General features: G+C 68.9%; 39 protein-coding genes (2 of these 39 only partly in view). 21 read left to right on the top strand and 18 right to left on the bottom strand.

The window, feature by feature from the left end:
• On the bottom strand, nt 1-932 hold the 5' portion of the coding sequence (locus RZE79_RS22240; protein WP_319356870.1) for an AraC family transcriptional regulator. The gene continues 145 nt to the left of window position 1, outside the view; only the first 932 of its 1,077 coding nucleotides appear in the window; the start codon lies at nt 930-932; the stop codon falls past the left edge of the window.
• 59 nt (nt 933-991) lie between these two features.
• Here RZE79_RS22240 and RZE79_RS22235 point away from each other — a divergent pair, with 59 nt between their 5' ends.
• The 4 genes from RZE79_RS22235 to RZE79_RS22220 are packed head-to-tail and all read left to right on the top strand — an operon-like array spanning nt 992 to nt 5,476.
• Nucleotides 992-1,978 carry a tripartite tricarboxylate transporter substrate binding protein gene (locus RZE79_RS22235; RefSeq protein WP_319356869.1) on the top strand — a complete coding sequence of 329 codons (987 nt, stop codon included), beginning with the start codon at nt 992-994 and terminating at the stop codon, nt 1,976-1,978.
• Between the two features lie 14 nt (nt 1,979-1,992).
• On the top strand, nt 1,993-2,694 hold the full coding sequence (locus tag RZE79_RS22230) for an amino acid racemase (RefSeq protein WP_319356868.1): 702 nt from the start codon (nt 1,993-1,995) through the stop codon (nt 2,692-2,694).
• A 38-nt stretch (nt 2,695-2,732) separates the two neighbouring features.
• Nucleotides 2,733-3,125, top strand: coding sequence for a Rid family hydrolase (locus RZE79_RS22225; RefSeq protein WP_319356867.1), 393 nt, complete (start codon nt 2,733-2,735; stop codon nt 3,123-3,125).
• Nucleotides 3,122-5,476 (top strand): penicillin acylase family protein, encoded by a 2,355-nt coding sequence (locus RZE79_RS22220; protein ID WP_319356866.1) that lies wholly within the window; start codon nt 3,122-3,124, stop codon nt 5,474-5,476. The genes RZE79_RS22225 and RZE79_RS22220 overlap by 4 nt, the downstream gene beginning before the upstream one ends.
• Before the next feature lie 36 nt (nt 5,477-5,512).
• Here the strand turns inward: RZE79_RS22220 and RZE79_RS22215 are convergent, their stop codons facing one another.
• The 6 genes from RZE79_RS22215 to RZE79_RS22190 form a co-directional block, all read right to left on the bottom strand.
• Nucleotides 5,513-5,872 (bottom strand): hypothetical protein, encoded by a 360-nt coding sequence (locus RZE79_RS22215; RefSeq protein WP_153282750.1) that lies wholly within the window; start codon nt 5,870-5,872, stop codon nt 5,513-5,515.
• A gap of 112 nt (nt 5,873-5,984) precedes the next feature.
• Nucleotides 5,985-6,368 carry a hypothetical protein gene (locus RZE79_RS22210; RefSeq protein WP_101489403.1) on the bottom strand — a complete coding sequence of 128 codons (384 nt, stop codon included), beginning with the start codon at nt 6,366-6,368 and terminating at the stop codon, nt 5,985-5,987.
• 48 nt (nt 6,369-6,416) lie between these two features.
• Entirely contained in the window at nt 6,417-6,941 is a 525-nt protein-coding gene (locus RZE79_RS22205) for an ATP/GTP-binding protein (RefSeq protein ID WP_319356865.1), read from the bottom strand.
• Complete coding sequence (locus RZE79_RS22200) at nt 6,938-7,660, bottom strand: hypothetical protein (RefSeq protein ID WP_319356864.1); 723 nt, start codon at nt 7,658-7,660, stop codon at nt 6,938-6,940. The genes RZE79_RS22205 and RZE79_RS22200 overlap by 4 nt, the downstream gene beginning before the upstream one ends.
• 348 nt (nt 7,661-8,008) lie before the next feature.
• Nucleotides 8,009-8,848, bottom strand: coding sequence for a plasmid replication/partition related protein (locus RZE79_RS22195; protein WP_319356863.1), 840 nt, complete (start codon nt 8,846-8,848; stop codon nt 8,009-8,011).
• 30 nt (nt 8,849-8,878) lie between these two features.
• On the bottom strand, nt 8,879-9,583 hold the full coding sequence (locus RZE79_RS22190; protein WP_319356862.1) for a 4'-phosphopantetheinyl transferase superfamily protein: 705 nt from the start codon (nt 9,581-9,583) through the stop codon (nt 8,879-8,881).
• A 447-nt stretch (nt 9,584-10,030) separates the two neighbouring features.
• On the opposite strand from RZE79_RS22190, the gene RZE79_RS22185 reads away from it, so the two are divergent.
• From RZE79_RS22185 to RZE79_RS22150, 8 genes are all read left to right on the top strand, one after another.
• A complete protein-coding gene (locus tag RZE79_RS22185; RefSeq protein ID WP_194274091.1) occupies nt 10,031-10,564 on the top strand; it encodes a sigma-70 family RNA polymerase sigma factor in 534 nt (177 codons plus the stop codon).
• Between the two features lie 116 nt (nt 10,565-10,680).
• Nucleotides 10,681-10,917: a DUF4880 domain-containing protein gene (locus RZE79_RS22180; RefSeq protein WP_319356861.1), complete on the top strand. Its 237-nt coding sequence runs from the start codon at nt 10,681-10,683 to the stop codon at nt 10,915-10,917.
• Between the two features lie 218 nt (nt 10,918-11,135).
• Nucleotides 11,136-11,396: an MbtH family NRPS accessory protein gene (locus tag RZE79_RS22175; protein ID WP_319356860.1), complete on the top strand. Its 261-nt coding sequence runs from the start codon at nt 11,136-11,138 to the stop codon at nt 11,394-11,396.
• Between the two features lie 5 nt (nt 11,397-11,401).
• Nucleotides 11,402-12,145: an alpha/beta fold hydrolase gene (locus tag RZE79_RS22170; protein WP_319356859.1), complete on the top strand. Its 744-nt coding sequence runs from the start codon at nt 11,402-11,404 to the stop codon at nt 12,143-12,145.
• Nucleotides 12,142-17,442 (top strand): non-ribosomal peptide synthetase, encoded by a 5,301-nt coding sequence (locus tag RZE79_RS22165; RefSeq protein WP_319356858.1) that lies wholly within the window; start codon nt 12,142-12,144, stop codon nt 17,440-17,442. The genes RZE79_RS22170 and RZE79_RS22165 overlap by 4 nt, the downstream gene beginning before the upstream one ends.
• Complete coding sequence (locus tag RZE79_RS22160; RefSeq protein WP_319356857.1) at nt 17,442-21,995, top strand: SDR family NAD(P)-dependent oxidoreductase; 4,554 nt, start codon at nt 17,442-17,444, stop codon at nt 21,993-21,995. The genes RZE79_RS22165 and RZE79_RS22160 overlap by 1 nt, the downstream gene beginning before the upstream one ends.
• A 2-nt stretch (nt 21,996-21,997) precedes the next feature.
• Nucleotides 21,998-25,363 (top strand): amino acid adenylation domain-containing protein, encoded by a 3,366-nt coding sequence (locus tag RZE79_RS22155; protein WP_319356856.1) that lies wholly within the window; start codon nt 21,998-22,000, stop codon nt 25,361-25,363.
• Complete coding sequence (locus RZE79_RS22150; protein ID WP_319356855.1) at nt 25,363-33,618, top strand: non-ribosomal peptide synthetase; 8,256 nt, start codon at nt 25,363-25,365, stop codon at nt 33,616-33,618. Before RZE79_RS22155 ends, RZE79_RS22150 begins: the two co-directional genes overlap by 1 nt.
• Nucleotides 33,619-33,731: 113 nt before the next feature.
• Here the strand turns inward: RZE79_RS22150 and RZE79_RS22145 are convergent, their stop codons facing one another.
• From RZE79_RS22145 to fhuF, 3 genes are all read right to left on the bottom strand, one after another.
• Nucleotides 33,732-35,960: a TonB-dependent siderophore receptor gene (locus RZE79_RS22145; protein ID WP_319356854.1), complete on the bottom strand. Its 2,229-nt coding sequence runs from the start codon at nt 35,958-35,960 to the stop codon at nt 33,732-33,734.
• Between the two features lie 93 nt (nt 35,961-36,053).
• Nucleotides 36,054-36,899: a formyltransferase family protein gene (locus tag RZE79_RS22140; RefSeq protein ID WP_319356853.1), complete on the bottom strand. Its 846-nt coding sequence runs from the start codon at nt 36,897-36,899 to the stop codon at nt 36,054-36,056.
• 112 nt (nt 36,900-37,011) lie between these two features.
• Nucleotides 37,012-37,755 carry a siderophore-iron reductase FhuF gene (gene fhuF / locus RZE79_RS22135; RefSeq protein WP_319356852.1) on the bottom strand — a complete coding sequence of 248 codons (744 nt, stop codon included), beginning with the start codon at nt 37,753-37,755 and terminating at the stop codon, nt 37,012-37,014.
• 217 nt (nt 37,756-37,972) lie between these two features.
• Between fhuF and RZE79_RS22130 the strand changes: the two genes are divergently transcribed.
• The 3 genes from RZE79_RS22130 to RZE79_RS22120 are packed head-to-tail and all read left to right on the top strand — an operon-like array spanning nt 37,973 to nt 41,298.
• A complete protein-coding gene (locus RZE79_RS22130; protein WP_319356851.1) occupies nt 37,973-39,685 on the top strand; it encodes a cyclic peptide export ABC transporter in 1,713 nt (570 codons plus the stop codon).
• Nucleotides 39,686-39,735: 50 nt separating this feature from the next.
• Nucleotides 39,736-41,037 carry a lysine N(6)-hydroxylase/L-ornithine N(5)-oxygenase family protein gene (locus tag RZE79_RS22125; RefSeq protein ID WP_319356850.1) on the top strand — a complete coding sequence of 434 codons (1,302 nt, stop codon included), beginning with the start codon at nt 39,736-39,738 and terminating at the stop codon, nt 41,035-41,037.
• Nucleotides 41,038-41,040: 3 nt separating this feature from the next.
• The gene (locus RZE79_RS22120; protein ID WP_319356849.1) at nt 41,041-41,298 is read left to right on the top strand and encodes a hypothetical protein; all 258 of its coding nucleotides are present in this window, start codon (nt 41,041-41,043) and stop codon (nt 41,296-41,298) included.
• 27 nt (nt 41,299-41,325) lie between these two features.
• Here RZE79_RS22120 and RZE79_RS22115 read toward each other — a convergent pair whose 3' ends face one another.
• Both RZE79_RS22115 and RZE79_RS22110 read right to left on the bottom strand, forming a co-directional pair.
• Nucleotides 41,326-42,030, bottom strand: a complete 705-nt coding sequence (locus RZE79_RS22115) for a glutathione S-transferase N-terminal domain-containing protein (protein ID WP_319356848.1) — start codon at nt 42,028-42,030, stop codon at nt 41,326-41,328.
• Nucleotides 42,027-42,731 (bottom strand): TetR/AcrR family transcriptional regulator, encoded by a 705-nt coding sequence (locus tag RZE79_RS22110; RefSeq protein WP_319356847.1) that lies wholly within the window; start codon nt 42,729-42,731, stop codon nt 42,027-42,029. The genes RZE79_RS22115 and RZE79_RS22110 overlap by 4 nt, the downstream gene beginning before the upstream one ends.
• A 202-nt stretch (nt 42,732-42,933) precedes the next feature.
• Between RZE79_RS22110 and RZE79_RS22105 the strand changes: the two genes are divergently transcribed.
• Genes RZE79_RS22105 through RZE79_RS22095 form a run of 3 tightly spaced genes read left to right on the top strand, consistent with a single transcriptional unit; the run spans nt 42,934 to nt 46,450 of the window.
• Nucleotides 42,934-43,737: an SDR family oxidoreductase gene (locus tag RZE79_RS22105; RefSeq protein ID WP_319356846.1), complete on the top strand. Its 804-nt coding sequence runs from the start codon at nt 42,934-42,936 to the stop codon at nt 43,735-43,737.
• A gap of 23 nt (nt 43,738-43,760) precedes the next feature.
• On the top strand, nt 43,761-44,897 hold the full coding sequence (locus RZE79_RS22100) for a DUF5938 domain-containing protein (protein WP_319356845.1): 1,137 nt from the start codon (nt 43,761-43,763) through the stop codon (nt 44,895-44,897).
• A 5-nt stretch (nt 44,898-44,902) separates the two neighbouring features.
• Complete coding sequence (locus RZE79_RS22095) at nt 44,903-46,450, top strand: long-chain fatty acid--CoA ligase (protein ID WP_319356844.1); 1,548 nt, start codon at nt 44,903-44,905, stop codon at nt 46,448-46,450.
• A 1-nt stretch (nt 46,451) separates the two neighbouring features.
• Here RZE79_RS22095 and RZE79_RS22090 read toward each other — a convergent pair whose 3' ends face one another.
• Both RZE79_RS22090 and RZE79_RS22085 read right to left on the bottom strand, forming a co-directional pair.
• Entirely contained in the window at nt 46,452-48,059 is a 1,608-nt protein-coding gene (locus RZE79_RS22090) for an AMP-binding protein (protein WP_319356843.1), read from the bottom strand.
• Nucleotides 48,060-48,174: 115 nt separating this feature from the next.
• Entirely contained in the window at nt 48,175-49,008 is an 834-nt protein-coding gene (locus RZE79_RS22085) for a hypothetical protein (protein ID WP_153282772.1), read from the bottom strand.
• Between the two features lie 187 nt (nt 49,009-49,195).
• On the opposite strand from RZE79_RS22085, the gene RZE79_RS22080 reads away from it, so the two are divergent.
• Nucleotides 49,196-49,849: a DUF1345 domain-containing protein gene (locus tag RZE79_RS22080; protein ID WP_153282773.1), complete on the top strand. Its 654-nt coding sequence runs from the start codon at nt 49,196-49,198 to the stop codon at nt 49,847-49,849.
• Between the two features lie 7 nt (nt 49,850-49,856).
• Here the strand turns inward: RZE79_RS22080 and RZE79_RS22075 are convergent, their stop codons facing one another.
• The 3 genes from RZE79_RS22075 to RZE79_RS22065 form a co-directional block, all read right to left on the bottom strand.
• Nucleotides 49,857-50,819 (bottom strand): DMT family transporter, encoded by a 963-nt coding sequence (locus tag RZE79_RS22075; RefSeq protein ID WP_319356842.1) that lies wholly within the window; start codon nt 50,817-50,819, stop codon nt 49,857-49,859.
• A 76-nt stretch (nt 50,820-50,895) separates the two neighbouring features.
• A complete protein-coding gene (locus RZE79_RS22070; protein ID WP_153282775.1) occupies nt 50,896-51,393 on the bottom strand; it encodes a methylated-DNA--[protein]-cysteine S-methyltransferase in 498 nt (165 codons plus the stop codon).
• Nucleotides 51,390-53,003, bottom strand: coding sequence for an Ada metal-binding domain-containing protein (locus RZE79_RS22065; protein WP_319356841.1), 1,614 nt, complete (start codon nt 53,001-53,003; stop codon nt 51,390-51,392). Before RZE79_RS22065 ends, RZE79_RS22070 begins: the two co-directional genes overlap by 4 nt.
• Before the next feature lie 110 nt (nt 53,004-53,113).
• On the opposite strand from RZE79_RS22065, the gene RZE79_RS22060 reads away from it, so the two are divergent.
• Both RZE79_RS22060 and RZE79_RS22055 read left to right on the top strand, forming a co-directional pair.
• Nucleotides 53,114-54,496: a phosphomannomutase/phosphoglucomutase gene (locus tag RZE79_RS22060; protein ID WP_319356840.1), complete on the top strand. Its 1,383-nt coding sequence runs from the start codon at nt 53,114-53,116 to the stop codon at nt 54,494-54,496.
• A gap of 7 nt (nt 54,497-54,503) precedes the next feature.
• Nucleotides 54,504-55,898 carry a 3-deoxy-D-manno-octulosonic acid transferase gene (locus tag RZE79_RS22055; protein WP_319356839.1) on the top strand — a complete coding sequence of 465 codons (1,395 nt, stop codon included), beginning with the start codon at nt 54,504-54,506 and terminating at the stop codon, nt 55,896-55,898.
• A 299-nt stretch (nt 55,899-56,197) separates the two neighbouring features.
• Here the strand turns inward: RZE79_RS22055 and RZE79_RS22050 are convergent, their stop codons facing one another.
• On the bottom strand, nt 56,198-57,671 hold the 3' portion of the coding sequence (locus tag RZE79_RS22050) for a TolC family outer membrane protein (RefSeq protein WP_319356838.1). The gene runs 56 nt beyond the window's last position; only the last 1,474 of its 1,530 coding nucleotides appear in the window; the start codon falls outside the window, past its right edge; the stop codon is at nt 56,198-56,200.

The following is a 57,671-nucleotide window of genomic DNA, read 5'->3' as shown; positions in this document are numbered from 1 at the left end:
TCGCGCAGCAGCCGCGCGGCCAGCGCCAACCGCTCGGCCACGAGCAGGCCGTAGACCGTCGTGCCCTCGGCTTCCTTCACATGGGCCTGCAGCCGCGTGGCGCGCAGGTCGAGCCGCTGCGCGAGCGCATCGACCGTCCAGACCTGCGCCGGCGCTTCACCGAGCAGCGCACGGAGCCTGCGCACTGTCTGCGCGGCCGCACCGCCGTGGGTGTCTTCTGAGCGCGCAGGACGCAGCAGTTGTTCCAGGTCGAGCAGCACGCAGGTCAGCAGCTCGGTCGCACGCGCATGGAACAGCGGCACGAAGGCCGGCCGATCGGAAGGCTCGTCGCCGATGCGCGCCAGGCAGTCGCGCACGCGCGGCGTGAGCGCCGCGTTGCACAGCACCCGGCCGTCGTCGCGCTCGACCAGCTCGCTCATCTGTCGTGCGGGCAGCCGCACGCCCAGCGCATGCAGCCAGCGCGGCAGCAGGTCGCGCCGCAGGCGGAACTGCACGAAGTTGTTGCGACAGGCGCCGGGAATGTGGATGAGGTAGCCGCCGTCGCGGTTCGGCGTGCGCAGCAACGCGCGGTCGACGCGGAAGTCGAGCGGCCGGCCTTGCGCGCTGCCGATCTCGCCCGTGACGTGGCCCGCGAGAAAGAAGGTCAGCAGCAGCTCGTTGCCGGGCGCCAGCTGCACGTGCAGGTCGTCGTTCAACCTGAAATCGAAGTACAGCGCGCTCGCGCCTTCCCACGGCATGGTGCGCAGCCGCAGGATGCGGCCGCCGTCGTCGGGCCAGCGCACCTCGCGGCTCGCGCCATCGTGCAGCGCCGGCAGTGCGAGCGGGCGATCGGCGGGCAGACGGATCAGCGCGGCGTTGAAATCGTCCTCGCGCAGCGCGGCGGCCGTGAGGGACGAGGGCTGGATCGGCACAGTCTGCGATGGGATCGGCATAGAAAACCCTGACAGGCGGCGTTAGCGTTGCAACACTTTGGTTTGAACGGAGTTTATGGATGAATGCTCGACGTGTCTGCCGGTTTCTGGGGCTCCTGGCGGCCCTCGCCGCGGGGTGGATGCCGGCGCTTGCCGGTGCGCAGAGTGCCTGGCCTTCGCGGCCGATTCGCCTCGTCGTGCCCTTCGTGGCGGGCGGCGGTGCCGACGTGGCCGCGCGGCTCATCGCGGCCAAGCTGCAGGTGCAGCTGGGTCAGCAGGTGGTGGTCGACAACAAGCCGGGCGGCAACACGCTGATCGGCGCGCAAGAGATCATGAAGGCCGCGCCCGACGGCTACACGCTGCTGTGGTCCATCGACCAGACCTTCGTGCTCAACCCCTCCCTCTATAACCGGCTGCCCTACGACCCGAGGAAAGACTTCACGCCGGTGGCGCTGGCCATCACCTCGCCCACGGCCGTCATTGCGCGCACCCAACCAGGCAGCGTGGGGGACGTGCATGAGCTGGTGAAGCGTGCCAAGGTCGACCCCGGAAAGATCAACATCGGCGCGGCCGCGATCCTGTCGCAGATGGCGCTCGAAGAGTTCAACCGCAGCGCCGGCATCGAGACCACGCGCGTGCCCTACAAGGGCAGCGCCGAAGTGGCGCAGGCCACCATCGCGGGCGACATCGACGCCGCCTTCGACGGCATGGCGCCCTATGTGCAGTTCGTGAAGGCGGGGCGCGCGAAGATCCTGGCCGTCACCTCGGCCAAGCGCTTCTCGGGCCTGCCCGACGTGCCCACGCTCGACGAGCTGGGCTACAAGGGCGTCGACTTCTCCGTGTGGTTCGGCGTGGTCGGCCCGGCCGGCCTGCCGCCCGAGATCGCCAAGCGCGTGAGCGACGGCGTCGACTGGGCGATCCGCCAACCCGACGTGGTCGAGAAGCTGCTGGTGTTCGGCTTCGAGCCGGCCGCGCAGACCAGCGCAGCAGCACTCAAGGGCCGCATCGATAGCGACCTGGCGCGCTACAGCCCGGTGATCCGCAGGCTCGGCTTCAAGCTCGACTGAGAAGGGTGCGCGTCATGAAAACCGCGGGCCTGATCGGAGGCGTCGCGTGGCCTTCCACGCTCAGCTACTACCGCTTGTTGAACGAGCACATCCAGCGCGAACTCGGCGGCCTGCACTCGGCCCGCTGCGTGATCGTGAGCCTGGACTTCGCCGGCGTCGTCGCCGCCATGACCGAAGGGCGCGGCGACGACGCACGCGCCCAGATGGAAACCGCGGCGCGCCAGGCCCGTGCGGCCGGCGCGGAACTCATCGCGATCCTCGCGAACACCGGTCACTTCGCAGCCGACGCCGTGCAGGCCGCGGCGGGCGTGCCGCTGGTGCACGTGGCGCGTGAAACCGGCGACGAGATCGCGTCGCGCTTCCCATCGATGCGCCGCCTCGGCCTGCTGGCCACGAGCTTCGCGCTCGACGCGCCGTTCTTCGGCCAGATGCTGGGGGAGGGCGCGGGCTTCGAGCTGGTGCTGCCCGACGCCGCGCAGCGGCGCACGCTCGACGCGGCCATCTTCGGACCGCTTGCGCGCGGCGAGGCCAGCCCCGCCGACGCCGCCGTCATCTCGACGCTGTGCAACGCGCTCGTGGCGCGCGGCGCGCAAGGCATCGTGCTCGGCTGCACCGAGTTGAGCGCCGTGAAGCCCTGGATCGCCTGCGCCGCACCGCTGTTCGATTCCACCGACATCCACGCCCGCGCCATCGCGCGCGAGATGACCCGGGCCTGAATCCATTTCCACACAGAGAACGAAAGAGAGACCTTTGCATGCAGACCGCCGACTTCCCCTTGCCCTTTGTCAATGCGCCCTACAGCCGCGCGATGTTCGACGACGAATGGATCTTCGTCTCCGGCACCATCGGCATGGACTACGACACGCAGACGCTCGCCGTCAGTGCCGAAGACCAGACCCGGCTGATGGTGCGCAACATCGAGAAGTACCTCGCGGCCTGCGGCGGGCGGCTCGAGCAGGTCATCAACTACACGCTGATCGTGGCTGGCGCCGAGCACCTGGGCGCGGTGGTGCAGACGCTGTCCGAAGTACTGCCCTGCAAGCCGACCGGCACCGCCATGCTGGCCGGCATCGCCGTGCCGAAGGCCTGGGTGGAGATGCAGGTGATTGCGCGCAAGAGCCAGCCGGTGAGCGAGGCCAAGCCATGACACCGCGTTCCAGCGGGTGGGTGCGCATCGGTTTTTGCGCGCTTGCCTGTGTCGTGGCCGGTTGTGGCGGCGACAGCGGCGGTGGTGGAGGATTCTTCGGTGGACCCGTCGTCACGACGCCACCCCCCGCACCGTCTGTGTCGAGCGAGAAGTACAGCGCCGAGGTGCGCTGGACGCAGTACGGCCTGCCGCACATCAAGGCCAAGGATTACGCGGGCCTGGGCTACGGCCATGGCTATGCCGTTGCGCGCGACCACTTGTGCCTGCTCGCCGATCGCGTGCTCACGCTGCGCGGCGAACGCTCGGAACGCTTCGGCCCCGACGGCCTGGCGACTGTGGCGTTTCTGCAGCTTCCCAACCTCGACAGCGACCTGTTCTACCGCGTGCAGCTGTCGGACGATGAGGTCGAGACCGCCTGGAAGGGCCTGTCCGCCGACGCGCGCCAGCTCGCCGAAGGCTACGCCGCCGGTTTCAATCGCTGGGTGCGCGACATGGCGCCCGAAGCGCGTCCCGCCGCGTGCAAGGACCTCGCGCTGCCGCAGATGACCGTCAGCGATGTGGTGCGCGCCACGATGCAGGTGGGCTCGCTGTGGAAGGCGATGAGCGTCGCAGCGTATGCCTCGGCATCGGCCTGGAATCAGCTGGACGCGCCACCTGTGGCAAAGGCCAAGGGCGACCGCCCACCGACGCAGCGCATGGCGAGCAACGCCTGGGCCTACGGCGCCGAGGCCACGGGCACGAACACCTCGATCATGGTCGCCAACCCGCACACGCTGTGGCAGGACCACTGGCTGCTGATGCACCAGATGCACCTCACCATTCCCGGCGAGATCGATGTGATGGGCGCCGACTTCCTGGGCCTGCCGCTGCCGCTGTCGGGCTTCACGAAGCATCTGGCCTGGAGCATCGAGGCGCCCTCGACCGTGACCTACCCGCTGCTGGTGGCGCTGGACGTGAAGCCCGGCGCGACGCCTTCGTACACGGTCGATGGCGCCCCGCGCGAGCTGACGATGAAGACCGTCGCATTGCGCGTGAGGCAGCCCGACGGCAGCGTGCGCACGCAAAGCCACGACCTGCCGTACTCGCACCTCGGGCCGCTGTACCGGTTGCCGGCGGCAGCGGGCCGCCCGGCCGGCTGGCATGCCGTGACCGATCCCAACGTGGCGAATGCGCGCGCGCTCGACCAGATCCTCGCGGTGGCAAAAGCGCGCGACATCGGCGGTTTCGAGCAGGCGGTGGCGCGCAACCGCGGCATCACGGCGCACCTGATCGCGGGCGACAGCCAGGGGCAGGCGATGTACATCGAGTCGGGGCCGCTGCTCGACATCGGCGATGCCGCGTTGCGCGACTGCGCCGTGGTGCCGCCGCCCGACGACGCCACCGTGCCGGCCGCGCTCGACGGCCGCCGCAGCGCCTGCGCCGTGCGCGATGACGAGGGGCGGCCGCGCCTCGCACCGGCCAGCCGCATTCCAGCGCTCGCCACGCGGGGCATCGTGCAGAACGCCAACGACAGCTACAGCCTCTCGCTGGTGGGGCGCCAGCTCGATGGGTACTCATTGCTGCTCGGCAGTCCGAAGGCTGCGCCTGGTGCGCGCACGCTGATGTCGCAACGGCAGATCGAAGACAGCCTGGCCGACAGCCGCATCGACGTGGCCGAAGCCACTGACCTGGTGTTCGGCAATCGCAACTACCTGGCCGAGACCACGCTCGATGCCGTGCTGGCCGCCTGCACCAGCGCCAAGGGCGATGCCACGGTGCAGCGTGCCTGCGGCATCCTGGCTGCGTGGGACCGGCGCCACCACGTCGACAGCCGCGGCACCTTGCTGTTCACCGAACTGGGCCCTCGGCTCGAGGGCGTGCCGGGCCTGTATGCGCAACCCTTCGACCCGGCGCATCCCTTCCGCGTGCGGCCGGTGTCGTCAGCGCCGGGCGTGACGGCTGGCATCGTCGCGGCCGTGCGCGACACGGCGAATGCGCTCGCGGCGCTGGGGCTGCGTGGCGACGAGCGATGGGGCGACATGCTGGCGCGGCCCACGCCGCGCGGCCGCGTGCCGCTGCATGGCGGCCCGGGCGGGCAGGGCGTGCTCAATGCGCTCGAGGGTGCGCCGCTCACGAAAGAGGGCTACGGCGACATCATCGCGGGCACGTCGTACGTGCATGTGGTCACGTGGGCGCAGGGCCAGCCGGTGGCGCGCGTGATGATGGCGGGCGGGCAGTCGAGCGATCCGGCGTCGCCGCACCACGACGACCAGCTCGAACTTTTCTCGCGCAAGCAGCTGGTGAAGCCGCCTTTCACCGAGGAAGAGATTGCGGCCGATCCGAAGCTGGAGCGGCGCACGTTGCGCGAGTGACGATGTCGCCAGGCCGGGGCCTGGCGATGCCGTCGCTCAGACCGTCATGCCTTGTTCAACGTCGAGCGTCTTGCGGCGCGCCATCGCCAGGTTCGACTTGGTCTTGTCCAGCACCAGGTAGACGAACAGGCCTTCCTTCTTCTGCATCGGGCGGATGATGTGGTACTGCTTGCCGAGCGTGATCAGCATGTCTTCGATGGTGTCGTTCAGGCCGAGGTCGCGCATGGTGCGCAGCTTGGCGCGGACCACTTCGGTGTTGCCCGCGGCGGCCACTTCAAGGTCGACGCCCGCGCCGATCTGGCCGAGGATCATGCCGCTGCTCGAGTCGACCAGCGCTGCGCACAGGGCGCCGTCGCAGGTCATCAGTTCGTCCATGGATTGCTTGATATTTGCCATCGAAATCTTTCCTAGTCCTCGCCCCTGAAAGTCGGCGGCCACCCGGGCGAAGGGGATGGGCGGCCACCGGTGTCGAATGGGTGTTGCGGTGCGCCGGCGTCCGGCGCCCGCGTCAGGCGTGCTGCAGCAGCTGCGTCGCCTGTTTCGCGAAGTAGAGGACCTGGCCGATGATGGCGTCGCGGCTGGTGACCACGCTCACGATCAGCGTCATCTCGGGGTGCCGCGCCTGCAGCATCAGGATGTGGCCGTGCGTGGCCTCGATGGCCACGTTGTCGCAATGGCCCAGCTGGCTTTCCTCGCCGGCCACGGCGCCCAGGGCGGCGAGCGAACTGGCAATGGCCGACAGGCGCGCGACCTGCGCGGTGTTCTCGACGCGCGCGGCCAGCTCGAGGCCGTCTTCGGTGGAGATCACCACGGCCTTCACGCCCTTGATTTCCCGCATCAGGGTGTCGATGGCCGATTCCGCTGCCAGCCTGATTCTTGGAGTGATGTTCATTGCTGCCTGAATGGAAGAAAAGAAGAAGAAGGGGAGTGCGCCGCGGCGTCAGACCTCGAGCTGGAGCAGGAGCAGCTCCAGCAGCTGCACGACCTGCTGCGGATCGGTGACGTTGGCCGGCAGCACCGGGCACACGACGCCCTTGGCCTCCATGCGCCGGGCGTAGGCGTCGAGGCCGGGGTTCGGGTGGTTTTCCATGCGGCCCACCGCGACCACGCAGGCGGTCTGCGCAATCAACTCTGCAAAGCCGTCGAGGTAGATGTCGAGGTCGGCCAGCGGGTCGGGGCGGCTGTTGTCCACGAGGATCACCACGCCGAGCGCGCCGCGGCCCAGGATGCGCCACATGAAGTCGAAGCGCATCTGGCCGGGCGTGCCATACAGGCGCAGTTTTTCGCCGTTGTCGAGCGTGAGTTCGCCGTAGTCCAGCCCGACCGTGGTGGTGGCCTTGGCCACCGATGTGTCGCTGTTGCGCACGTCGGTGCTCACGGGCGGAATCTCGCTCACGCCGGCGATGGCCGTGGTTTTGCCGGCGCCCATGGTGCCGGTGAAGAGGATCTTGTGTTCTACGGTCATTGAGGGCCTGGCGGCTGCAAGCCGAGTCGGTTCCTGATGCGTGCCAGCAGACCAGGCTGGACGGCGTCGCGCGTCGGCGCGGGAAAGCGGCTGTCGGGGAAGACGCTGTCGGGCGCCGATGCAGCCACCAGGGCGCCGGCGGTGGCGGTGGCGGGGCGCTCGAGCAAGCCCGCGCGCCGCAGGTCGGCCAGGAAATCCGCGCATTCCTGGCGCGTGGCGGGCGAGCGCTGCTGGAGCGACAGCACCGAGGCGGGCCGGTTGGACATCAGCGTGGCCAGCCGAAGGCGGATCGGCGCTTCGAGCACCGCGGCCGGCGGCCAGCGCAGCATGCGGAATTCTTCGTGCTCGCTGATCGGCGCCTCGGTTGCGGCCAGTCCCAGTCCGCGGGCATGGACCACCATCGCGCCGAGGCGGTTGAGCGCCACTTCCAGCGCGTCGGTGTGCAATGGCAGGGCCAGGAAGGGGCCGCGTTGCGGGTCGGCATGGGCGACGGTCAGCGTGGGCACCGCCGTCTGGGGCGAGGCCGCCGCGATGGCGACTTGTTCGCCCACGACCCGCAGGTCGGCCTGGTCGGCCTTCCACGACCAGTTCTGGTGGGTCCGGTGGTCGAGCAGCCGGATCAGCGACTTGAGCAGCACTTCTTCGCGGTGCGGCAGCCCCTCGACGCTGTAGCTCAGCAAGGCGCGTTGACTCTTGGGAACGGTGTTAACGACCGTCATGGCCCCTCCGGACGCTGCAGTTCGACGCCCGATCGTCCGAACGATGTGCGCTCAACCGTATCGAAAGCGCCGATTCGTGGCGGCATCGCCGTTCTATTTGCAACTTGAGAACTCACTGGAGGAAGTTGGGCGGGGGCGCCGATCTCAATGTCGAGTCAGAGAACTAAAGTTTTCTGTTTGAATTGTTATGTGAAAATATAACAGTTGTTGCAAATAAAAACACAAGATTACGAACAACTGTTTTCAGTGGGTCGCGGACGCGACAAAGCCTCGCGGGCCGCTGGGCAGCGCGCGAGGCGTCAGAGGGGGTGAAAAGGGCGGGCGCGCAGAACGGCGCCCGCCGGGGCGTCAGTTCGCCAGTTGCGCCTGCAGGTCGGCCACTTGCCGGCGCAGGTCCGCGTTTTCGGCCGTGAGTTCGGCCACGCGCTGTTCCAGTTGCTGGACAGCGTCGAGCGACGCCGTTTCGGCGCCGTCTTCGGTCTCAGGCGCCGCTTCGCGTGACTTGCGCTTGGCTTCGCGCACGCGCTTGGCGGCCTGCTTGAGTTCGTCCTTGCCGGCGTTGGCGGCCGTCACCTGCTCTTCGGCGGGCAGGGACGCGACGGCCGCGGCCGTGTTGATCGAGATCACGCCCGATTTCACGGCCGCCACCAGCTCGGGCGCGGCCTGCTTCTGGATCTTCTCGATCATCGTGACCTGGCTGCTGCTCAGGCGCGCGGCGCGGGCGATGGCCTCGCGGCTGTTCATCGGCACGGGCGGCGGCAGGGCCTCGTCGGACGCCGGAGACGCAGTCGAAGCGGACGCGTCGTCGACATCGAAAGGCGGGTCGTCCGCCGTGGTCGGGGTGGTGACGGTGCTGCGGGCGCGGCGCTCGTCCACGATGTCTTTCTTGCGCAGGGCGAGCACGCCGCGCAGGTAGTCCGAGATGCTGCGGCGGCCCAGGTGCTGGTCGATCATCCACAGGTGCACGTCCTGCAGTGTCTTGAAGCGCGTGTTCTGCACGGTCTGGAAGGGCAGGCCGTGTTTCTGGCAGATGCCGTAGCGGTTGTGGCCGTCCACCAGCACGTCGCCCCACAGCACCAGCGCGTCGCGGCAGCCTTCGGTGAGGATGCTGCGTTCGAGGGCTTCGTACTCCTCCGGCGTCAAGGGATCGATATAGGCTTTGAGTTCTTCGTTGACGACGATGTTCATGGGTACGGGAGCGGGGAAAGGGCCGGAATTTTAGATGCCCGCACTCGTGCGGGTCGTGGGAACCGCCAGCGGCCTGTCCCATTCGAGCGGCGCGATCTCGCGGCAGACGATGCGCGTGGTGGCTGCGGTCGAAGGATCCGCTGCGGCGCACAGCGCCACGAGATGCTTTGGCGTGGGCCGCAGTTGCCAGTAATGCCAGCGCTGCACAGCGTCGTCGCCCGTGCGTGAATCCGCGAGCGCGAAGCCGATGGTGCCCGGGTCGTCCAGCGCAAAACCGAAGCTGTCGAGCGGTATCTGCAGGCCGAGGCCGCGCGCCTTGATGTAGCTTTCCTTCAGTGTCCACAGCTCGAAGAAGCGCTCGGCCTGGTCCGTCGACGGCAATGCGTCCAGGGCCTGCGCTTCGGCTGGCGAGAAGTAGTGGTTGGCCACATCGAGCGCCGCCTTGCGTTCGACGTTCTCGACATCGACGCCCAGTTCGATGTGGCGCGCAACGGCCAGCACGATGAGCCCGTCGGTGTGGCTGAGGTTGAAGTTCAGCCCGACTGCTTCACGGGCATCGCATGTGCCGATGCGAGGCCGCCCGAAAGCGTTGGTTGCGAACTGCCAGGCCTGCGGCGCGACCGGGGCGTAGCGCGACAGCACCGATCGCACCAGCGTGCGTGTCAGCAGGTAGCGATGACGGTCGCGTGCGAAGTGAAAGCGCGCCTGTTTCGACAGCTCTTCTGCGCTGAGCAACGCACGGCAGGCTGCCGTCAGCTCGGGATTGCCGGCGTCACCGTGAAAGCAGAACCAGAGGTGAATATCGCCCGGGGGCAGTGAAATAAGTGAAGCGGCGCTTGGCATGAAGGGCCACAGCTTAGAGGCGACGAAGAGCGATCCAAGGCCGTGCTGGCATCTTGCTCATGAAAAATGATGCGTTCTGAAGTGGACTATCATCGCGATCCCCCGCAGGGGCGATGCCGGGCTCCGCGTTGGTGCAGAGCTTCCGGACCCTGCGATTCTCTGCCCCGAATTCTCGCGGGGACCCACATCACTCGATTCGAACGGTGGCCCGGAAGGTCATCACGGTGACTTGAAGCTTGCATATAAATAGGAATGATTCTTATTTGTATCTATGCATAAAAAGTAGTAATCGGCTTGCGGACCGTTGCGGCTCGCTCACAGGAGGAAGAGGTGTTGAACATGCCAGTGAATTCGTCCGAGCCTTCGCTCGGAGAAGTCTTCATCGCCCATCGCTCGCAGCTTTGGCGCGTCGCCCGCAAGATCGTCAACACGGCGGATCTGGCCGACGACGTGGTGCAGGACGCCTACCTGAAGATCGTCGACGGCCCTTGCGTGCGGCACGCCGACCGTCCCATCGGCTACTGCTGCCAGGTGGTGCGCAACATGGCACTGGACTACTGCCGCCGCCACCGTGTCGAGGCCAGCTATCGCACCTTCGACGTCGACGTCGAGCTGTTGGACGTGCCGGACGTCGGCACGCCGGACCGCATGATGTGCGAGCGCCAGGTCATCACCGCCATCGATCAGGTGCTGTCCGGGCTCGCGCCGAAAACGCGACTGGTGTTCGAGCTCTATCGCCTGGAAGGCCTGACGCAGCGAGAGATAGCGGCGCGCCTGGGTTGCGCGCTCGGGCTTGTGAACGGCCTCATCGCCGAAGCTGCGACGGCCATCAAGTCGTGTGGCCATCTGCTGCTTGAACGCGGCTCGCGCTAGAGGTCGTCGCCCGCCGGTGGGAAGGGGCATGCCCGTTTCCCGCGAGAATGCGCGCTGTACGCAGTGACCGGCGCTCAAGACCCGGTCTGCACGGACCACGCGAACGGCTTTCAAGAATGACACAGGAAAAAGACGATCCCCTCTGGGACACCGCATGGGATTGGGTTCAGCGCGAACACGACCGCGAGAACTTCGATGACGCGGCGCGCACGGAAATGACCGCCTGGCTCCTGGCAGAGCCCGCGCATCGCCGTGCCTACGACAAGGCCGCGCAACTCTGGCTGCTCGCCGGTTTCGTGCCGCCTGCCAACGATTTCGGTGACGGCGACGAAGCGCCCGACGCCGGCAAGTAAGCAAGCCAGCCAGATCTTCCCGCCAACGCGCGCCGCGCGTTGTGGCCATGGCCCCGCCAGCCCACCTCGGCGGACGCAGCCATCTCTTCGCAAGTGCGCCCTCGTGAAATGAACAGATTCGCTCCCGAAGCGTCCTGTTGGCAGGGGCGCTGCAATTCGATCCGGTCCGCAATCGGTGATCGGGCGCTCCTTCTGTTCAATCACACAAGGATGCACCGATGTCGACGAGCTGTTTTGACCGTGAAGACGAAGTCTTCATCGTTCTGGTCAATCACGAAGACCAGTACTCCATCTGGCCCCACTGGAAAGCCGTTCCCGGCGGATGGACCGCCGTCGAAGGCGTTCGCGGCGACAAGAAGACCGCACTGGCCTACGTCGAGAGCCACTGGACCGACATGCGGCCGCGCTCGCTGCGCGATTGGATGCAGCAGCAACAGGACAAAGAGAGCGCACAGGCCACGGAACGCGCGGCCGGTTGATGGGCATGCAGGCGCCTCTTTCGCTTCTGTGCCTGCCCTGCGCGGGCGCCAGCGCCGCCATGTACCTGCGCTGGCGTCGTTTCCTGCCGCCGTGGGTGCGCATCGTACCGGTCGAACTGCCGGGGCGCGGCGCGCGGATGGGCGAGGCCTTCGTGGAAGATTTCGATGCCATGGTCGCGCGGATCTGCGCCGAGCAGGCCGATGCCATGCGCGGCGACTTCGCGCTCTTCGGCCACAGCATGGGCGCGTTGCTGGCACAGGGCGTGGCCCGCAGGCTCCAGGCCTCGCGCCGGCCGATGCCGCGCGCGCTGCTCGTGTCCGGCTGCGCAGCCCCCTCGCGACGCGACCCCGAGCGCTTCGACGGTGGTGAAGATGACGCCTCGCTGATCACCGAACTGCGCAAGCAGGGCGGTACGCCCGAGGAGGTGTTCGCCAGCGACGAACTCATGCGCATCACGCTCGACACGCTGCGAGCCGACCGCCGCGTCTGCCGCAGCCACGACGCGCGTGCCGCGACCGGTGCGCTGCCGCTGCCGCTGTCCCTGCACGCCTTCGCAGGGCGGCAGGACGACATCGAGGTGCCGGCCATGGCCGCCTGGGCCAAGGAAACCGCAGGCGCCTTCACGCTCGACTGGTTCGACGGCGGCCATTTCTTCCTGCGGCAGCACGAGACCGAATTTCTTGCCGCGCTCACACGGCATCTGCCGACACAGACACATCTTCACGCGCACCAAAGGGTCGATCCATGAATGAACTGCTCGCGACGGCATCCGCCAGCCGGCCACCGCGCAATTTCGTGGCGCATCTGCGCGCGTTGGCCGAGCGGCGTTCGCACGACGTCTGGCTCACCGTGGTCGATGAGGTCGAAGGCGTCTGCAGCGAGCGGCCGTTCACCTATGCCGTCTTCGAACAGCGCGTTCGCGCGCTCGCGGCCCGCCTGCAGCAGCAGTTCGCCAAGGGCGACCGCGCGCTCGTCATGCTCGACAACGGCGACCACTATGCGGTGAGCATGCTGGCCTGCTTCTACTGCGGCGTGATCGCAGTGCCCGTGTTTCCGCCCGAATCGACGCGGCCGCAGCACCTGGCGCGGCTCACCGGCGTGGCGAGCGATTCAGCGGCGCGCTGCGTGCTCACGTCTTCGGCTTTGAGCACCGCGATGGCCGCGGCCGGCGGCCAGTTCGGCGATGTGCAGATCGTTGCTGTCGACGCGATCGATGTCGCACTCGCCGACGCCTGGCAGCCCTTCGAGCCGGCCGACGACGACGTCGCCTTCCTGCAATACACCTCGGGCTCGACCTCGGCGCCCAAGGGCGTCATCGTGACGCACGGCAACCTGATGGCCAACGAGCATGCGATCCAGGTCGGCATGGGCATCGGGCCCGATGACAAGTTCGTCTCGTGGGCGCCGCTGTATCACGACATGGGCCTCATCGGCGGCCTGATGCAGCCGCTGTACAGCGGCATCCCGCTGGTGCTGACTTCGCCGCGTTATTTTCTCGAGCGCCCGGTGCGCTGGCTGGAGCTGATCTCCCGTCACCGCGCCACGCTCAGCGGCGGTCCGGACTTCTCGTTCCGCCTGTGCCTGGAGCGCGTGAAGGACGCGCAGATCGCGCAGCTCGATCTCTCGAGCTGGCGCGTGGCCTACACCGGCGCCGAGCCGGTGCGTGCCGATACCGAATTCGATTTCATCGAACGTTTCGCCCCTGCGGGCTTTGATCCGGGCGCGGTCTACGCCTGCTACGGCCTCGCCGAGGCGACCCTGTTCGTGACCGGCGGACAACGCGGCGCCGGCATGGTCGCGCGCAGCTTCGCCGCCGACGGCCTGGCCAGCGGCCTGGGCGTGCCGAGCGAAGACGGCCCGCTGCTCGTCGGCTGTGGCGCGGTGGCGGTCGAGCACGGGGTCGAAATCGTCGATCCCGCCACGCTGTCGGTGGTGGCCGAGCCCGGCCGTATCGGCGAAATCTGGGTGAGCGGCGCGAGCGTCGGTGCCGGCTACTGGGGCAAGCCGCGCGAATCCGCCGAGACCTTCGTCGAGCGCGCGGGCAAGCGCTGGCTGCGCACCGGCGACCTGGGCTTCGTCTGCGACAACGAGCTCTACGTGACCGGCCGCATCAAGGACCTGATCATCGTGCGCGGCCACAACATCTATCCGCAGGACATCGAGCGCGTCATCGAGGCGCAGGTCGATGCGGTGCGCAAGGGCCGCGTGGCGGTCTTCGCGGCCAACGGACCCGACGGCGAGGGCATCGGCGCCGCGGCCGAGGTGTCGCGCAGCATGCAGAAGCTGGTGCCGCCGCAGGTGTTGGTCGAGGCGCTGAGCGCCGCGGTCAGCGAGGTGTTCGGCGAAGCGCTGTCGGCCGTGCTGCTGCTCAACCCGGGCGGCATGCCCAAGACCACCAGCGGCAAGCTGCAGCGCAGCGCGTGCCGCGCGGGCTGGCTCGATCGCAGCGCGGATGCGTATGCCATCTACGAGCGCGGTGTGTTCGTCAAAGGCGGCCCTGTCGAGGAGCAGATCGAAACGCCCGTGCTCGACGAGACCGAGCGCGCCGTCGATGCGATCTGGCGCGAAGTGCTCCGACCCGCCGACGCGAAGCCTTTCGCTCGCGACGCCCATTTCTTCACCCGTGGTGGCAGCTCACTCACCGCCACCCAGGTCGCGGCCCGTGTGTCGAATCATTGGGACATCGACTTTCCGGTGCGCCTGATGTTCGAGCACCCACGGCTTTGCGAGTGCGCCGCTGCCGTGCGCCAGCGCCTGGCCGAAGGCGCGCATGCGCGGCCCGCGCCCATCGCGGTGCTGCCGGCCGAGCGCCGGCTGCATGCGCTGCCGCTGTCCCACGCGCAGGAGCGCCAGTGGTTCCTCTGGCAGCTCGACCCGTCGAGCGCGGCGTACCACATGAGCGGCGCGCTGCGCCTCACCGGCGCCTTGCAGGTCGACGCGCTGCGCGCGGCACTGAGCGATCTGGTCGTGCGCCACGAGTCGCTGCGCACCGTGTTCCGCGCGGGCAGCGATGGCGTTGCCGCGCAGTGGGTCCAGCCGACCGGCACGCTGCCGCTCGAAGTGGTCGACCTGCGCGACGTGCCCGCCGGTGAGCGCACCGGGCGCCTCGAGCGCGAATCCCGCCGCATCAAGAGCGCGCCCTTCGACCTCACCCAGGGCGGTCTGCTGCGCGCGGCACTGCTGCGCCTGGCGGACGACACGCAGGTGCTCGCCGTGGTGATGCATCACATCGTGTCCGACGGCGCCTCGATGCAGGTGCTGATCGACGAACTGGCCGCCGGCTACGCGGCGCGCCTGCAGGGCCGTGCCGCGGCGCTGCCCTTGCCGCGTGTGCAGTACGCCGACTACGCGGTGTGGCAGCGCGAATGGCTGGCTGCCGGCGAGGCCGAGCGGCAGCTCGCCTGGTGGCGGAAGGAACTCGGCGACGAGCATCCGGTGCTCGAGTTGCGCACCGACCGCCCGCGCAAGCCGCAAGCCAGCTACCGCGCCGCACGCCACGCCTTCGAGTTGCCCGCGCCCCTGCTGGGCCAATTGCGCGGCGTGGCGCAGGCCGACGGCGCCACGCTGTTCATGGTGCTGCTCGCCGGCCTGCAGGTGCTGCTGCACCGCTACACCGGGCAGGAAGAAATCCGCGTCGGCGCCGCGATCGCCAACCGCAACCGGGTCGAGTTCGAGAACGTCATCGGCCTGTTCGTCAACACGCTGGTGCTGCGCAACCCGATCGACGGCCGCACGCCGTTGTCGCGTGCACTCGCACAAGCCCGCGAGGCCGTGCTGGGCGCGCAGGCGCACCAGGACCTGCCCTTCGACCAACTGGTACAGCGCCTGCAGCCCGAGCGCAGCATGAGCCACAGCCCGCTGTTCCAGGTGATGTTCAACCACTTGTTCGAGGACCATCGCCCGCTGCAGCGCTTGGACGGCATCCAGGTGCAGGACCACGCGCTGCCCGACCTGCAGACCCAGTTCGACTGGGTGCTGGAAGCCCGCGAGCGGCCCGACGGCCGGCTGATGCTCGCCGTGATCTATGCCGACGACCTGTTCGAGCGCGAGACCATCGCGCGCATGGCGCAGCACTACGTGGCGGTGCTCGGCGCGGTCTGCACCGACGCCGGCCGCGCGGTGGGCGACATCGCCTTGCTCGACGCGGCGGAGAGCACGCAACTCGCAGGTTGGAGCATCAACGCACGCCGCGAGCCGCAGCCGCAACCCGTCCACCACACCATCGCCCGACATGCGAAGCAGCAGCCCGACGCCATCGCGCTGCTGTTCGGTGACGAAGCGCTGAGCTTCGTCGAACTCGATCACCGCGCCAACCGCCTCGCGCACCGCCTCGTCGCGCTCGGCGTGAAGCCCGACATGCGCGTGGGCATCGCGATGGAGCGCTCGGTCGAGATGGTGGTGGGGCTGCTCGCCATCCTCAAGGCCGGTGGCGCTTACCTGCCGCTGGACCCCGACTACCCGCTGCAGCGCCTGGCCTACATGGTGGAGGACAGCGGCATCGCGCTGCTGCTGACGCACCGCGCCACCCGCGAGCACATCGCCGAGCGCGCGGGCCTTGCGCGGCTGGAAGTCGACAGCACCGATCTCTCGAACGAGCCCGACACCGATCCCGGTGTTGCGCTGCACGGCGAGAACCTGGCCTATGTCATCTACACCTCCGGCTCCACCGGCAAGCCCAAGGGCGCGGCCGTGCGCCACGCCGCGCTGCACAGCTGCATGGCCTGGATGCAGGACACCTACCGCCTCGGCCCGGAGAACACCGTGCTGCACAAGGCGCCGTTCGGTTTCGACGTGTCGGTGTGGGAGATGTTCTGGCCCCTGACCGCGGGCGCGCGGCTGGTGGTGGCCAACCCCGGCGATCACCGCGACCCGGCGCGCCTGGTCGAGCTGATCCAGCGCCACCAGATCACGACGCTGAATTTCGTGCCTTCGATGCTGCAGGCTTTCCTGGCGCACAAGGACATCGAGTCGAGCACGCGGCTCAAGCACATCATCTGCGGCGGCGAGGCCATGCCCGCCGAGACGCAGAAGGAGACGCTGCAGCGCCTTCACGGTGCCACGCTGCAGAACCTCTACGGCCCGACGGAGACGACCATCCACGTCACGCGCTGGACCTGCCGCGACGATGGGCAAAGCCTGGTGCCGATCGGCCAGCCGATCAGCGACACCCAGTGCCACATCCTCGATGCCGAGCTCAACCCCGTGCCGCGCGGCGTGGCCGGCGAGCTGTACCTCGGCGGCGTGAGCCTGGCGCGCGGCTACTTCAACAAGCCCGGCCTCAGCGCCGAGCGCTTCGTGGCCAACCCCTTCGGCGCGGGCGACCGGCTCTATCGCACCGGCGATCTCGTGCGCTGGAACACCGAGGGCCAGATCGAGTACCTGGGCCGCATCGATCACCAGGTGAAGATCCGCGGCTTCCGCATCGAGCTCGGCGAGATCGAGGCGCAGATCCTCGCGCAGCCCGCCGTGCGCGAGGCCGTGGTGGTGGCGCGCGAAGGCGCTGCCGGCGCCTCGCTCGTGGCCTACATTGCGGCGCACGCGCAGCAGGCGGTCGACACCGCCGCGCTGCGGGAGCAACTGGGCCAGGTGCTGCCCGACTACATGGTGCCGCGCGCCGTGGTGGTGCTCGAAGCCCTGCCGCTGAACGCCAACGGCAAGGTTGACCGCAAGGCGCTGCCCGAGCCTGAAGGCCTCGGCCGCGCGCGCACCTACGAGGCGCCAGAGGGCCATGTGGCGCGCACGCTCGCGGCCATCTGGTCGGAGGTGCTGCAGGTCGAGCAGGTCGGGCTGCACGACAACTTCTTCGACCTCGGTGGGCACTCGCTGCTGCTCATCCGCGCGCACCGCCTGATGGAAGACCGGCTGCAGGGCGGCTTCCCGCTGGTCAACCTCTTCAAGTACCCCACCGTCGAATCGCTCGCGCGCTGGATCGAGCAGGGCGGCGCGCAAGCCGCGGCCGTTTCCGCCGCGGGCGCCGACGACCGTGCGCTGCGCCAGCGCGCGGCCATGCTTCAACGTCGCAAAGTGGCAGAGAGAGTCAACTGATGACCACCGCCTTCAACGAATCCGTCGAACCCACCGGCCTGGAAATTGCCATCGTCGGCCTGTCGGGACGCTTCCCCGGCGCCGATGATGTGGACGCCTTCTGGCGCAACATTCGCGATGGCGTGGAGTCGGTATCACGCTTCACCGACGAGCAACTGCGCGAGCGCGGCGTGCCGCAAAGCCTGCTGGACGATCCCGACTACGTGAAGGCCGGCGTGATGTTCGAAGGCTTCGACCAGTTCGATGCCGGCTTCTTCGGCTACACGCCGCGCGAAGCCGAGAACCTCGATCCGCAGCAGCGCGTCTTTCTCGAATGCGCCTCGGCGGCACTCGAGCACGCCGGCTGCGATCCCGAGCGCTGGCCCGGCAAGGTCGGCGTGTATGCGGGCGAGGGCGCCAACGTCTACCTGATCCGCAACCTGCTGCCGTCCTTCGGCCTCGGCGCGCACACGGGCATCGCCGACCTGCTCGGCCTCATGAGCGGCAACGCCGGTGGCTCGCTGTGCACGCGCGTTGCCTACAAGCTCAACCTGCGCGGCCCCGCCGTGAGCGTGCAGACGGCCTGCTCCACGTCGCTCACCGCCGTGCACACCGCCTGCCAGGCGCTCCTGAGCCACGACTGCGACATGGCCCTGGCCGGCGGCGTGTGGCTCAACCTGCTGCAAGAGGGCGGCTACCGCTACCAGGCCGGCGCGATCCTCTCGCCCGACGGCCATTGCCGCGCGTTCGACGCCGATGCCGCCGGCACGGTGATCGGCAGCGGCGCCGGCGTCGTCGCACTCAAGCGCCTGGACGAAGCGCTGCGCGACGGCGACACCATCCACGCGGTCATCAAGGGCACCGCGGCCAACAACGACGGCTCGGCCAAGGTCGGCTTCACCGCGCCCAGCATCGACGGGCAGGCCGAGGTCATCCGTGCGGCGCAACTGATCGCGGGCGTCTCGGCCGACACCATCGGCTACATCGAAGCGCACGGCACCGGCACCACGCTGGGCGATCCGATCGAGATCGCGGCGCTCACGCAAGCTTTCCGCGTCGACACCGAGCGGCGCGGCTTTTGCGCCGTCGGGTCGGTCAAGACCAACATCGGCCACCTCGATGCGGCGGCCGGTGTGGCGGGGCTCATCAAGGCCACGATGGCGCTCAAGCACGGCGTGCTGCCGCCGAGCCTGCATTTCACGAAGCCCAATCCGCAGATAGCTTTCGCCGGCAGTCCGTTCTACGTGAACGCGCAGCGCCAGCCCTGGCCCGAAGGCCGCACGCCGCGCCGCGCGGGCGTGAGCTCGTTCGGCATCGGCGGCACCAATGTGCATGTGGTGCTTGAAGAAGCACCCGCGGTGCGGCCCACGGCACAGAAGGCTGCGCAGTGGCAGGTGCTGCCGCTGTCGGCGAAGGAAGAAGCTGCGCTCGCCCACGGTCGCGAACAGCTCGCGACGCATCTGCGTGCGAACGACGGGCTTGCGCTCGAAGACGTGGCGCACACGCTGCAGAGCGGGCGTCGCGCTTTCACGTGGCGCAGCGCCGTGGTGGCCAATCAATCCGGGCTGGCTGCGGACATGCTCTCGTCGCCCGCCGTGGCGGCAACCCGTGCTGCCGCCTCCCCGCCCGAGGTGGCTTTTCTCTTCCCCGGCGGCGGCACCCAGCACGCGCGCATGGGCGAAGACCTCTATCGCGACAGCGCCGTCTACCGCGAGGTGCTCGACCATTGCGCCGCGGTGCTCAACGCCGACTGCGGCATTGATCTGCTCGCGCTGCTGTTCCCCGCAGCGGGCGATGAACAGGCGGCAAACGACCGCCTGTTCCGCATCGAGTTCGCGCAGCCCGCGCTGTTCGCGACCGCGTACGCCATGGCGCGCTGGTGGATGAGCTGCGGCGTGCAGCCTGCGGTGCTGCTGGGCCACAGCCTGGGCGAATACGTCGCAGCCTGCCTGGCCGGCGTGTTCACGCTGGAAGACGCGCTGCGCATCGTGGCCGCGCGCGGCCGCCTGATGCAGACGCTGGCCCCCGGCGCTATGACCGCCGTGCCGCTGTCCGAAGCGGAACTCGCGCCGTTCCTCGCCACGGGATGCGACCTGGCCGTGATCAACGGCGAGCAGCTCTGCGTGCTCGCCGGTCCGGCCGATGCCATCGGGCGCGCCGAGGAAGAACTGCTCGCGCGCCAGCACCAGCCGCGCCGCCTGCATGTGTCCATCGCCTCGCACTCCCGCCTGGTCGAGCCCATGATGGCCGAGCTGGAACGCCTGATTGCCGCAGTGCCGAAGCAGGCGCCGCGCATTCCCTTCATGTCCAACGTGACGGGCAAGGCGATCACCGCCGAAGACGCGACCAGCGCCGCCTACTGGGGCCGGCACCTGCGCGGCACGGTGCGCTTTGCCGACGGCCTGTGCGAAATCTTCGCCGTGCCCGGCCGCGTGGTGCTCGAAGTCGGCCCCGGCGAAACGCTGGCCGGGCTGGCGCGCCAGCACCCCGGAGGCCGGTCGGCCGCGGGCATCTGGGCCAGCCAGGCCCATCCGCAGCAGGCGGCGAGGAATGCGCAGCAACTGGCGAACGCCATCGCTGGCCTCTGGACCGTGGGCGTCGACATCGATTGGGCGGCGTGCCGTACCGGTCCCGCGCCGCGCCGGGTGCCGTTGCCTACCTACGCGTTCCAGCGCCGCCGTTTCTGGGTCGAGCCCGAGCCCGGTGGCGCCGCGCGACCGGCACATGCTGCCGCGCCCGGTCTCTTCTATGCGCCGGCCTGGAAGCGCACCGCGCTGTCGCCAGTGCCGGCAACGGCTGGGCCGTCGGGCTGCACGCTGGTGCTCGGCGGTGCGAACAGCTTCACCGACCGCCTCGCGCGCACGCTGCGCGAACAGGGCGGACGCGTGATCCTGGCGCTGCGCGGAAAGAAGTTTTCGCGCACCACCGAAGGGCAGTACGCCATGCGGCCGGCCGAACGCGCCGACCACGAGGCGCTGCTGCGCGAGGTCGAGTCCGAGGCCGGACCGGTCACGCGACTCTTCCACCTGTGGAGCCTCGACGGCGATGCCCCGGCGCCTTCGCATGCCGCGGCCTTCGAGGCCGGCTACTTCAGCCTGCTCGCGCTGGCGCAGGCGCTGGACAACGTGGGCGGCGCGGTCCGCCCGCCGCTTGCGCTCACCGTCGTCACCGACCGCGTCGAGGATGTGGCCGGTACCGAGACGCTGGCGCCGGAAAAGGCGACCGTGCTGGGCATCGCCAAGGTGCTCGGCCAGGAGTCGCCCACCATCGCCTGCCGCGTCGTCGACGTGGTCCTGCCCGCGCCAGAAAGCACCGCCGAAGCCGACCTTGCACGCCGCGTCGTCGAAGAGGCGGCGGCCACGCGCGAGGACTTCGTCGTCGCCTACCGCGGCCCGCATCGCTGGACGAAGTCGTACGACACCTTGCCGGCGCAGACGCCGGGCGTGCAACGGCTGCGCCAGGGCGGCGTGTACCTGATCACCGGCGGGCTGGGCGGCGTGGGCCTGGCGCTCGCGCGCTACCTCAGCAAGACCTGGCAGGCCAGGCTGGTACTGATGAACCGCACGCCGTTGCCCGACCGCGCCGAATGGTCGCGCATCGCCACATCGGCCGACCAGCCCGCGCCGCTGCGCCGCAGGCTGCAGCAATTGATGGAGCTCGAAGCGAACGGCGCGCAGGTGCTGGCCGTGGCGGCCGACGTCACCGATCCGGCACAACTGCGCAGCGCACTGGCGGCGGTGCACGCGCGCTTCGGTCCGGTCAACGGCGTGGTCCACGCCGTCGTCCAGCCCGACCGCGGCATGATCGCCCAGCGCACCCGGGCCTTGGTCGAGGCCGCGTTCGCGCCCAAGATCGCGGGCACGCTCGCGCTGCTCGATGCGCTGCGCGCCGAACCGCTCGACTTCGTGCTCTTCTGCTCCTCGGTGGCGAGCCTGATCGGCGGCCTTGGCCGCAGCGACTACGCGGCCGCGAATGCGTACCTCGACGCGCTGGCCCACGCGCATCGGCGCAGTTCCGCGCTGCCGGTCTTCTCGGTGAACTGGGACGCCTGGCGCGATGTGGGCGTGGCGGTCGACATGGACATGCCCGAAGGCGTCGGCCTGGACGAGCGCACCGGCGTGTCGGCCTTCGAGCGCATCGCGAACGGGCCCGACCTGCCGCAGACGGTGGTGTCCATCTCGCCTTTCGCGCCGCGCCTGCGCCCGCTGGACGGCCTGTTCGAGTCGCTGGACGACGAGCCCGCGCCCGAGGCCCGCGCAGGGCATCCGCGCCCGGTGCTGCAGACCGCATTCGTCGCGCCCGAAGGCGACCTCGAAGAAGGGCTCGCCGAGTTCTGGACCGAAGCGCTGGGCATTGCGCCCGTGGGGGCCAACGACAACCTGTTCGAGCTCGGCGGCGATTCGCTGCTGGCGATCCGGCTGCTGTCGCGGGTGCGCAAGGCTTATGGCGTCGAGCTGCATCCCGCCGCCTTCTTCAAGGCGCCCACCATCGCCGAACTGGCCGCCCTGGTCGAGTTGCGGTTGATCGAGCAGATCGAAGACGCCCCCACCGTCGCAACCACCCCGAGTCTTTGATCATGAGCGAGCGCAACGATCTTTCCGAACGCCGGGCGAAGCTGTCGCCCGCCCAACTGGCGCTGCTGCAGCGCAGGCTGCGGCGCGACAGCGACGCGGCCACGGCCCCCGCCCAGCCCTTGCGCGATGCCATCGCGCGCAGCGTGGACGACGGCGCCTTCGTGCCAGTCTCCTTCACGCAGCAGGGGCAGTGGTTCCTGTGGCAACTCGATGCGGGCAACACGGCTTACCACGTCGGCGGCGGCCTGGGCTTTGCGGGGCCGCTGGACGTCGCGGCGCTGCAGCAGTCGGTGCAGGCGCTTGCGATGCGCCACGACACGCTGCGCACCGTGTTCCGCCCCGGCCCCCACGGCCTGCCCGAGCAGCGCGTCGAGCCCGAGAGCCGCATCGAGATTCCCTTCGTCGATCTCAGCGGGCTCGATGCCGCGTCCCGCACGTCGCGCTACCGCGAGACGGTGCACGCGGTCTGCCGCACGCCGTTCGACCTGACGACCGGGCCGATGCTGCGCGGCACGCTGCTGAAGATGGCCGAAGGCGACCACCAGCTGCTGCTGACGATGCATCACATCGGTTCCGATGCATGGTCCGTCGAGCTCATCCTCGATGAACTGGCGCGCTTCTACGCGCAGCGCGTGGGCGAGATGCCGGCCGGTACGGACCCCGAGCCCGAGATTCGCTACGTGGACTTCGCTCGATGGCAGCGCACCTGGCTGGAAAGCACCGAGGGCGAGCGGCAACTGGCCCATTGGCAACAGCGGCTCGGCGGCAGCCAGCCGGTGCTCGAACTCACCACCGACCGGCCGCGCGCCGCCGACGCGACGTACAGCGCTGCGCAGTACACGCTCGACGTGCCGGCGCCTCTGGCGCGCGAACTGAAGCAGCACGCGCGCGCGCAGGGCAACACCCTGTTCGCGGTGCTGCTCGCGGCCTTCCATGCCTTGCTTTTCCGCTATACCGGCCAGAACGAAATCCGCATCGGCGTTCCCGTCGCCGGCCGCAACCGGCCCGAGACCGCCGGCGTGGTGGGCGCCTTCATCAATACGGTGGTGATGGACGCGCGGCTGCATCCGCGCATGAGCCTGGCCGATCTGCTGGTGCAGGTGCGCGACACCTCGCTCGATGCGCAGGCGCACCAGGAGCTGCCCTTCGAGCGCCTGGTGCAGGCGTTGCGTCCCGACCGCGCGCATGCGGGCTCGCCGCTGTTCCAGGTCATGTTCAACCATCTCGGCGAAGGCAACCGGCCGTTGCGCGGATGGCCCGGCCTGCAGGTGCGGCGCATCGACCTCGGGGAGCGCGCGGCACCGTTCGAGCTGATCCTGGAGACCATCGAGTGCGAAGACGGCGGCCTCCGCGCCGCGTTCCGCTACGCGGGCGAGCTGTTCGAGCCGGCGACCATCGCGCGGCTGGCGGGCCATTACCGCCGCGTGCTGGAAGCCTTCGTGGCCGAACCGACGCGCGTGCTGGGCGAACTGGCGCTGCTGGATGAAGCGGAACTTGCCGAGCTCGCGCAGCGCGCTGGATGGGGCGGCCGCACGCGCGAGACCCACGCAGCGCAGACCGTGCATGGCCTCATCGAGCGACAGGCGGCGGTGCAGCCCGAAGCCATTGCCGTGGTCTTCGAGCAGGATGCGCTCAGCTACCGCGAACTCAACCAGCGGGCCAACCGGCTCGCGCACCGGCTGATCGCGCAAGGCGTGCGGCCTGAAACCCGCGTCGGCGTCGCGCTGGAGCGCGGCACCGATCTCGTGGTCGCGCTGCTGGCAGTCATGAAGGCCGGCGGCGCCTATGTGCCGCTGGACCCGGACTACCCCGCCGACCGCATCGCCTACATGGCGGAAGACAGCGGCCTTGCGCTGGTGCTCACGCACGACCACCTGCGCGGGCGCATCGTCTTGCCCGCAGACATCGATGCGCTCGCCATCGACACCGCGGACCTGGCCGGCTGCCTGGCCACCGACCCCGCGGTGGCGGTGGACGGCGACAACCTCGCCTACGTGATCTACACCTCGGGCTCCACGGGCCGTCCCAAGGGCGCGCAGCTGTGCCACCGCAACGTGACCCGGCTGCTCGCGTCCACCGAACCGTGGTTCCGCTTCGGGCCGACGGACGTGTGGACGCTGTTCCATTCCTGCGCCTTCGACTTCTCGGTCTGGGAAATCTTCGGTGCGCTGTGCACCGGCGGCAAGCTGGTCGTCGTGCCGTTCTGGGTGAGCCGCTCGCCGGCGGACTTCCTGCAGTTGCTGCGGGCGGAGCAGGTGACGGTGCTCAACCAGACGCCCTCGGCCTTCGGCCAGTTGATCGCGTTGCCGCAGGCGCTGGACAAGGGCCTGTCGCTTCGCACGGTGATCTTCGGCGGCGAGGCGCTGGAGCCGCAGCGGCTGCGCGCGTGGATCGAGCACCACGGCGACCAGCATCCACAGCTGGTCAACATGTACGGCATCACCGAGACGACGGTCCACGTGACCTGGCGACGCATCACCGCGGCGGACCTCGGGCAGCAGCGCAGCCCGGTCGGCATCGCCATTCCGGACCTGGGCCTGCGGGTGCTCGATGCGGACCTGAACCTCGTGCCGCCGGGCGTGGCCGGCGAGCTGCACGTGTCGGGCGCCGGCCTGGCGCGCGGCTACCTGAACCGCGCGGGCCTCACGGCCGAGCGCTTCATCGCAGCGGAAAACGGCGATCGCCTCTACCGCACGGGCGACCTCGTGCGCTGGAACGCGCAGGGCCAGCTGGAGTACCTGGGGCGCATCGACCACCAGGTGAAGGTGCGGGGTTTTCGCATCGAGCTCGGCGAGATCGAGGCGCAGCTGCTCGCGCAGCCCGAGGTGCGCGAGGCCATCGTCATTGCCAGGGAACACGCGGGCGCGACGGTGCTCGTGGCGTACCTGTCGGCGCAGGCCGGACAGGCGATCGACGCGGCACAGGTGCGTGCGCGGCTGGGCCGCGCGCTGCCCGAGCACATGGTGCCCGGCGCCCTCGTGGTGCTGCCGACGCTGCCGTTGAATGCGAACGGCAAGGTCGACCGCAAGGCGCTGCCCGAGCCCGGCTTCGGCAGCGAGCGCGCCTATGCCGCGCCCGAGGGCAATGCCGAAGAAGCGCTGGCGCGCATCTGGTGCGAAGTGCTGGGCGTGGCGCGTGTCGGCCGCAACGACCACTTCTTCGAACTCGGCGGCCACTCGCTGATGTCCATGCAGGTGATGGCGCGCGTGCAGGGCGTCCTGCACGTCGACCTTGCAGTCAGAGACATCTTTCAGAACCCCGTCCTGATGGACATGGCCCGGCTGATCGCCGAGGCGGGCGCGCGCAAGCCGCATGCCGATGCACTGTCCGACATCGACTCCTTCATTGACAGCCTCGAGACCACTTGATGGACACCACGGCCACCCACGACCACATCGGCCGGCGCTTCCTGCGCCTGACCCCGGCCCAGCGCCGCGCGGTGTACCAGAAGATCCGCGCCGAGGGCCTCACGATCGGGCAGTTTCCGATCGTGGCGCGCGAGGAGGCGATGCGCACGGCGTGTCCGCCTTCGCATGCGCAGATGCGGCAGTGGTTTCTCTGGCAGCTGGAGCCGGCGAGTTCGGCCTATCACATCGCAGGCGGGCTGCGGCTCGAAGGGCGGCTCGACGCCGACGCACTGAAGGCCGCCTTCGATGCGCTGGTGGCGCGCCACGAGTCGCTGCGCACCGTGTTCAGCGTGAATGCCGAGGGCGAGGTGGAGCAGCGCGTGCAGGCGCAGGGGGCGCTCGACATTCCGCTCGTCGACCTGGCGCATCTGCCGCAGGCCGAGCGCGAGGCGCAAGCGCGCGAAGCGGCGCGGCGCATCGCCGATGCGCCCTTCGACCTGACCACCGGCCCGCTGCTGCGCGTGGTGCTGATCCGCCTCGGGGCCGAGGCGCACATGCTGGCCGTCGTGATGCATCACATCGTGTCCGACGGATGGTCGATGCGCATCGTGGTGGACGAGTTTGTCGCCGGGTACCGCGCGCGCGTGCAGGGCCGCGCGCCGGTGCACGATGCGCTGCCGGTCCAGTACGCCGACTACGCGCTGTGGCAACGGCACTGGCTCGAAGCGGGCGAGAAGGAGCGACAGCTCGATCACTGGAAGGCGCAGCTCGGCGCCGAGCACCCGGTGCTGCAGTTGCCGGTGGACCGCATGCGGCGCGCCGACGGCAAGTACCGCGCCGCGCGCCACGCCACGGCGCTACCGCCCTCGCTGGTCGAGGCGCTGCGCCGGCGTGCGCAGTCGCGTGGGGCCACGTTGTTCATGATGCTGCTCACCGGTTTCCAGGTGCTGCTGAACCGCTACACGGCGCAGCCGGACGTGCGGGTCGGCGTGCCGATTGCCAACCGCCACCGCGTCGAGTCGGAGCGGGTGGTCGGCTTCTTCGTCAACACGCAGGTGATGCGCAATGTGCTGGAAAGCCGCACCCGCCTGCACGAGGCACTGGCCGCGACGCGCGAAGCGGCGCTGGGCGCGCAGGCGCACCAGGACCTGCCGTTCGAACAGCTGGTGGAGGCCCTGCAGCCCGAGCGCAGCCTGAGCACGGCGCCGCTGTTCCAGGTGATGTTCAACCACCTGCAGCAGGATCACAGCGCGCTGGAAGACCTTCCGGGGCTCGCGCTGCAGACCTGGGAATTCGGCGAGCAGGCCGCCCAGTTCGAGCTGACGCTGGACGTGGTCGAGGACGGCCGCGGACAGGTGCAACTGGTCTTCAACCATGCCCGCGAGCTGTTCGAGCCGGAGACCATCGAACGGATGGCGGGGCACTACGTGGTGATCCTCGATGCGCTGGTCGGCGATGACACGCGTGCGATTGGCGACATCGACCTGCTGGGGGCGCCGGAGAAATCGCAGCTCACGCGATGGAGCGTGAACGCACGGCAAGAGCCGGGTGCGGAGCTGGTGCACGACAGCATCGCGCGGCATGCGCTGCAACAGCCCGATGCGACGGCGCTGCTGTTCGATGAGACCTCGCTGAGCTTCGGCGAGCTGAACGCGCGTGCGAACCGTCTGGCCCACCGGCTGATCGCGCTGGGCGTGCGGCCCGACATGCGCGTGGGCATCGTGATGGAGCGCTCCATCGAGATGGTGGTGGGCATCCTGGCGATCCTGAAGGCCGGCGGTGCCTACCTGCCGCTGGACCCCGAGTACCCGGTGCAACGCCTGGCCTACATGGTGGAAGACAGCGGCATCGAACTGCTGCTGAGCCACCGGGCCACCCGCGAGCTCATCGCGCCGCGTGCCGGCCTCGCCATGCTGGAAGTCGACAGCTTCGACAGCTTCGACAGCCTCGACATCTGCGGCGAGCCCGACACCAATCCGCAGGTCGCGCTGCATGGCGAGCACCTGGCCTATGTCATCTACACCTCCGGCTCCACCGGCAAGCCCAAGGGCGCTGCGGTGCGCCACGAGGCGCTGCGCAGCTGCATGGCCTGGATGCAGAGCACCTACGGCCTGAGCGGCGACGACACCGTGCTGCACAAGGCCCCGTTCGGCTTCGACGTCTCGTGCTGGGAGATGTTCTGGCCGATGACCTCGGGCGTGCGCCTCGTGATCGCCAACCCCGGCGACCACCGCGATCCCGAGCGGCTGGTGCAGCTGATCCAGCGCCACCAGATCACCACGCTGAACTTCGTGCCCTCGATGCTGCAGGCCTTCCTGTCGCATCCGGGCATCGAGGTGAGCACGCGCCTGAAGCACATCATCGTCGGCGGCGAAGCCATGCCTGCGGAGACGCAAAGAGAAGCACTGCGACGCCTGAGCGGCGCGACGCTGCAGAACCTGTACGGCCCGACCGAGACGACGATCCATGTCACGCGCTGGACCTGCCGGGACGACGGCCAGAGCCTGGTGCCGATCGGCCGGCCGATCAGCGACACGCAGACGTGGGTGCTCGATGCCGGGCTGAACCCCGTGCCGCGCGGCGTGGCGGGCGAGCTTTATCTGGGTGGTGTGAGCCTGGCGCGGGGTTACCTGAACAAGCCGGGCCTGAGCGCCGAGCGCTTCGTGGCAAATCCGTTCGGCCAAGGCGACAGGCTCTACCGCACAGGCGACCTCGTGCGCTGGAACGTCGAGGGCCAGATCGAGTACCTGGGGCGCATCGACCACCAGGTGAAGATCCGAGGCCTTCGCATCGAACTCGGGGAGATCGAAGCCCAGCTGCTCGCCCAGCCTGAGGTCAAGGAAGCCGTGGTGGTGGCCCGCGAGGGCGCAGCCGGCCCCTCGCTGGTGGGCTACGTCGCCGCGCACGCAGGACAAGCCATCGATGCCGATGTGCTGCGCGAGCGCCTCGGCCAGGTGCTGCCCGATTACATGGTGCCAAGGGCCGTCGTCGTGCTGGATGCCTTGCCGCTGAACGCCAACGGCAAGGTCGAGCGCAAGGCGCTGCCTGAGCCCGAGTTTGCCGAAGGCAAGGGCTATGAAGCGCCACAGGGCGAGACGGAAGAAGCGCTGGCGGCGATCTGGGCCGAGGTGCTCGGGTTACCGAGGGTTGGCCGCAACGACAACTTCTTCGAGCTGGGCGGCCACTCGCTGCTGGCGCTGCGCCTGCTCGAGCGCATGCGGGCACGGGGCTGGCAGGCGCAGGTGCGCACGCTGTTCCAGCACCCCGGGTTCGCCGCCTTCGCCAAGGCGCTGGCGCAGGACACGGGCAGGCCGGAGGTGCAGGTGCCGGACAACGGGATTCCGGCAGCAGGGTGCGAGGCGATCCGCCCGGAGATGGTGACGCTGGTGGACCTGAGCGAAGCGGAGCTGCGCCGCATCGAGGCGGCGGTGCCGCAAGGGGCGGCCAACATCCAGGACATCTATCCGCTGGCGCCGCTGCAGGAGGGCATCCTGTTCCATCACCTCATGCAGGCCGATGGCGATGTCTACATCACGCCGCAGTTGCTTTCCTTCGCATCGAAGCAGCGGCTGGAGGATTTCGTCCGCAGCCTGAACCAGGTGATCGCACGCCACGACATCCTTCGCACCGCCGTGCTGTGGGAGGCGCTGTCCGCGCCCGTGCAGGTCGTGTGGCGGGAGGCGCAACTGGCTCTCGAATGGCTGGACGTACCGGCCGGCGAGGACGTGGCCGCCAGCCTGACGGCCGACGCGGGCCGGCGGCGCATCGACGTGCGCCGCGCGCCGATGATCCGCGCCATTGCCGCCGAGGATGCGGGCAACGGGCGCTGGCTGCTGCAACTGCCGAGCCACCACCTGGTGCTCGACCATGCCACGCTGGAACTGATCGTCGAGGAAATCGGCCTGCTGGCGACGCAGGGGCCCGATGCGCTGCCCGCACCCGTGCCGTTCCGTCGTTTCGTGGCGCAGACCCGGCTGGGCGTGAGCCAGGCCGAACACGAAGCCTTCTTCACCCGGATGCTCGGCGATGTGGACGAACCCACGACGCCCTTCGAACTGCTGGATGTGCGAAGTGACGGCGCCCGCGCCGGGAAGGCCGAACTGGTGCTGGAGGCCGAACTGGCCGCATCGCTGCGGCACGAGGCGCGGCGCCATGGGGTGAGTGCGGCGTCGCTTTTTCATCTGGCCTGGGCGCTGGTGCTGGCCAAGGCGACCGGCAGGAACGACGTGGTGTTCGGCACGGTGCTCTTCGGTCGCATGCAGTCGGGCGCGGGTGCGGATCGCGCGCTGGGACTCTTCATCAACACGCTGCCGCTGCGCATCAGGCTGGGTGCGCTCGGCGTGGCGCAGTGCGTGCAGGAGACGCATGCAGCACTCACGCAACTGCTGCACCACGAACACGCCAGCCTGTCGCTCGCCCAGCGCTGCAGCGCATTGCCGGGGAGCACGCCGCTGTTCTCGGCCTTGCTGAACTATCGCTACAGCGCCGCGGTCGAGAAGAAGGATGCCGCGGCCTGGCAGGGCATCGAGTTCCTCGGCGGGCAGGAGCACAGCAACTATCCCTTCGACATGTCGGTGGACGACCAGGGCGAGGGCTTCTCGCTGACCGCGCAGGTGCATGAATCGGTCGATGCACGGCGCGTGTGCGGGTTCATGCACGCGGCCGTTCGCTCGATCGTGGATGCGTTGGTTGCAGAGTCGCAGCAGCGCGTGTGCGAGCTCGATCTGTTGTCGGGAGAGGAGATGCGCTGGCTCACGCAATGGAGCGTGAACGCGCAGCAGGAGCCGGGTGCAGAGCTGGTGCACGACAGCATCGCGCGGCATGCGTTGCATCAACCCGATGCGACGGCACTGCTGTTCGACGAGTCATCGCTGAGCTTCGGCGAGCTGAACGCGCGTGCGAACCGGCTGGCCCATCGGCTGATCGCGCTGGGCGTGCGGCCCGACATGCGCGTGGGCATCGTGATGGAGCGTTCCCTCGAGATGGTGGTGGGCATCCTGGCGATCCTGAAGGCGGGCGGTGCCTACCTGCCACTGGACCCCGAGTACCCGGTGCAGCGGCTGGCGTACATGGTGGAGGACAGCGGCATCCAATTGCTGCTGAGCCACCGTGCCACCCGCGAGTTCATCGCGCCACATGCCGGCCTCACCATGCTGGAAGTCGACAGCCTCGACGTCTCCAATGAGCCCGACACCAATCCCCAGGTCGCGCTGCACGGCGAACACCTGGCCTACGTCATCTACACCTCCGGCTCCACCGGCAAGCCCAAGGGCGCTGCGGTGCGCCACGAGGCGCTGCGCAGCTGCATGGCCTGGATGCAGAGCACCTACGGCCTGAGCGGCGACGACACCGTGCTGCACAAGGCCCCGTTCGGCTTCGACGTCTCGTGCTGGGAGATGTTCTGGCCGATGACCTCGGGCGTGCGCCTCGTGATCGCCAACCCCGGCGACCACCGCGACCCCGAGCGGCTGGTGCAGCTGATCCAGCGCCACCAGATCACCACGCTGAACTTCGTGCCCGCGATGCTGCAGGCCTTCCTGGCGCATCCGGGCATCGAGGTGAGCACGCGCCTGAAGCACATCATCTGCGGCGGCGAGGCGATGCCCGCGGAGACACAGAGAGAAGCACTGCGACGCCTGAGCGGCGCGACGCTGCAGAACCTGTACGGCCCGACCGAGACGACCATCCACGTCACACGCTGGACCTGCCGGGACGACGGCCAGAGCCTGGTGCCGATCGGCCGGCCGATCAGCGACACGCAGACGTGGGTGCTCGATGCCGGGCTGAACCCCGTGCCGCGCGGCGTGGCGGGCGAGCTTTATCTGGGTGGTGTGAGCCTGGCGCGGGGTTACCTGAACAAGCCGGGCCTGAGCGCCGAGCGCTTCGTGGCAAATCCGTTCGGCCAAGGCGACAGGCTCTACCGCACAGGCGACCTCGTGCGCTGGAACGTCGAGGGCCAGATCGAGTACCTGGGGCGCATCGACCACCAGGTGAAGATCCGAGGCCTTCGCATCGAACTCGGGGAGATCGAAGCCCAGCTGCTCGCCCAGCCTGAGGTCAAGGAAGCCGTGGTGGTGGCCCGCGAGGGCGCAGCCGGCCCCTCGCTGGTGGGCTACGTCGCCGCGCACGCAGGACAAGCCATCGATGCCGATGTGCTGCGCGAGCGCCTCGGCCAGGTGCTGCCCGATTACATGGTGCCAAGGGCCGTCGTCGTGCTGGATGCCTTGCCGCTGAACGCCAACGGCAAGGTCGAGCGCAAGGCGCTGCCTGAGCCCGAGTTTGCCGAAGGCAAGGGCTATGAAGCGCCACAGGGCGAGACGGAAGAAGCGCTGGCGGCGATCTGGGCCGAGGTGCTCGGGTTACCGAGGGTTGGCCGCAACGACAACTTCTTCGAGCTGGGCGGCCACTCGCTGCTGGCGCTGCGCCTGCTCGAGCGCATGCGGGCACGGGGCTGGCAGGCGCAGGTGCGCACGCTGTTCCAGCACCCCGGGTTCGCCGCCTTCGCCAAGGCGCTGGCGCAGGACACGGGCAGGCCGGAGGTGCAGGTGCCGGACAACGGGATTCCGGCAGCAGGGTGCGAGGCGATCCGCCCGGAGATGGTGACGCTGGTGGACCTGAGCGAAGCGGAGCTGCGCCGCATCGAGGCGGCGGTGCCGCAAGGGGCGGCCAACATCCAGGACATCTATCCGCTGGCGCCACTGCAGGAGGGCATCCTGTTCCATCACCTCCTGCAGGCGCAAGGCGATGTGTATGTCTATCCCTTGCTGATGAGCTTCGACAGCCGGGACCGGCTCGAGCGCTTCATCGAGAGCTTCAACCAGGTGATCGCGCGCCACGACATTCTTCGCACGGCGATCGTGTGGGAGGGGCTGAGCGAGCCTGTGCAGGTCGTGTGCCGGGAGGCCCGGCTGACGCTGCAATGGCTCGAAGGCGATGCCGCATCGGCGGGCGCCAGCGCGGCCGAGCGATTGAATGCCCATGTCGACCCCGTCGGCTACCGCATCGACGTGCGGCGCGCGCCGATGATCGATGCGGTGGCGGCGCACGACGCGGCGCAACAGCGCTGGCTTCTGCAGTTGCCCAGCCATCACCTCATTTCGGACCACACGACGCTGGAACTGCTGATGGACGAGATCACCTCCGTCCAGCAAGACCCGGCGATCGCCCTGCCGCCGCCCGTGCCGTTCCGCCGCTTCGTGGCCCATGCCCGGCTTGGCGTGGCGCAGGCGGAGCACGAAGCGTTCTTCACCCGCATGCTGGGCGATGTGACGCGGCCCACCACACCGTTCGGCCTGACCGATGTGCAATGCGACGGCTCCGGTGTGGACGACGCGCAGCTTCCGATCGATACCGCGCTGGCGTCGCAGTTGCGGCTGCAAGCGCAGCGCCATGGCGTGAGCCCGGCGACGCTCTTTCATCTCGCATGGGCGCTGGTGCTGGCCAGGGCCACGGGACAGGACGACGTGGTGTTCGGCACGGTGCTGTTCGGCCGCATGCAGGCGGGCGAGGACGCGGGGCGGGCCCTGGGCCTGTGCATGAACATGCTGCCGCTGCGCATCCAACTCGGCGCACTCGGCGTGGCGCAGTGCGTTCAAGAGACGCATGCGGCACTGGCGCAGCTGATGCACCACGAGCACGCCAGCCTGTCGCTCGCGCAGCGCTGCAGCGGGCTGCCCAAGGGCGCGCCGCTGTTCTCGTCGCTGCTGAACTACCGCCACAGCCCGCGCCGCGCGCCCGAAGCTGACGCCGCATGGAACGGCATCGAGTTCGTCTCGGGCCAGGAGCGCAGCAACTACCCGCTCGGCGTGTCGGTCAGCGATTTCGGCGACGGCTTTGCGCTCACGGCGCAGGTCAGCCGTGCGGTGGGTGCTGCACGCGTCTGCGCACTGATGCGAGCGGCCGTCGCCGAGGTGGTCGAGGCCTTGGCCGTGCAGCCGCAACGGCCTGCACGCGAGCTTGGCGAGATGGTGGTGTTGCAGGCAGCCGTGTTGCCGCAGGTGATGCTGGCGAGCCGCAAGGCCTACGAGGCGCCGCAAGGTGCATCGGAGCAGTGGTTGGCGGCGATCTGGACCGAGCTGCTGGGCGTGCGGCGTGTCGGCCGCCACGACAACTTCTTCCAACTGGGCGGGGACTCGCTGCTGAGCCTGAGGCTCTTGCTCGGCCTGCGGGCGCAGGTGCCCGGTGGCCGCAGGCTGGTGCTGGCGGACGTGATGAAGGCCGAAAGCCTCGCGGACCTCGCGGCGCTTGCGGCGCGTGCGGCACGCGCTGTCGACTGAACCGCGCGTCGTCCCTCCGACCAGAAGAAAAGGCCCGGCGCATTCACTGCGCCGGGCCTTTTCCTTGAAAGATCACACAAGGCGCTCGCCGCGCCCCGGGGTGTCGTTCCTGCCTACCAGCGGTACGCCGCCGTTGCCACGATCGAGCGCGGCGCGCCGTAGTAGCACTTGCCGTACTGGTCGCAGTTCGCGAGGAAATCCTTGTTGGTCAGGTTGCGCAGGTTGAGCGCCAGGCTCCAGCGGTCGAAGTCGTAGCCGATCATGGCGTCGAACACCGTGGAGGCAGGCACCTTGTACGGTGCGACCTTCTCGCCGTCGCCGTGGTTCGAGCCGGTGTAGCGCGCGCCCAGGCCCACCTTCACGCCGCTGGCAAAGCGGTAGTCGGCCCAGATCGCGAGCCGGTGACGCGGCACGGCGTTGGCCTGCTTGCCGACCTCGGCCGGGTTGGCGCTGGCCGTGACGATGGCGCGCGGCGTGTAGCCGTAGGACGCCGTGACGTTCACGCGCGACGTGAGTTCGGCGGTGGCTTCGAGCTCCAGGCCGCGGACCTGGATCTCGCCGGTCTGCCTGGGCACGAAGTTGGCGTCGTTCGAGATGTAGTTCTGGCGGCGCAGGTCGAAGATGGCCGCGCTGTAGCTCTGCTTGGTGCCCGGCGGCTGGTAGCGGATGCCTGCTTCGTACTGCTTGCCGGTCTCGGGCTTGAACGGCTGGCGGCTGACCGGATCGACCTGGCCCGTGGGCGCGAACGACTCGGTGTAGCTGAGGTAGGGCGCCACGCCGTTCGGCGCCACGTAGACGAGGCCCGCGCGCTTGGTGAACTTGTTCTGCGAGATGCTCGTGGACTGGGCCGACAGGCGGTCGAACACGTCGCTGTCGCCGCTGTCGTAGCGGCCGCCCAGCGTGAGCGACCAGCGGTCGCCCCACTTGATCTGGTCCTGGATGTACAGGCCGGTCTGCGCCAGCCGGATGTCGGAGTTCATCCAGGGCGCGCCTTCCTTGACCGGACCGCCGTAGACCGGTGCGAAGACATTGATCGTCGGCGCGCTGCCGGTCGAGAAGCTGTACTGGTCGATGCGGTTGCGCTGGTAGTCCAGCCCCACCAGCACCTTGTGCTGCCAGTCGCCCGAACGGAGATCGGCCTGCACCTGGTTGTCGATGCTGAAGGAGGAGACGCTTTCCCGGCTTCCGGTGGGATAGCGCCCCAGAAACATGAAGTTCGCTGGATTGAGCGGATTGCGCGCGTCCACGGTGGTGAGGCGGCGCAGCGGCCAGATGCCGGCGTAGTCGACCTTCAGCTCGCCGTAACGCGCGTTCTGGCGCACGGTGACGGTGTCGTTCACGCGGTGCTCGAACTCGTAGCCCACCAGCCACTGGTCGGTGTTGAAGCGGTCGTAGCTGGGGTCGCCGGTCGCCAGCGACGGCGACAGGCGGGTGCCGATCGCGGTCGGGATCAGCGAACCGACCTGCGGCTGGATGCGGTTGTAGACGCCGGCGCGCGTGCGGTCGATTTCGGCGTGCACCGTCAGCTTGGTGTCGCCCGAGGGGCGCCAGGTGATCGAGGGCGCGAAGTACGAGCGGCGGTCCGGCATCTTGCCGGTGGGCAGGTCGCCGTCGCGAATCAGGCCCACCACGCGGTAGAGCACCTTGCCTTCGGCGTCGATCGGGCCGGAGAAGTCGCCGGCGATCTGCTTGCGGTTGTGGTCGCCGATCTGCATCTGGAGTTCACGCAACGGCTCGGCCGTGGGGCGCTTGCTGACCACGTTGACCACGCCGCCCGGGCCGCTGGCGCCATACAGGACCGAGGCGGGGCCGCGCAGCAGTTCGATGCGCTCGGCACCGTAGTTCTGGGTGCGCCAGACGCCCCAGTTGCCGTTGTTGCGCAGCGGCAGGCCGTCCAGGTAGAAGCCCGGCGCATAGGCGTCGAAGCCGCGCAGCGTGAGCCAGTCGTAGCGCGAATCGGCCCCGAAGGTCGTGATGGCCACGCCGGGCGAATAGCTCAATGCGTCTTTCAGCGTCGTGGCACCGGTGGCCTGCATGCGGTCGGACGTGACCACCGAGATCGACTGCGGCGTCTCGATGATCGGCGTGTCGGTCTTGGTGCCCGTGCTGCTGCGCTTGGCCACGTAGCCGTTCACCGGGCCGGTGGCGCTTTCCTCCGAATTGGCATTCACCGTGACCGCAGGCAGCGTGGTGCCGGCGGCAGGCTTGCCTTCGGCCGCCGACGTGGCGGGAGCGGGCATCTGGGCATGGCTGCCGACGCTCCAGAACGCGGCGGTGGTGCCGAATGCCGCCGCCAGCGAGGCATGCAGCAGGCGTTGGCGGGGGAGGAAAGGGAGTTGCATGAAGGAACTTTGAAAGTAATAAAGTGCAAGAGCGGCCAAATTTTAATGAGAAGTGTTCTCATTAAGTTTGACTCTTCGCTGCGAATGCGTGACTTATCTGGCTTGCGGGCTCAGGACGTGGGGCGCCAACAACATCAAGCCTTGGTGCATGGCCGGAAAGAGGCTGCGGTTGAAGTTGTTCCAGCGCAGTTCGAGGATGGTGTCTTCGGGCGCGATGGGCGTGTCGAGCACGTCGAAGATCACTTCGCCCGAATCGATGCCGTTGTCCACGTAGTGCAGCGATGCGCCGGTCCTGTCGATCACGGGCGCCTTCACCGTCGTCATGGCGGCCCAGTCGACCACCTTGTGGCCCTGCGCGCCGTGCAGCGCGTCGAGCGTCGCGCAGGCGCCGCGGCGCTGGAAGGGCGACTCGAGCCGCGTGATGCCCGGGTGGATGTTGACGATCTTCCGGTGGTAGGGACTGCCGGGCCGCACCAGCTCGTCGAGGATGACCAGCAGCCCGTCGAGCAGCACGACGTCGGCGCCGAGCGTGAGCAGCTTGTCGAGCAGCGTGCGCTCGAAGGCGCTCTTGCCCGCCGCGCGCCCGGGCGCATTCAGCGGCAGCCGGCGGTAGGCCGAGGGCACGGGATGCAGCATGTCCCGAAGCAGCTGGCCCTGCGCGCGCAGCTCGGCCGGAAAGATCCATTGGCGCTGCGGATGCCAGGCGAATCCGTAGTCCGCAAGGGCCGCCTGGTCGCGCGGCGACTGCGCGTCGTCGTCGTAGACGATGCCTTCGAGCGAGTAGGCGTCGCCCAGCGGCGTGGTGTCCAGCGCCTGCGCCAGGTACTCGAGCGGCGACTTCATGTAGCGCGGCGTGCCCTGGTAGTCGACGTTCTGGCCCGCCTTGTCGGCGGCGGCGTTTCGCAAGGACATGATGTAGACGAGCTTGGCCTTGGGCATGGGGGAGTCCGTGTAGGTGGGTGATGTGGAGGAACGCACTGGCGCAATGGCACACGCAGGCGCGCGCCATTCCGTTTCGTCTCCTGAGGAGACGAAACGCGGCGGGATCTGTTCATCGGTGCTGCGGCGCCAGCGGGCAGATGCTGCAGTAGCCCTCGTCGGGCAGCAGGTGGTTCAGGCAGCACTGGCGGTGCAGCTTCACCCGAACGGCGCGGCCGTCCTGCGGGCGGACGACTTCGCGCTGGCGGCCGTGCAGCGGATTCGCCGCCCCTTGCGTCCAGGTGGCGGCGTGCAGCAGATGCGCGCGGTCCTGCACCAGCGAGGCCGCGCCGCCGGTGAGCGCCACGCCCCGGTCGAGGATCGGCTCGAGGATCCGCGCGGCATTGCCCCAAAGAATCTTCGGCGCGATGCGCGTGAGCCCGGCGATGGCCGAGAACAGGGGCGTCAGGTGCTGCCACAGCAAGGGCGCGTAGCGCTGCGCGGTGTCGGCGCCGTGCTGCGGCACGCCCAGTTCGCGGACATGAAAGTCCACGGGCTCGCCGCGCCCGTCGAACCGCACCCACATCTGCGACACCGCGGCCGGAAACCCGTGGTGGAACACGCTGGCACCCGCCACCAGCGGCGGCAGCAGCACGGAAAGATATTCAAGGCTCCAGGCCGAGGCGACGGCGCGCAGGTCGCCGTCCGTCACGCGGTGGACGGCCGCATGCCGGCCGAGCACGTCGGCCAGCAGCGCAACAGAACTCACCAGGTCCGACACGCGAAGCGCTTCGCACGGAACCTCCGGCGCGCACACCAGCCGTTCGCCGATCGGCGCGAGCTCGCCGCGGAAGAGGGGCTCCAGCAGGGCGATCACGGAAGGGCGAGGCAGGGCGCGGGGGGCATGCCTGCCAGACGTTTTCGCGCCGCGCATGTTCATCGCGTCGGCGCCGATGAACATCGGCCGGGCCCGACCGTCTATGCAGAAGGTGGTCTCGTGCCGCCGCATCCTGCCCGCCGGGCCGGGTGGCTCCTGCAGTTTTCGGGCTCCGTCGCGGGGCCTTCGTCGCCCCCCGTGGGCGGAAAGAGTTTGCATGACATCGATCCCTGGCAGTGAAAGCAGCGAAGGCCGCGAAGGCGGCGAAGGCGGTGCGGAAATCGCGCGGCTGCTCAAGCCCTTCGTTCCGTGGATCGCGCTGTCGCTGGTCACCGGCGTGTGCGCGGGTGCGGCCACGGTCGCGCTGCTGCGCACCATCAACCTGGTGCTGAACCAGGAAGGCGGCATGGCCGGTGGACTGCTCCTGACCTTCATCGGCCTGTGCCTCGTGGCGCTGTTCGGACGCATGGCGTCGGACGTCTCCACCAACTTCGTGGGCCAGCGCCTGGTGGCCCAGGTGCGCAAGAGCCTGGCGCAGAAGATTCTCTCGGCGCCCATCGACGCGCTCGAGCGCTACCGCACCCACCGTCTGATGCCCGTGCTCTCGCAGGACGTGGACATGATCAGCGACGTCGCCTTCGTGCTGTCGTCCACCTTGATCGCCGTGGCGGTCGCGCTCGGTTGCCTCGGCTATCTGGCCTGGCTGTCGCTGCCGCTCTTCGGCCTGCTGGTGGTCGCGCTCGCGATCGGCGCGACGATCCAGACGGTCGCCCAGACGCGCGGCAGCGCCGGCTTCTGGAAGGCGCGCGCGCACGAAGACCAGCTGCACAAGGCCTACCGTGCGATCAGCGAGGGCGCAAAGGAACTGCGCATGCACCGCGATCGCCGCACGCGCATGTTCGACGACCAGATCGAGCGCATCGTCGACGACATCCGCACCGTCAACAGCCGCGCGATCAACACCTACGTGATGGCCACGGCCTTCGGCTCGGCCCTGTTCTTCCTGCTGATCGCGATGATCCTCGGCTGGGCGGCCTTCCGTGCCACCGAGCCCGTGGTGCTCAGCGGCTTCGTGCTGGTGCTGCTGTTCCTGAAGGGCCCGATCGACATGATTGCCGGCGCGCTGCCCAACGTCGGCCGCGCCAAGATCGCGTTCCAGCGCATCGCGGATCTGTCGGCGCGCTTTGCGACGCCCGAACCGCACTTGCATCTGGAGCGCCCGGCGGGCAGCGCCAGGATGCAGGAAGGCATCGGCATGCGCGGCGTGCGCTATGCCTTCGATGTGCCCGAAGGCGGCGAGCCCTTCGTGCTCGGCCCCATCGACCTGCAGCTGCGCCGCGGCGAAATGGTGTTCGTGGTGGGCGACAACGGCTCGGGCAAGACCACCCTGATCAAGCTGCTGCTCGGCCTGTATGCGCCGCAGGCCGGCGACGTGCTGCTCGACGGCCAGCCCGTGACGCCGCAGACCCGCGACGACTACCGGCAGCTCTTCACGACGGTGTTCTCCGACTTCTACCTGTTCGAGGATCTCGTCGCCACGCAGAAGGGTGAAGCCGGCACGCACGCGTTGCCGCAGGCCGCGCTGCCTTACCTGCAGCGCCTGGAGATCGCCCACAAGGTGAGCATCAAGGACGGCTCGTTCAGCACCGTCGACCTCTCGACCGGCCAGCGCAAGCGGCTGGCGCTGGTGCACGCCTACCTGGAAGGCCGGCCGGTGCTGGTGTTCGACGAATGGGCCGCCGACCAGGACCCGAGCTTTCGCCATCTGTTCTACACCGAGCTGCTTCCCGAGCTGCGCGCCAAGGGGCATCTGCTGGTCGTGATCTCGCACGACGACCGCTACTTCCACCTGGCCGATCGCGTGATCACCATGAAGGCCGGACGCATCGCACAAGACCGGGCCCGCGCTTCGGCGAATCTTGCCGCGTGAAAGCACGCGCCCTTTCGATCGCACCCAACACACAGAGGAGTTGACATCCCATGCAGCACATCCATGACCTGATCGGCGTCGGATTCGGCCCGTCGAACGTCGCCCTGGCCATCGCACTCGAGGAGAAGCGCCACGGCAGCAAGCCGCTGGACGCGCTCTTCATCGAGCGCCAGCCCTGCTTCGCCTGGCACCCGAACATGCTGCTGGACCAGGCGCACATGCAGATCTCGTTCCTGAAGGACCTGGCGACGCTGCGCAACCCGAGCAGCCGCTTCACTTTCGTGAACTACCTGCATGAGAAGGGCCGGCTGACGGACTTCATCAACCTCAAGAGCTTCTTCCCGAGCCGCCACGAGTTCAACGACTACCTGGGCTGGGCCGCGGGCCAGTTCGAGGATGCCTGCCGCTACGGCGAGGAGGTGTTCGACGTGCAGCCCGAGAAGCAGGGCGGCGAAGTGCAACTGCTGCGCGTGCACTCACGCACCGCCGACGGCCGCGTGCAGGAGCGGCTCGCGCGCAACCTGGTGGTGAGCATCGGCGGCGTGCCCAGCATTCCCGAGGGCTTTCGCGGGCTGCGCGACGACCCGCGCGTGTTCCATTCGAGCAGCTACCTCAAGGACATGGCGCAGCACCCCCACGCGCGGCGCGTGGCCATCGTCGGCGCCGGCCAGAGCGCGGCCGAGATCTTCATGGACCTGCAGGGGCGCCCCGGCGCGCCGCAGGTCGACCTCGTCATGCGCGCGCGATCGATCCGGCCCTCGGACGACAGCCCCTTCGTCAACGAAGTCTTCAACGCCGACTTCACCGACTACATGTACAGCCAGGGTCGCGACGTGCGCGCCGCGCTGCTCGACGAGTTCTCGCAGACCAACTACGCGGTGGCCGACCTCGACCTGATCCAGCAGATCTACAAGGTCTTCTACGATCAGAAGGTGGCGTGCGGCACCCGCCTGCGCATGCTGCGCCAGCACGACGTGCGCTCGGTGCGCGCCGCGAACGACGGCATCCACCTCACGCTGCTCGACCGCGACGTGCAGCGGGAAAGCACCGTGCGCTATGACGCCGTGGTGCTCGCCACCGGCTATGCGCGCGACCAGCACAAGGACCTGCTGGCGCCGCTCGCGCCCTATGTCGGCGCTTACGACGTCGACCGCTACTACCGCCTGAAGGCCACGCCCGACTTCCATCCGGGCATCTACCTGCAGGGTGCTTGCGAAGACAGCCATGGCCTGAGCGACACGCTGCTGTCGGTAACGTCGGTGCGCACGGGCGAGATCGGCAACGCGTTGCTTGCTGCGCAGTCGCGCGCACGAAGCGCGGTGCGCGACGCGCCGCAGGCCGTCCAGATCTAGCCGATGCCTCGGCGCACTGCGATGGCCCGCAGCGCCTCGGTGCCCGCACAGGCGGCTGTCGACACCGCGTGGGTGCTGTTCTGCCGGTTGCACGATGCGCCCTCGCGCGACCACGCCGACCAGCTCGTGCAGTGGCTTGGCGAGGACCCACGGCACGTGCGTGCGTTCGACGAGGCGCTCACGCTGTGGGCGCTGGCGGGCGCCGCGTTGGTGAAGCCCGTGCTCGACGAGGCGCGGCGTTGCGGCCCCGACCTGCAATAGCCTGCGCCACGGGCGTGTCGCCGGGCCTCAGCCCCGCGCTGGAATCCCCAGGCCCTTCACCACCGCAGGCCGCGCCACGAAGGCTTCGAGCACGCGCGCGACGTTCTTGAAATCGGCGAAGCCCACGAGGTCGGCGGCCTCGTAGAAGCCGATCAGGTTGCGCACCCACGGGAAGGTCGCGATGTCGGCGATGGTGTAGCTGTCGCCCATGATCCATGCGCGGTCGGCCAGGTGCTTGTCGAGCACGCCGAGCAGGCGCTTCGATTCGGCCACGTAGCGGTCGCGCGGGCGCTTGTCTTCGTAGGCCTTGCCGGCGAACTTGTGGAAGAAGCCGAGCTGGCCGAACATCGGGCCGATGCCGCCCATCTGGAACATCACCCACTGGAGGGTTTCGTAGCGCGCAGCCGCATCCTTCGGGATGAACTGGCCGGTCTTCTCGGCGAGGTACAGCAGGATGGCGCCCGATTCGAACAGCGCCAGCGGCTGGCCGCCCGGGCCGTTCGGGTCGAGGGTGGCGGGGATCTTGTTGTTCGGGTTGAGCGGCAAGAACTCCGGCGACATCTGGTCGTTGGTCTCGAAGCTCACGAGGTGCGGCTCGTAGGGCAGGCCGGTTTCCTCCAGCAGGATCGACACCTTCACGCCGTTGGGCGTGGGCAGCGAATACAGCTGCAGCCGCTCAGGGTGCTGGGCGGGCCATTTCTTCGTGATGGGGAAGTGCGAGAGATCGGTCATTTCTTTTCTTTGGTGAGGGCAGCCGGTGCTGCGCGACGGGTGTTCTTTTTCGGGGCAGCAGGAGGCACCGCAAACAGCCGTTCGATCGACTGCCGCACATCGGCCTGCATGTCTTCAATCGCCTTCGTGTCGCCCGAGAGGTGCTTGAGCAGCGCCTGCAGGAACAGCCCGTCGAAGAGCGCGTAGCAGGCCGAGGGCGGCAGGCCGGGGTCTTGCCCCGAGAGTTCGGCGAAGCGGCTCATGATGCGCCAGATCATGTCTTCGAGGCTCTTGTCGATTTCCACGACGTCGTCGTGGAACGCGGCTTCGAACAGCGCCTGCGAACGCAGGTCGTACCAGAGCCGGTGCACGTGGCCTTCGCCCTGCAGCGTGTCGCCCAGGCTCTGCAGGAAGCCTTCCATGAGCTCGTCATACGTCGTGGCAGTGTCGACCGCGTGGTCGTAGCGCGTGACGCAGCGCGCCTTGTACTGCTTGACGCTGCAGACGATGAGGTCGACCTTGTCGCTGAAGTAGTAGTGCAGCACGCCGTGCGAGAACTCGGAGTTCTGCGCAATTTCGCGCAGGCTGGTGCGCGCGTAGCCGAGCGTGGCCAGCGTGGTGAGGGCGGCTTCGCCGAGCTCGGCGCGGCGCTCCGCGAACTTGTCGGCCGGCGCCTTCTGCACCCGCCCGGTGTGCTTCTTTACCCGTGAATGAGTGGTCATTTCTAGCCAGGCCGCAGAGTGCCGGCCGCTGTGTTTCCTGGTGATTGCAAACCATAGCACGCGGCGTGGGAAATCCCTCGTGCGTGCGGTCCGGAGGCATTTTACGGAATTTGGGCAGTCGTCAAGAAAAGTCTTGACACTCGTCAAGTCGATTCCTAGCATGACCGCTCCATCTCATAAACATATTCACAGGAGACAAGTGATGGCCAAGTTCGACTTGACGGGGCGCAAGGCCCTGGTGACGGGTGGTGCGCGCGGCATCGGCGCGGGCATTGCACAAGCACTGGCGCAAGCGGGTGCGTCGGTGATGATCGGCGACGTGCTCGCCGATCTTGGGAAGGAGACCGCGCAGCGGCTCTCTGCCGAAGGGGCGAAGGTGAGCTTCGTTCCGCTCGACGTTACGAAGGACGGCGATTGGGCGGCTGCCACCGAAGCCACGGTGAAGGCACTCGGCGGCTTCGACATCCTGGTCAACAACGCCGGCATCGAGATCACCTCGCTGGTGATCGACGTCGAGGGCGACGACCTGCGCCGCATGCTCGACGTGAACGTGGCCGGCACGCTGCTGGGCATGAAGCACGCGTTTCGCGCCATGCGCCCCGGCGGCAGCGCGGGCGGCGGCGGGGCGGTGGTCAACATCGCGTCGGTCGCGGCCACCATCGCGTTCCCCGCCATTGCCGGCTACTCGGCGACCAAGTCGGCGGTCGACCGCGCCACGCGCGTGGCGGCCATGGAGTCCGGCAAGCTGGGCTACGGCGTGCGCGTCAACTGCATCTACCCCGGGCTCGTGCCCACCGACATGGGCATGAAGCTCGCCAACGACATCGTGGCCGCCGGGCTTGCGCCCAGCGTCGAAGCCGCCGTGGGCGACGTCATCGGCCAGACGCCGCTGGGCCGTCTCGGCGAGGTCGGCGACATGGCCGACGTGGTGGTCTTCCTCTGCTCCGATGCCGCCCGGTTCATCACCGGCGCGGGCCTCGCGGTGGACGGCGGTATGGGCATGTGAGCGATCAACAAGGAGCAAAGAACATGAGCAGCAGCAAGAAGAAACCCGTCGTCGTTTACGGCGCCTCCGGCTACACCGGGCGCCTGGTCTGCGAGTACCTGCGCGAGTACCACATCCCCTTCATTGCCGCGGGCCGCAGCGCAGAGAAGCTCGAAGCCGCGATGAAGTCGAACGTGCCCGGCATCGAGACGGCCGACTACGAGGTGGTCGAGGTCGCGCACACGGTCGAAGCGCTCACCGAGCTCTTCACCGGCGCGTCGGTGGTGCTCAACACGGTGGGGCCGTTCGCGAAGTTCGGCACCGAGGTGGTCGATGCCTGCCTGGCCGCCGGCTGCCATTACACCGACACCACCGGCGAACAAGACTGGCTCATCACGCTCGACCAACAGTACGGCGCCAAGTTCGCCGCCGCGGGCCTGCTGCTCTCGCCCGGCCTGGCGCAGATGTACACCACCGGCGAGATCGCCGCGCAGCTGTGCCTGGAAACACCGGGCCTGGACACGCTCGACATCGCCGTGTTCTGGGGCGGCAGCCCGACCATCGCGTCGACGCAGACCATCCTCGTGAACGCGGCCACGTCGAAGGCCTTCTTCCTGGAGCAGAACCAGTACGTCGAATGGCAACCCGACGCGGGCCTGTACCACCTGTCGATTCCGGGCCAGCACGAAGCCGCATTGGCATTGCCTTGGGGCGGCACCTCGCACCCCGTGTGGTTCAAGCGCGATCCGCGCGTGGCCAACGTGAAGGTGCTCGGTGGCGTCTTCAACAAGCCGCTGATGTTGGGCGTGCCGCAGATCGTGGCCGCTGCGCTCAAGGCCACCGAGGGCATGAACGACGAAGACCGCTATGCCGCGCTGGCGCAGACGGCGGCGGGCGTGATGAACACCATGCCGCCGCGCGAGAACCCGCGCATCAACAAGTCCGTCGATTCGGTGCACGCCTCGGGTCCGCTGGGCCGCGCGCACTGCGTGATCTTCGGCAACTGCAACTACAAGCAGACCGGCCTGTTGCAGGCCTATGCCGCGGCCTCGCTGCTGCAGCAGGCACCGCGCCGCGCCGGCTTTGCGTCGGGCTGCCAGGCCTTCGGGCACCGCGAGTTGCTGGGGGCGCTGCGCAGCTTCGGGCTGGTGCAGGAACCCGTGCTCACGCGGATGGGCTGACCCCCATGCGCCTCGTCGACTACCTCGACAAAGGCGCCCAGCAGGGCGCCGATTCGCCATGCCTCACCATGGGCGACGCCGACCTGAGCTATGCACAGGTGCAGCGCGTCAGCTGGCGCGTGGCGCGCGGCCTGCAGCGCACCGGCATCGCGCCGGGGAGCAAGGTGGCGGTGCTCTCGAGCAACGACGCCATGGCTTTCGCCACGGTGTTCGGCATCTCGCGCGCGGGCTGCGTGTGGTGCCCGATCAACCCGCGCAACGAAGCCAGCGAGAACGCCTTCGTGCTCGATGCCTTCGATTGCACGTGCCTCGTGTTCCACAGCAACTACGCGCCCATGGTCGAGCAGATGCGCGCGCAGCTGCCGCAACTGAAGGCGCTGGTGTGCCTCGACAAGCAGCAGGCCTTTGCGCCTGCCATGGATGAATGGCTCGACGGGCTGGACGACGCACCCATCGACATCGCGCCGCCCGACGACGTGGCCATGATCGCCGGCACCGGCGGCACCACCGGCCAGCCCAAGGGCGTGATGCTCTCGGGCGGCAACCTGGAGGCCATGTCGGCGCTGACGCTCATGGGCTATCCCTTCGAGGGCCGGCCCGTGTACCTGGCGCTCGCGCCGCTCACGCATGCGGCCGGCGTGCTGTGCCTGCCGGTGATGGCGCTGGGCGGGCGCGTGGTCATCATGCCCAAGCCCGACCTGAGCGAGTTCCTTGCGCTCATCGAGCGCCGGCGTGTCACCCACACCTTCCTGCCGCCGACGCTGATCTACATGCTGCTGCAGCACCCGGAGTTGGCACAGACGAAGCGTGATTCGCTGCAGTGCTTCTGGTACGGTGCCGCGCCCATGTCGGCCGCGCGGCTCGAAGAAGCGCTCGACAAGATCGGCCCCGTCATGGCCCAGCTCTTCGGCCAGACCGAGGCGCCGATGATGGTCTCGATGATGCCGCCGCGCGACCACTTCAACGCCGACGGTTCGGTGGCGCGCCAGCGCCTGGCCTCGGCGGGGCGGCCCGGGCCGCTGGTGCAGGTCGGCATCATGAACGGCGAGGGCGCCTTGCTGCCGACAGGCGAGAGCGGCGAGATCGTGGTGCGCGGCTCGCTCGTGATGCGCGGCTACTACAAGGACCCGAAGGCCACGCAGGAGGCCTCGCGCCACGGCTGGCACCACACGGGCGACATCGGCTACCTCGATGCCGACGGCTTCCTGTTCATCGTCGATCGCGCCAAGGACATGATCATCTCGGGCGGCTTCAACGTCTACTCCGCCGAGGTGGAGCAGGTGCTGATGCAGCACCCCGACGTGCAGGACAGCGCGGTCGTCGGCCTGCCCGACGAGAAGTGGGGCGAGCGCGTGGTGGCCGTGCTGCAGCTGCATGCGGGCCGCAGCGTCGATGCCGAGGCGATCAAGGCCTTCGTCAAGTCGCGCATCGGCAGCGTGAAGGCGCCCAAGCAGGTCGAGGTGTGGGCCGACCTGCCGCGCTCCAAGGTCGGCAAGGTGCTCAAGAAGGAAGTGCGGGCGTCGCTGTTGCAGAAGCTGCAGTCGCCGGACTGAATCAGTCGCGCTGGTAGTGCCCCTGGTGGGCCTGGCGCAGCTCGAACTTCTGGATCTTGCCCGTCGAGGTCATCGGCAGCGCGGGCAGGAAGACGATGTCCTTGGGCACCTCGAAGCCGCCGAGGTGTTCCTTGCAGTGCGCCGCCAGCGCGGCCTCCGAGAGTTCTTCCGGCGCATCGGGCCGGCGCGTGACGAAGGCCGTGATGGCCTCGCCCCAGCGCTCGTGCGGCAGGCCGACCACGGCGGCGTTGAGCACGGCCGGGTGGCGCAGCAGCACCTCCTCGACCTTGAGCGAGGGCACGTTCTCGCCGCCCGACTTGACCATGTCCTTGAGCCGGTCGAGAAAGATCAGTTGCCCGTCGCCGTCGAGCTTGCCCAGGTCGCCCGAGTGGTGCCAGCCGAAGCGCTGTGCGTGGGCCGTGGCCTGCGGGTCCTTGTAGTAGCCGAGCATCACGTTCGGTCCGCGAAAGACGATCTCGCCGATCTGGTCCGGTGCGAGCAGTTCGCCCTCGTCGCCCATCACCGCGACCTCGTTCACCATCGTGCCCACGCCCCAGTACGAGCCGAAGCGCTCGCGCTGCTGGTGGGTCTCGAAGATGGTGGCGCCGGGGTACATCTCGGTCTGTCCCGAGGCCAGTGCAAAGTTGGGGCAGAAGGTGTCGAGAAGGCGCAGCAGCAGCGTGCGCGACATCGGCGCCATCGCATACACGCACAGCCGCAGGCTCGACAGGTCGCGCGATGCGCGCTGCGGGTGCGCCAGCAGCGCGCCGTACATCATCGGCAGCCCGACCGTCACGGTGATCTTGTGGCGCTCGATGGCGGCGAGCATCGCGCCCGGGTCGAAGCCGCGCAGGATGACGTTCGTGCCGCCCACCGCCAGCGCCGACATCAGCACCGTGTGCTGCCCGCAATGAAAGAGCGGCAGCACGTTGCTCCACACATCGTGGTGCGTGGGGCTGCCGCCCCATTCGAGCATGTTGCTCATGAGCACCGAGTGCACCGAGGCGTGCGAATGCATCACGCCCTTCTGGCGGCCGGTGGTGCCGCTGGTGTACATGATGAGCGCGAGCTGGTTGCTGTCGATGGCCACGTCGGGCAGCGTGGCTGGACCTTGCGCAATGGCCTGCGCCACGGTGGGCATGCCAGGCGGTGGCGTGTCGCCGTCGAGCACGCACAGCAGCGGCGAGACCTTCGCCGTGTCGAGCAGCTGGCGAAGTTCGGGTTTGGCGTGCAGCGCGGTGTCGATCACGAGGTGCCGCACCTCGGCGTGTTCGAGGATGTAGCCGATGGCATCGACGGCGAGCGCCGTGTTGATCGGCACCCACACCAGTCCGGCTTTCTGGATGCCGAGCAGCGCGACCACCATCTCGATCGAGTTGTTGCACAGCATGCCCACGCGCTCGCCGCTCGCCAGGCCAAGGCCCAGCAGGTGGTGCGCGAAGCGGTTCGATGCGGCATCGAGTTCGGTGTAGCTCATGCGGTGCTCGCCCTCGATCAACGCAGTGCGCGCGCCGAAGCGCCGCGCGCTGCGGTGGATCACGTCACCCAACGCAATGCGGGCGATGCGCTGGAAGGAGGAGGGTGCGGTCTCTGGGCGGGCGGCGGGCATGGCGTCGTGTCTCCGGTCGTTGTGATGTCGATCGGAGCGCAGACTAAGACCGGCACCGCCTGCCGGTCTTGCGAAGAGTGGCTATGCGGCGCTCACGCGGCCGCATCGGGCCCTGTCAGAAGCGGGCCTTGAGGAAGGCCGAGGGCCCCTGCAGCCGCACCTTGAGGCGCGAATCGGCAAAGCCGCCCTCGCGCGTGAGGTCGATGTTGGTCACGCCATACGACAGCACCAGGCCGACGTTCTTCACCGGGAACCACTCCACGCCGGCTGCGGCGTTGTAGATGTTGCCGTGGAAGCGGCCGCTGCTCTTCCACACGCCCGAGGCATCGGCGAACAGCCGCAGGTCGGGTGTGATCGCGTGGCGCACGCCGACCTCGAGCAAGGGCGCGATGGCGTTGTCGCTCGAGCGCTCGCTGACCGAACGCACCTGTCCGTTCACGCCGACCAGCGCACTGGCACCGAGCGTCGCGCGGTAGTACGCCGCGCCGGCGCCCAGCCCGAAGACGGTGTTGCCCGAGCCGAGCCACCACTTGTAGGCGAGCTTGGCAAAGTCGAGCTGCGCCGACAGGTTGGCGCTGCCGATGGCGTTCAGCGCGCCGAAGCCGCCGATCGTGGTGCTGCCCCCGATCTGCCCGTCGTAGTCGCGCTTGTAGCGGTAGTAGTCGAAGGAGATGCCCTGGCTGTCGCCGATCAGCACATCGGCCGTGATGCGCGGCATGGTCACGCGGCCCGGCTTGAGGTCGTTGGAGCGCAGTGCGCCGTAGGGCGTTTCGACCGACGCGCTGAACTTGGGGTCGGCACTGAAGGCACCCACCGAGAAGCTGAAACGGTCCAGCGCCGGAGAAGGTTCGGCCGTCGCGACGACGGGCGCGGCGATGCAGGTGAAGAGAACGCCGGCCGCGGCCAGCGTGCCAGGGACGCCGCGCGAGCGCGAACGAGGCAACAGCATGAAAGAAATCCTTCGGATGAAAGACGCCTCGGGCCTGCGCGTGGGTCGCGACGCCTGCGGGCTGAGCTCCCTGGAACCGCACCACCTTAGTGAGACGGCGCCGGGCTGTGCATGCGCCGATGGCCGATGTGGCTGTAGGAAATTGCCGATCGCGCGCCGATGCACACCACGGCGCTACAGTCCGCCCATGCGCGCACACCTTTCCACCACCACCGGTCCACAACGCCTGCTCTACGGAGCCGCGGCAGCCGTCGCGGTGGCGCTGCTGCCCTGGCCGATGGGCTTCACGGCGCGCGCGCTGGCCGGCTGGTGCGCGGGCGTGACGGTGTACCAGGTGCTCAGCTGGTGGCTGGCCGAGACCTTCGATGCCCAGCGCACGCGCGAACGCGCGCAGCAGCTGGACCAGCCCAACGTCGTGATCCTGGTGTCGATGCTGGTGGCGGTGGGCGTGAGCGTGGTCGCCATCGCGATGCTGCTGCAGCAGGTGCGCCAGCTCGGCGGCTGGGCGCGCGGCGCCCATGTGGCGCTCGGGCTGGTGGCGCTGGCGGGGTCGTGGCTCATGATGCACACGATCTACGCCTTTCACTACGCACACCGCTACTACATCGATCGCAAGGACCACGCCTCCGACGGCGGGCTCGACTTTCCGGGCAAGGAAGCGCCCGACTACTTCGACTTCATGTACTACGCCTACGTGATCGGCATGACCTCGCAGGTGTCGGACGTGCAGGCCACCTCACACGAGATGCGGCGCATCACGCTGGTCCACAGCGTGCTCGCCTTCGCCTTCAACATGCTTGTGCTGGCGCTGTCGGTGAACGTGGTCGCAGGCGTGGTCTGAAGAAAGCTCAGCCCGCGGCCTTGCGCAGCGACGGCAGCTTGACGATGCCGGTCGACAGCGCCACGCCGCACACGATCACGAAGGCGCAGATCAGCATCCACTGCGTGATCTGCTCGCCGAGGAACACGGCGCCATAGAACAGCGCGAACACCGGCACGAGGAAGGTCACGGTGAGCGCGCGCGCCGGGCCGGCGCGCTCGATGAGCCGGAAGAACAGGATGTAGGCCACGCCCGTGCAGGCGATGCCCAGCGCCAGCAGCGCTGCCCACGCGCGCAGGCTGGGCATCTGCGCGGGCCAGAGCCAGATGGCGGGCAGCACGAGGAACAGCGTGGCGCCGATCTGGCTGCCCGTGGCCGTGGTCAGCGCAGGCACGCCGGCCAGGTGGCGCCGCGTGGCGCTGGCCGAGATGCCGTAGCAGAGGCACGCCGCGAGACACGCGAGCACGGCCCACAGCGCGGCGTGGTTGCTGGCACCGGCATGCAGGCCGGCGCTGCGGCTGGCGAGCATCGCGACGCCCGCGAAGCCGATCACCAGCCCGACGAGGCGCGAGCCGTTCGGCCGTTCGCGGAACCAGGCCCAGGCCACCAGCGCGCCGAACATCGGCGTGGTCGCGTTGAGCACCGCCGCCAGGCCGGTGTTGATGGTCAGCAGCGCAAAGCAGAACAGCGCGAAGGGCATGCCCGAGTTGAAGATGCCGACCGTGAGGCTGGCCTTCCAGTGCTTCGCGATCGACGGCCCCTGGCCGCGCAGCAGCGCGATCGGCAGCAGGAACAGCGCCGCGATGGCCACGCGCACGGCGGCCGTCGGCAACGCGCCGAACTCTGCGGCGCCGATGCGCATGAACAGGAACGAGGCGCCCCACAGCGCGCCCAGCAGCACGAGATCGATGAGCCACGCCTTGGGCGCGAGCGCGGCAGTGGCGGGTGCGGGCGAGGAAGCGACGGTGGTGTTGTTGTTCGTTGTGGTCATGCGTCTCTTTGAGGAATGGCGCAGTGCGCCATCGAAGAGATGTCGCGCTGCGCCACGGGCGGTGTTTTCTTCTGTCTTACTTGCCGGTTTCGAGTTCGAGCAAGGCGGTCTTGCGATCGAGCCCGCCAGCGTAACCGGTCAGCGAGCCGTCTGCACCGAGCACGCGGTGGCAGGGCACGATCACGCTGATCGGGTTGCGCCCGACCGCCGCGCCGACCGCGCGCACCGCGGCCGGGTTGCCTACGCGCTGGCTCAGCGCGCCGTAGGTCGTGGTCTCGCCGGCCGGAATGGCGAGCAGCGCCTGCCACACGCCCTGCTGGAAGACCGTGCCGTGCGACAGGTCGAGCTGCATGTCGAAGTGGCTGCGGCGGCCCGCGAAATAGTCAAGCAGTTGCGCAGCGGCTTCCACCAATGCGGGATGGTCGTCCTTCGTCTGCCAGCCCGCGGTGTCGGGCCAGTGGCGTTGCTGGTCGAACCAGACGCCGGCCAGGCCCTGGTCGGTGGCGGCCATGGTGACGCCGCCCAGCGGCGTGTCGATGTGCGAGGTGTAAATGACTGTGCGTTTGAATTTCATGGTCCTTCAGGCACGAGGCCTGCCGTTGCGAGGTCGGAAGAAGAAGCGATCGGCGTCATCGCCGATGCCGGCTCGGAAGGTGCGGGTGGTGCGGGCGGTGTGTGCCACGCGCGCAGCACCGCGTAGCTGCGCCAGGGCCGCCAGGCCTGCGAGGCCTCGGCCGCGGCACGCGCGGTGGTGACGCCCAGCGCCTTCTGCAGGGCCACGTCGCCGGCGGGAAAGGCGTCGGGCCAGCGCAGGGCGCGCATCGCGATGTACTGCGCGGTCCAGGCGCCGATGCCGGGCAGTTCCTGCAGCGCCGCGAGGGTCGAGGGCACGTCGGCGCCCGCATGCAGCGCCAGCCGGCCCGAGGCCACTTCGCGCGCAATGGCCTGCAGCGCGGCCTGCCGCTGGCGCACGATGCCCAGCTGCCCGAGCGCATCGCCACTGGCCGCTGCCAGCGCGGCTGGCGTGGGGAACAGGCGGGTCAGGCCGTCGATGGGGGTGTCGATCGCGTCGCCGAAGGCCTCGACCAGCCGCGAGCCCAGCGTGCGCGCCGCGACCACAGTGATCTGCTGGCCCAGCACCGCGCGCACCGCGAGCTCGAAGCCGTCGACCGTGCCCGGCACGCGCAGCCCGTCGCCATGCGGAAAGGCGGCGTGCAGTGCGGCGTTGATCGCCATCGGCTCCGCGTCGAGGTCGAACAGCGCGCGTGCGCGGCTGATGACGATCGGCAGTACCGCGGCCAGCGAATCGCTCACGGCCAGCAGCACCTGTTCGCGCTCGAGGTCGAAGCGCAACTGCAGCCAGCCGGCGTGCGTCTGCCCGCCTTGCTGCACGCGCAGCGTGCGCGCCAGCCGCACATAGGTCGGCGTGCTGCCCTTGGCGGGTTCCTTGCCGTCGGCGGTGTGCACGGTCTCGACGCCGCGCAGTGCGCGCCGCGCGAAGAAGCCGAGCATGGCGTTCGCGTCGTAGGGTGGGCGAAAGCCCAGCCGCACTTCAATCGCCTTGCCTTCGCCGCCCTCGGTGCCGCCCGCGCGGCGCAGTGCGCTCGGGTTGAGTCCGTAGTGCGCCACGAAGGCCGCGTTGAAGCGCCGCACGCTCGCGAAGCCACTGGCCAGTGCCACCTGCGTCATCGGCAGGCGCGTGTCGGCAATGAGCTGCTTGGCGGCCAGCAGGCGGCGCGTCTGCAGGTACTGCAGCGGCGACACGCCGAACTGCGCCTCGAAGATGCGCCGCAGGTGGCGGTCGCTCACGCCCAGGCGCGCCGCGATCTGCGCCGCGCCGGGGCCTTCTTCGGACCAGGCGTCGGGCTCGTCGATGAGCCGCGCCGCCTGCAGCGCGAGGATGCGCGAGGCATCTTCGGTCGACCAACTGGCCGCGCGCGGCGCCAGTTCGGGCCGGCAGCGCAGGCAGGGCCGAAAGCCTGCTGCCTCGGCCTGGGCCGCGTGGCGGAAGAAGCGGCAGTTCTCGCGCCGCGGCAGCTTGACGCGGCAGACCGGCCGGCAGTAAATGCCGGTGGAGGTCACGGCCGTGAAGAACGAGCCGTCGAAGCGCGCGTCGTGCGTCTTCATCGCCAGGTAGCAGGCGTCGCTCTCGAGCACTTCGGAGGGGGCGTGGGCGGTAGACATGGGGAAATGATACGGTTTCGACTCGTTTCAACTGGCCGTTTTCGGACATCGATGTCTACAACGCGTTGCCTACAATGCCCGACTCCGAACCAACAGTGACCCCGCCCTTCATGCAGCTCAGCGCATCGATCTTCAAGGCCTATGACATCCGCGGCGTCGTGCCCCTCAGTCTCGATGTCGAAGTGGCCGAGGCGTTGGGCCGTGCCTTCGGCAGCGCGGCGCGCGCGGCCGGCGAGACCTCGGTGGCCGTGGGGCGCGACGGCCGCCTGTCGGGCCCGGCGCTGGTGGACGCACTGATCGACGGCCTGGTCGCCACCGGCGTCGAGGTGATCGACGTGGGCGCGGTCACGACCCCGATGCTGTACTTCGCGGCCCACACGCTGTGCACCAGCGGCATCCAGGTCACGGGCAGCCACAACCCGAAGGACTACAACGGCTTCAAGATGGTGCTGGCCGGCCGCGCGATCTACGGCGACGAGATCCAGGGCCTGCGCAAGACCATGGAAGACGGCAGCGCCACGCTGGCGCCCGGCGGCAGTGTGCGCAAGGTCGATGTGACCGAGGCCTATGTGCAGCGCATCGTGGGCGACATCCAGCTCGCACGACCCATGAAGATCGTGGTCGATTCGGGCAACGGCATCGCGGGCGCGACCGCACCGGCGATCTTCCGCGCCATCGGCTGCGAGGTGGTCGAGCTGTTCAGCGAAGTCGACGGCAACTTTCCCAACCATCACCCCGATCCGAGCAAGCTCGAGAACCTGAACGACCTGATGGCCGAACTGGCCAAGGGCGGGGCCGAACTGGGCTTGGCCTTCGACGGCGACGGCGACCGCCTGGGCATCGTCACCAAAGACGGCCAGAACATCTTCCCCGACCGCCAGATGCAGCTCTTTGCACAGGACGTGCTCTCGCGCGTGCCGGGCGGCACCATCGTCTACGACGTGAAGTGCTCGCAGCGCCTGGCGCCGGCCATCGTGGCCGCGGGCGGCACGCCGATGATCTACAAGACCGGCCACTCGCTCATCAAGGCGAAGATGAAGGAAATCGATTCGCCGCTGGGCGGCGAGATGAGCGGCCACATCTTCTTCAAGGAGCGCTGGTACGGCTTCGACGACGGCACCTACGCCGGCTGCCGCCTGCTCGAAATCCTGAGCAAGCATCCGGACGCGAACGCCGTGCTGAATGCGCTGCCCACCAGCTTTTCGACACCTGAACTGAACGTCGCCTGCGCCGAAGGCGAGCCGCACGTGCTGGTCGCCCAGCTCGTGCAGAACGCGCGCTTCGACGCGCCCGCCCAGGTCTCGACCATCGACGGCCTGCGCGTGGACTGGCCCGATGGATTCGGGCTGATCCGCGCTTCCAATACCACCCCCGTGCTGGTGCTGCGCTTCGAAGGCCAGACCGAGGCGGCGCTCCAACGCATCGAGACCGAGATGCTTGCGGTGCTGCGGACGGTCAAGCCCGACGCCACGCTGGCCGCTGCTGCCCACTGAAGAACCTGTGCGTTCCCTGCTGCTTCGCCTTTACGGCGTTTTCACCACCGCCGTCCAACCGCTGGTCCGCCGCAAGCTGCGGCGCCGCGCCATCGCCGAGCCCGGCTATGCCGTGGCCGTCGAGGAGCGCTTCGGCCACTACGACGACGCCACCACCGGCTTTGCCCAGTGCTGGGTGCACGCCGTCTCGCTGGGCGAGACGCGCGCCGCCGCCATCCTGATCGCCGAACTGCGGCGCCAGTACCCGGGCATTCCGATCCTGCTCACGCACGGCACCGCCACGGGCCGCGAAGAGGGCGCCAAGCTGCTCGAGCCCGGCGACACGCAGGTCTGGCAGCCGTGGGACACGCCCGGCGCTGTCGCCCGCTTTCTCGACCGCTTCCAGCCGCGCATCGGCGTGCTGATGGAAACCGAGGTCTGGCCCGAAATGGCCGCCGCCTGCGCCGAGCGCCGCATTCCGCTGGTGCTGGCCAATGCGCGGCTCAACGAGAAATCGCGCGCCGCGGCCGAACGGCTCAGCGGGCTGGCACGGCCCGCGTACTCGGCGCTCACCGCCGTGTGGGCGCAGACCGAGGCCGACGCGCACCGGCTGGTGTCGCTCGGCGCCAAGGTGGCCGGCATCTACGGCAACCTCAAGTTCGACGCCACGCCCGATGCGCGGCAACTGGCCACGGCCGTGTCGCTGCGCGAGCACCTGCCGCGGCCGATGGTCGTGCTGGCCAGTTCGCGCGATGGCGAAGAGCGCCTGCTGCTCGAGGTGCTCAAGCGCTTCGGCTCGACGTCGCCGGTGCCGCCCGAGCAGGGCGCGATCCGTTCGATTGCCAAGCGTGTGCACGACGTGCAATGGATGATCGTGCCGCGCCATCCGCAGCGTTTCGACGAAGTGGCGGCGCTCATCGAGGCCGAAGGCTTTGCCGTGGCGCGCCGCAGTGCCGCTGGCCAGCCGGCCGAGGCCGAAATCTGGCTCGGCGATTCGCTGGGCGAAATGGCGCTGTACTACGGCCTGGCCGACGTGGCCTTGCTCGGCGGCAGCTTCGAGCCGCTGGGCGGACAGAACCTCATCGAACCGGCGGCCTGCGGCTGCCCGGTGGTGATGGGCCCGTCGACCTTCAACTTCGCCGAGGCGGCGCAGCTGTCGCTCGCGGCGGGCGCGTCGCTGCGCGTCGAAGGCATGGAGCAGGCCGTGACGGCCGCGCTCAAGCTGGTCGAGAACCCGGAGCGTCGTGCGGCGATGGCGCAGGCGGCGCTGGCCTTCTCGTCGTCGAACCGCGGGGCGGCCGAACGCACGGCGGCCGCGGTGCTGGCGATTGCGCAGGCGGCGGAACCGGTGACGACGCCGGTGGCCGATGACGACGGCGCGCCACCGCCCGAAGCGGCGCGGGCCGAGCCCACCCTCGACTGACTTGGTGTTGGCTCCTTCCCCCTCTGGGGGAAGGCTGGGATGGGGGCAAGTGCCCAACGAGCGCCGCAATGGGTTTGAGGCCGTCGTGCCCCCACCCCGCCCCTCCCCCGGAAGGGGAGGGAGAAAGACAAACTCCCCTCAGCGCATCGACGGATTCAGGGGATTGACCCCGTATCCGCTCCTTCCCCTTCCGGGGGAAGGATGGGATGGGGGCAAGCGCCCAACGAGCGTTGTTGTGGGGCGGAGGCCGTCGTGCCCCCACCCCGACCCTCCCCCAGCGGGGGAGGGAGAAAAACCAATCAGCGCACCGGCGGATTCAGGATCACCGGCGGCGGTGGTGCCGACGGCATCGTGGGCGCGGGCGGGTTGAACGGCTGCACCGGCACCGGCGGCACCACCGGAATGGCCGGCGGCGTCACGGGCACCACGGGTGCGCCGGTCGTCGCGGCAGGCACTGCAGGCGTGCTGCCATTGCGCGCCAGCGTCGCGTTGATCGCGTTCATGTCGTCGGTCGTCAGCGTGCCGTTGGCCTGGCGCAGCTTCAGGTTGCCCAGCAGCACGTTGTAGCGCGCCTGCGCGAGGTCGCGCTTGGTCTGGAACAGCTGGCTCTGCGAGTTGAGCACGTCGATGTTGATGCGCACGCCCACCTGGTAGCCCAGCTTGTTGGCGTCGAGCGCGCTCTGGCTGGAGGCTTCGGCGGCTTCGAGCGCCTTCACCTGGCCCGCACCCGACACCAGCCCGAGGTAGGCCGCGCGCGTGGCCTGCGCCACGCTGCGGCGCGTGCCGTCGAGCACGCTGCGCGACTGGTCTTCGAGCGCCAGCGTTTCCTTGATGCGGTTCTCGGTGGCAAAGCCCGCGAACAGCGGCAGGTTGAAGGTGACGCCGACCGTGGCAGCGTTGACGCGCGTGCCCACGGTGCTGGTGCTGGTGCCGTTGGGGTTGCGCGTGACGTTGTAGCCCAGGTTGGCATCGAGCGTGGGCTTGTGGCCGGCCTGGGCCTTCTGCACCTCGAGCCCGGCCACGTCCAGGCCCAGGCGCGCCTGGCGGATCGCCGGATGCACCTCGTCGGCCTGCGCCACCCAGGCGTTGATGTCGGCGGGCTGCGCGGTCGGCAGCACGACCGGCGCGGCCAGCGGCACGGGCACGCTGCCCGGCCGGCCGACCAGCTGGTCGAGCACCACCTTCTTGACCTGCAGGTCGTTCTCGGCAGCGATTTCCTGGGCAATCACGAGGTCGTAGCGGGCCTGGGCCTCGCGCGAGTCGGTGATGGTGGAGGTGCCGACCTCGAAGTTGCGCTTGGCCGACGCCAGCTGCTCGGCCACGGCGACCTTCTGCGCGCGCACCAGGGCCAGGCTGTCCTGGCTGGCGAGCACGTCGAAGTAGGCCTGGCTCACGCGCACGATGAGGTCCTGCTCGGCGATGGTGAGCACCGCCTGCGCCACTTCGGCCTGGCGCTTGCCCTGCTCGTAGGTGGCCCAGTTGGCGGGTCGGTACAGCGGCTGCGTGGCGTTGATGCCGACGTTCTGCGTGGTGAAGTCACGCGGGGTGCTGGTGCCGCGGCCGGCACCGGTCAGGGTGTCGATGTCCAGGTTGCTGCGGTTCACGCCCGCGGTGAGCCCGACCGCCGGCAGGATGCCGGCCTTGGCCTGCGCGGCGCGTGCCAGGTTGGCTTCGTACTGGGCCCGTGCGCCCTGGTAGGTGGCGTCGAAGCCGCGTGCGGAATCGTAGAGTTCGTTCAGTGTCTGGCCCTGGGCCGGCAGGGCGAGCAGGCCT

Source organism: Variovorax sp. EBFNA2, from assembly GCF_033802765.1.
Taxonomy (GTDB): domain Bacteria; phylum Pseudomonadota; class Gammaproteobacteria; order Burkholderiales; family Burkholderiaceae_C; genus Variovorax; species Variovorax paradoxus_H.
This window is presented reverse-complemented; position numbering and strand designations above follow the sequence as displayed.

Bases quoted from the DNA above. Each gene is read 5' to 3' on its own strand.
- RZE79_RS22065 (WP_319356841.1), bottom strand. From the start codon at position 53,003: ATGTCTACCGCCCACGCCCCCTCCGAAGTGCTCGAGAGCGACGCCTGC.
- RZE79_RS22235 (WP_319356869.1), top strand. From the start codon at position 992: ATGAATGCTCGACGTGTCTGCCGGTTTCTGGGGCTCCTGGCGGCCCTC.
- RZE79_RS22090 (WP_319356843.1), bottom strand. From the start codon at position 48,059: ATGCCCGCCGCCCGCCCAGAGACCGCACCCTCCTCCTTCCAGCGCATC.
- RZE79_RS22200 (WP_319356864.1), bottom strand. From the start codon at position 7,660: ATGACGGTCGTTAACACCGTTCCCAAGAGTCAACGCGCCTTGCTGAGC.
- RZE79_RS22085 (WP_153282772.1), bottom strand. From the start codon at position 49,008: ATGCTGTTGCCTCGTTCGCGCTCGCGCGGCGTCCCTGGCACGCTGGCC.
- RZE79_RS22120 (WP_319356849.1), top strand. From the start codon at position 41,041: ATGCCTCGGCGCACTGCGATGGCCCGCAGCGCCTCGGTGCCCGCACAG.
- RZE79_RS22230 (WP_319356868.1), top strand. From the start codon at position 1,993: ATGAAAACCGCGGGCCTGATCGGAGGCGTCGCGTGGCCTTCCACGCTC.
- RZE79_RS22100 (WP_319356845.1), top strand. From the start codon at position 43,761: ATGAGCAGCAGCAAGAAGAAACCCGTCGTCGTTTACGGCGCCTCCGGC.
- RZE79_RS22170 (WP_319356859.1), top strand. From the start codon at position 11,402: ATGCAGGCGCCTCTTTCGCTTCTGTGCCTGCCCTGCGCGGGCGCCAGC.
- RZE79_RS22070 (WP_153282775.1), bottom strand. From the start codon at position 51,393: ATGAAATTCAAACGCACAGTCATTTACACCTCGCACATCGACACGCCG.
- RZE79_RS22145 (WP_319356854.1), bottom strand. From the start codon at position 35,960: ATGCAACTCCCTTTCCTCCCCCGCCAACGCCTGCTGCATGCCTCGCTG.
- RZE79_RS22140 (WP_319356853.1), bottom strand. From the start codon at position 36,899: ATGCCCAAGGCCAAGCTCGTCTACATCATGTCCTTGCGAAACGCCGCC.
- RZE79_RS22155 (WP_319356856.1), top strand. From the start codon at position 21,998: ATGAGCGAGCGCAACGATCTTTCCGAACGCCGGGCGAAGCTGTCGCCC.
- RZE79_RS22150 (WP_319356855.1), top strand. From the start codon at position 25,363: ATGGACACCACGGCCACCCACGACCACATCGGCCGGCGCTTCCTGCGC.
- RZE79_RS22160 (WP_319356857.1), top strand. From the start codon at position 17,442: ATGACCACCGCCTTCAACGAATCCGTCGAACCCACCGGCCTGGAAATT.
- RZE79_RS22195 (WP_319356863.1), bottom strand. From the start codon at position 8,848: ATGAACATCGTCGTCAACGAAGAACTCAAAGCCTATATCGATCCCTTG.
- RZE79_RS22180 (WP_319356861.1), top strand. From the start codon at position 10,681: ATGACACAGGAAAAAGACGATCCCCTCTGGGACACCGCATGGGATTGG.
- RZE79_RS22080 (WP_153282773.1), top strand. From the start codon at position 49,196: ATGCGCGCACACCTTTCCACCACCACCGGTCCACAACGCCTGCTCTAC.
- RZE79_RS22115 (WP_319356848.1), bottom strand. From the start codon at position 42,030: ATGACCGATCTCTCGCACTTCCCCATCACGAAGAAATGGCCCGCCCAG.
- RZE79_RS22105 (WP_319356846.1), top strand. From the start codon at position 42,934: ATGGCCAAGTTCGACTTGACGGGGCGCAAGGCCCTGGTGACGGGTGGT.
- RZE79_RS22095 (WP_319356844.1), top strand. From the start codon at position 44,903: ATGCGCCTCGTCGACTACCTCGACAAAGGCGCCCAGCAGGGCGCCGAT.
- RZE79_RS22060 (WP_319356840.1), top strand. From the start codon at position 53,114: ATGCAGCTCAGCGCATCGATCTTCAAGGCCTATGACATCCGCGGCGTC.
- RZE79_RS22175 (WP_319356860.1), top strand. From the start codon at position 11,136: ATGTCGACGAGCTGTTTTGACCGTGAAGACGAAGTCTTCATCGTTCTG.
- RZE79_RS22110 (WP_319356847.1), bottom strand. From the start codon at position 42,731: ATGACCACTCATTCACGGGTAAAGAAGCACACCGGGCGGGTGCAGAAG.
- RZE79_RS22210 (WP_101489403.1), bottom strand. From the start codon at position 6,368: ATGAACATCACTCCAAGAATCAGGCTGGCAGCGGAATCGGCCATCGAC.
- RZE79_RS22185 (WP_194274091.1), top strand. From the start codon at position 10,031: ATGCCAGTGAATTCGTCCGAGCCTTCGCTCGGAGAAGTCTTCATCGCC.
- RZE79_RS22130 (WP_319356851.1), top strand. From the start codon at position 37,973: ATGACATCGATCCCTGGCAGTGAAAGCAGCGAAGGCCGCGAAGGCGGC.
- RZE79_RS22125 (WP_319356850.1), top strand. From the start codon at position 39,736: ATGCAGCACATCCATGACCTGATCGGCGTCGGATTCGGCCCGTCGAAC.
- RZE79_RS22225 (WP_319356867.1), top strand. From the start codon at position 2,733: ATGCAGACCGCCGACTTCCCCTTGCCCTTTGTCAATGCGCCCTACAGC.
- RZE79_RS22165 (WP_319356858.1), top strand. From the start codon at position 12,142: ATGAATGAACTGCTCGCGACGGCATCCGCCAGCCGGCCACCGCGCAAT.
- RZE79_RS22215 (WP_153282750.1), bottom strand. From the start codon at position 5,872: ATGGCAAATATCAAGCAATCCATGGACGAACTGATGACCTGCGACGGC.
- RZE79_RS22220 (WP_319356866.1), top strand. From the start codon at position 3,122: ATGACACCGCGTTCCAGCGGGTGGGTGCGCATCGGTTTTTGCGCGCTT.
- RZE79_RS22075 (WP_319356842.1), bottom strand. From the start codon at position 50,819: ATGACCACAACGAACAACAACACCACCGTCGCTTCCTCGCCCGCACCC.
- RZE79_RS22205 (WP_319356865.1), bottom strand. From the start codon at position 6,941: ATGACCGTAGAACACAAGATCCTCTTCACCGGCACCATGGGCGCCGGC.